Here is a 57,338-nt window from a genome sequence, read left to right as displayed (position 1 = left end):
AACTCAGCTTTCCGCGACCGCCGCTCCTTTTCAAGCCGATTCTTCAGGGCCTTGTCCTCTATAGTTTGTAAGAACGCCTTCGACTGCCGGTCGAAATCATCAACGGCAGATGCAAGGGCCGCCTCGAATTCTCTTTGGCGAGTTTTTTCTTTTTGGGCGGCTTCATTTTCGATCGAGGCGTATTTTACGGCGACAACCTCACGCTCCTCTTCCAGGGCCAGCCGCGTGTCGCGGACGATCTTTGTTTCATTTTGCAGAAGACGCAGATAGTGTTCGAGCTTTTGTGCTGCAGTATCATGGTTGCGACGCGCAGCGTCGATCACGTCTTGAGCGATGCCGAATCGCTTTGCGATCTCCAGGCCGCTCGATGCACCGGCCTGTCCGATCAGGAGTTTATAGGTGGGCTGCAGCGTTCGCTCGTCAAATTCGACTGAGGCGTTGATCACGCCTTCGTCATTCGCCGCATAGACCTTTAGGCCGCGATAGTGTGTTGACGCTATCACCTGTGCACCGGCCGACCGAAAGTGATCGACGATCGCAACGCCAAGTGCCGAGCCTTCGTCCGGGTCAGTTCCGGTGCCGGCCTCGTCCAAGAGTACTAATGACGGCGGCCTGCACTCGCGTATCATACCGGCGATATTCGACATATGCGACGAGAAGGTCGAAAGATTTGCCGAAAGCGATTGATGGTCGCCGATATCAGCCAAGATCGAGCGGTAGAACGGTATTTGAGCGTGGGTCGCCGGAACAGGCAGGCCCGACACCGCCATAAGGCTCAGAGCGCCGGCGGTTTTAAGAACGACGGTCTTTCCGCCCGCATTCGCTCCCGAGATGATCATAACGGGCTGTGTTGTCGTCAACCCGAAGGTGTTCGGCACGACTTCGCCGGCATTCAATAACAGCGGGTGTCGGGCGTCTATTATATTGAGTGTGTTCTCAGTTATCTCCGGAACGACCGCATTAAAGCGGCGAGCAAATTCGACCTTAGCCTTTACTGCGTCGAGCCGAGCGACCGCATCTGCGGCAGCCTCGACCTCGGGCAAAGATGCCCGGAGCGATTCCGTAAGGCTGAAAATGATGCGTGCGGCCTCTTGCTCTTCTTGGCTCTTGAGGCTTTGCAGTTCATTGTTCGCCTCGATGGCGTTGAGCGGCTCAACATAAACGGTTTGGCCGCTTGACGAAAATCCGTGTGCTACGCCGCTGACCTTGCCGCGATGATCGGTCTTTACCGGTATCACGAACCGGTCGTTGCGGATGGTAACAAGCTCATCTTGGATCGCAGCACCGGCGGCTCTCATAGCGGCTTCCAATGTGTGCGTAAGCCTTGAACGCTGCACGTGAATTTCGCGGCGAAGCCTTTTGAGATCGGGCGACGCATCATCGCTGAGCTCGCCGCCGGGCAGGATAATGCTGCGGATATTTTCGGTAACGGCAAGCATCGACGGCGGTACCGATCCGATCAACTGCCAAAGTGTAGGGCAATTCTCCTTTTCCGGATACAGGATGCTGCGGGCATAAAGGGCCCGGGAGCATAGATCTGCGATAGCAAGCAATGAATTCGGTTCGAGCGAGGTGTTCTTTATCCGCAAAAGAGCGATTGCGTCAGACGGGTCGGCCAGCCCGCTGAAGCTCCATGAAACCTTACTTTCTTCGTTAATAACGATCGCCTCCGTTATCGCCGCAAGGGCGGATTCGAGAACGGGGCGACCGGCGAACGGACGAAGTTTACATATAAGCCGCGCGCCCATCGGCGTTTGAGCATTGCTTGCAACGATCTCAAGCAACGCGTCAAATTCAAGAGTTTCCAATGAATACGCCATGAGCATTGATCGGTCGATAAATAGTATCAAAGGGTGCGCAGATCGGAGAAGCTCGATCGTCTGCTATGTTTTCGGTTCAGATAAGAACCTTTCGCGTATTTCGGGCGTCGGGAGCATGCACGCGTCGCGTCGGCCGAAGATCCTATAGCGGTATCGTGCGAACAGCCTGTAAGCCGCATTGCGGATAAAAGCCGGGACAACGACCAGAATACGCCCAAACGACCATGGCGGACCAAGATACTTTGCGATCCGCAGCGCAGCATCCGAATGAAGGAACATACGGCCTTCATCCACGAGTATCACCGAGTCGATATTGTCCGGTATTCGATATTGATCCTTGATCGCATTACCCAATTCAGATTGAAGCGGGGCAAAGCGAAATGTGCCTTGCGGATCGTGTTTTATGATGAAATTCACGGCACCGTTGCAGAAATTGCAGACGCCGTCAAAAAGTACGATACGCTCCATGGTTTGGATATTGCTCCTGAATCCAGCCTTGCTTAAGAGGCCTTTGCACGGGCAGCCCGGCCCGGCTCTGTGAATTATGTGCGAAGGACGATCTTATCCCCTTCCTCGACGAACGCCAGCGATGCCGAATTTACGCAATATCGCAGATACGTCGGCGGCGGTCCATCGGGAAAGACGTGCCCTTGGTGGCCGCCGCACCGCGAGCATCGTATCTCAACCCGGCGCATTCCGTAGCTGTTGTCTTCTATCTCTGACAAATGGCTCTTGTCGGACGGCGCGTAGAATGAAGGCCAACCTGTGCCGGAATGAAACTTATGCCTCGAACTGAATAGCGGAAGTCCGCAAAGGCGGCAGACATATGTGCCTTCAAGTTTGTTATCGAGCAGTCCGCCGCAGAACGGGGCTTCGGTGCCGTGGCTGAGCAAAATTCGTTGTTCTTCCGCCGTAAGGCCGGACGCAAGGCGTTCAATAGTCTCGCCATCAAGCGGTGAAATGTCGTAGCCGGAACTTGATTTCATAGTTCCATCATCATGCAAAGACGGCATCGATGCAAAGCATTGCCGACACGCGCCGTCGATTATTCGTCCGATGAGAGTACTTTCTTCTCCAACTTTCGCAGTCGTTGGGCGATCTCGCCGAGCTTCCTGAATGCTGCAACCGAACGGAGCCATTCGCGGTTGTCAAAGGCCGGAATTCCCGAGACGACCTTACCCGGTTCCACATCGTGCGAAGTTGCGCTCTTTGCGGTCAATATCGCATCATCGCCGACCTTCAAATGGCCTGCGATACCGACTTGGCCCGTTAATATGACACGCTTTCCGATATGCGAACTGCCGGCAAGGCCCGTTTGCGCGCAGATCAGAGCGTCCTCATCGATAGTGCATGAGTGGCCGATCTGTACCATGTTGTCGATCTTGACACCACGCTCGATTCGGGTTTCTCCGACTGATGCACGATCGACGGCAGAAAGTGCTCCGATCTCGACATCGTCCTCGATAACGACGCGGCCGGTTTGAGGTATCTTGAGCCATGTCTTTTCCTCGGTCTTCGCATATCCGAAGCCATCGGCTCCGATAACCGAATTGTTGTGGATAATGCAGTTACGGCCGATCAGCGTGTTCTCGCGAACTGCAGTGCCTGAGTGGATGATCGTGTTCTCGCCGATCGTCACATTGTCGTAAACGGTAACATTAGCCATCAACCGCACGCCCGCAGCAATGCTCGAATTCGCACCGATCACAACATTAGCCCCGATCTCGGCATTAGGATCAATAACCGCCGATGTGTCGATCGATGCGGTTTGATGGATGCCCGGACGAAGATCTCTTTCAGGAAAAAATGTACGAAGTGCAAGCGTATATGCGATGCGAGGGTCCTTTGTACGCAGGATGGCGATGTCATTGCGTGCGACCTCAACTCCTTCTCCGACAAAGATCGCCGAGGCCTTCGTCACGCCGACCTGCGGGGTGTACTTCGGATTTGAAAGGAACGACACGCTGCCGGGCAGTGCATCCTCGAGACTCGCCACCGAGGTGATATCGATGTCCGCATCGGCGTTTTCGATCACTGCGCCGACAGTGCTTGCTAGTTCTGAAAGTTTCATCTTTCCTTAAAAGTCTCGTTGCCTTGTTGAGTAATGTTCTACCAGAGTGTGTATCGAAAGCAACTTTGCGACGCTTACAACAGGTCGATCGGGTCAATTTCGACGAAAAAAGAGCGCATATCGGCTCCGCGATGTTCCGCATCCGCAAGTGCGGTGTCCAGTGTTTGCCGCAGCCCTTTGCGTGAGCGTGCCTTTAGGATGATCTGCATACGATATTCGTTGCGTAAACGTCCGACCGACGCCGACGCAGGACCCAAAATACGTACATAACGCTGCGAATTGGCATCATCGAGCGCGCGGCGCAGCAGGTTCGCGTTCTGTGATGCATGCCGTTGATCGCGATGCCGTATCATTATCGAAGCAAGTACATAGAAGGGCGGATAGGCAAAGCGTTCGCGGTACTTGATCTCTTCTTCATAAAACCCGATATAATCCTGCCGAACCGCATGCCGCAAGGCATAGTGTTCCGGATAATATGTTTGTATCAGCACGCGGCCTTGCTTATCGCCTCGTCCCGAGCGGCCCGCAACCTGCGTTATCAGTTGAAAGGTTCTCTCTGCCGAGCGAAGATCCGGCAGACCGAGGCCAATATCTATACCGATAACGCCGACCAGTGTTACGTTCGGGAAATCGTGCCCTTTTGCGATCATCTGTGTGCCGACGAGCAGGTCGATCTTATGAGAAGCAAAATCGAAGAGCACCCGTTCGAGATCGCCCTTATGTTTCATCGTATCGCGATCGACACGGCCGATGTTCATCTCGGGAAAACGCTTTCTCAGTCGATCTTCGATATTTTCAGTGCCCTCGCCGACAAAATAGAGAAATTCACTGCTGCAGTGAGGACAAACCTTTGGTGAGGGAACTTGATAACCGCAATAGTGGCAGGCGAGTTTTCCTTCGCGCCTGTGAAATGTGAGTGTGATATCGCAATTTTGGCAGCGTATGGCCTCGCCGCACGTTCGGCACAGCACGAACTGCGAGAAGCCGCGGCGATTCAACAGGATGATCGCCTGCTCACCGCGATCATGAGTTTCATCAATGGCGGCCATCAATTCAGGTGCGACGGGAACATCCTTGCCCGTCTGCCGAAAGACGTCGCGCATATCGATCAGTTCTGCCTTTGCGAGGCCGATGTCGCCGATCCGATCCGGAAGGTGAAGATACGCATACTTGCCGGAACGAGCATTATAAAATGACTCCATCGCCGGCGTCGCTGAACCGAGAACAACGGCGGCTTTGGCAAAATGAGCGCGCATAACGGCAACGTCGCGGGCGTTGTAGAAAGGCGATTCCTGCTGTCTATAAGAGGCGTCGTGTTCTTCGTCAACTACGATCAGCCCTATATTCTCAAGCGGGGCAAATATAGCCGAGCGTGTACCGATAGCGACTTTGGCCGAGCCAAGCCGTATCCGCCGCCATTCGTCAAAGCGTTCGCCCGCAGAAAGTTCCGAATGCAGGATCGCCACATTCGAGCCGAACACCGCACGAAGCCGCCGCGAGAATATCGGGGTCAAGGCGATCTCAGGTACGAGCATCAACGCCGAGCGGCCCTCGGAAAGAGTCTGCTGAATCGCACGTATGTATATCTCGGTCTTGCCGCTGCCGGTAACGCCGTGTAACAGGAACGCTTTATAGTCGCTCTTGGTGATAGCGGCCGCGATCTGAGTAAGAGCGTCGGTTTGTTGGGGTGTTAGTGCGATGTCTTTCTTAGCCGGCAAAGCGGCGCCGCGGAGCGGATCGCGGCGAACGTCTTGAACGAATATCTCTACCATGCCGCGCCTTGCAAGCGTGTTGAGCGGTGACGTGCCGACGCCCGCCCGGTCGAGGAGTTCTGTAAAGAGCATCTCGCCGCCGCCCTGTTTCAGTATCGCTATGATCTTCTGCTGTTGATCGGAAATCGGCTTTTCGAGGGCCGTATGCGGTGGTTCTGACGTAAGGCGAACCGCCTTTCGCCGTTTTGGCCTGACCTTTTCATTGTGAAGCCCGGCAGGCAGTGATGCTTTGAGGACTTCGCCCCAAAATCCTGCATAGTGATCTGCTGTCCACTGTGTGAGCCGAAGGATCTCGGGAGTGATCAGCGGCTGCGTGTCGAGGGCCGCGATCACATCTCGTATCCTTGCGTCTTCGATGGAAAACTCTTGCGGCAGCTCATCGTGGATAGCGACGACGTAGCCTGTCAGCTCGCGGCGTCCGAACGGCACCTGCACGCGAGTTCCGAGAGCGATCTCGTCCGAGATTCCCTCGGGGACACGATAGGTGAACACTCGGCGCAATGGGACCGGCAGAGCAGCCTCGATATAACGAGGCCCATTGATTCGAGGTGCAGGTCCGATCGCCATTCAATCGAAATCATAACCTAACATCAGTTCATTTTCTTGTAAGGAAAGGTCGAATTGTAAAACCTTGACACTGAGACGGACAAACCGCGCTAGAATGTTCCCATGGATGAACTGTTTAAGTCGGGTAAAGGCGAAAAGCGATCGAGGAAGAACCTTCTTATCGCGACAATTGCGGCGGTTGCGCTTATCGGCGCGATCATTTTCTTGATCGCACAACGGCCGTCGATGGAGGATCAGACCGCTGCGATCATGAACGGTGCATTGCGTGAAGGCTCGCCCGAATTTGACGCAATAAATAAGCAGATCATCATTTCAACGGATGAAAGCACCGTTGAGTCGCCGACGGGGCTCGGCACGATCTCAATGTATATTCGCGGGAATGTGAAGAACCGCAGCGATCAAACCATAACTTTGCTTGAGGTCAATGCCGCTGTTGTATCGACCACGAATCAGGTCTTGAAACAGAAGCGTGTGCTTGTCGTTCCGACACAGGCCGTGTCGCTCGGTCCGGGTGAGACGATACCGTTAACGCTGGCACTCGAAGGATTTGACCGAAAGGATGACAGGGCAGATATCCGGTGGAAGGTTACGGCAATAAAATTGGCCGATAAATAGATGAACCGTCAGATCGTTATCTTGCTGATATGCGTTTTGTCGGCCGCAGCAGCGGCGGCGCAGTCGGGACACAAGCAAAAATACTCGGAGAGTGTTTCGCAGTATGATACTGCACAGCCTTCGGAGCCGCATGCGGCGCAAAGCGGCAACGACGAAGATATCATCAAGGTCGAGACCGACCTCGTAATGCTGCCGGTGCGTGTTACATCTCGCAAAGGCAGGCCGATCTCAGACCTTAAACAAAGCGAATTCCGTATCTATGAAGATGGTGAGGAGCAGGAGATCTCGTTTTTTAATAATAATGAGGCTCCATTCACCGTTGCGCTGCTCCTAGATATGAGCTACTCGACGGTTTTTAAGGTGAATGAGATCCAATCGGCGGCATTACAATTCCTGAGCCTTTTAAAGCCGGATGACCGTGTAATGATCGTCGCTTTCGATCGAAAGGTACGTGTTCTATGTGATGTGACAAATAACCGGAAGGCTTTGCGCTATGCGATCGAAGGGGCGGCGGTAGGCTCGGGCACATCGGTTTATGATGCATTGGATCAGGTGATCAATCAGCGATTTGCGGCAATACACGGGCGTAAGGCCGTGGTGCTGCTGAGTGACGGTGTCGATACTACCAGTAAGATCTCCGACGGCGACTCGATCTTAAAAGCGTTAGATGAGACGGACGCACTTATTTATCCGATCTGGTATGACACTTACGATGATGTGCAACATAATCGTCGTAATGATGCCGAGATCCGTTTTGATGAAGATGACCGTCCGTATTCGGTGAGCGGAGTTGCGGGCAAAGGCGAGCGTTGGGATGATTATGTTGCGGCACGCGAGTTCCTGCTCACGCTAGCCGAACGCACAGGCGGCCGGGTACAGCGGGTAAGTTCAACGACAAATCTTCTTGCCGCCTTTTCACAGATCGCAGATGAGCTTCGCAAAACATACACTCTGGGTTATTATCCGAGCAGCGAGCGGCGAGCCGGCGGTAAGCACTACATTCGGGTGCGTGTCTATCGTCCGGATCTGATAGTGCGTGCCAAGAATTCATTTCTTAGGCCGCAGAAGCCATAAATGAAGCAAGCCCGAACGTTCTATAGTTTTATTTAGTAGGAGTAAAGAAACGCCAATGAAAAAGAAAAATCTGATACTAACAGCGGTTGTGGCGCTGATAATTAGCCTTTGCGCGTCGTTTGTCCTCGCACAGGAAAAAATGACGAATGACGAGGTGATCCAGCTTACAAAGGCGGGATTGGCATCGAGTATCATTGTCGGAAAGATCAATACGTCGCCGACGAATTTTGATATGTCAACCGACGCCCTGATCAAACTCAAGCAAGCCGGTGTCAGCGATGATGTCGTTAACGCGATGCTCGTTGCAAAGAACGGCAAGGCCGCCGTCAATAACAATACGATTTCGCCATCCGCAGGCGACCCGAATGATCCGATGTCGAAGCATAGCTTTGGGATCTACCTTTATCAGGAAAAGGATGGACAGCGTAAAATGACCCAACTCCAAGCGAAGGTGTCGTCACAGAATCGGACCGGCGGAAAGTTTACGGCTTCGATAACGCCGTTCGGGCTTGGAAAGGTCAAGACCAAAACCAATTTGGACGGACGCAATGCTGATCTTCAGCTTCAGGAAACGATGCCGGTCTTTTATTTCTATCTTGATGCTTCGACCGGCGGACTTAATACCGCGAGCGGCATTCCGGCATCTCCGAGTGAATTCAGCTTGATCCGATTCCATGTCCGTGGAGACGATCGTGAAGTTACGATCTCAAAAGAGAACTCGTGGAGTGGTAAGGGCGGACTTTCCGGCGAATATGTGGTCGGCCTCAAGTCTGAAGATCTCGGCAACGGTGTTTTCAGGGTAACCCCTGCCGTTACTCTTACAAAGGGCGAGTACGCGTTCTATTTGCTGAATTCCGGTAATGCGAATACAGCCGCGGGCGTCGGATCGAAATTCTTTGATTTCGGCGTCCAAATGACGCCGTGATCAGCCTTTGATAGTACGTTAATAAATGCGAAGGGGCGGGTGTATTACACTTTGTCCCGGTCGCCTCGTCCTATCAAGAACCAGCACGCCGTGCAGACGGCGAGACGCTTTACCGAGGCATTTTTCGCTGTCAAACTCTCGGCCGCGATCAATTCGTCGCGGTCGAGGTCTTTCCACCTTTTTAGCGCGTATTTTCCGCAACGCGGGCACTTGTCGGATATCTTTTTCGACATTTGTTATACTTGCGGCTTAAAAGCGGCAGTTTTAGCTTATCAAAAATTCGGAGGATAAGGGATGAGAGTTCGGCTGGTGTCTTTTGTCGGGTTCTTAATTGCGGTCGGTATTTTGGCTGCGGCTGCAACAGCTCAGTTAGAAGCAAAGTTCGATTTCTATCAGCGAGGGCCGTATAACGATAAAGTGCCGCGCCCGCAGACCTTCCTGCGCTACGACGTTGGCGATCATCATACAACATACGCTCAGATGGAGCAGGTGATAAATGCTATTGCGGTTGCTGCGCCCGATCGTGTCCGGATCTTTGATATTGGGCTTACGAATGAGCTTCGTATGCAGCATCTCGTGGCGATATCTTCGCCTGAGAATATGGCAAGGCTTGATGAAATAAGGTCTGTTAACGCGAAGCTTACCGATCCGCGGAAAACAAGTGCTTCCGAGGCCGACCGTATAGCGGCGTCAAACCCTGCAATAGCATGGATGGCATATACGATCCACGGCAATGAATCGTCATCGTTCGAAGCATTTATGCAGGTCATCTATCAACTTGCGGCATCGAATGAGCCGGCGACGCTCGATATCTTGCGGAACACCGTCGTTTTGGTCTTGACGGGTGAAAATCCAGATGGCCACGAGCGTTTTGCAACTTGGTATAACTCCGTAGCTATCGGCGATGCGGATAGGAACGCGATTGAACATCGTGAGCCGTGGTCAATCTGGGGACGTTACAACCATTATCGATTTGACCTCAACCGCGACACACTTGTCCTCAGCCAAAAAGAGTCGCGAAATATGCAGAAGGCCCTGCTGGAATGGAACCCGCAGCTTACCGTTGATCATCACGGTCAGCCGTCGCAGTATTTCTTTCCGCCGGTCGCACTGCCGATCAACCCGAACCTGCCGCAACCGCAATACAGCAAGTGGCTGGACATTTACGGCCGGGCGAATGCACAGGCGTTCGATGCGAACCATTGGGACTATTTCGTGCGGGATGTCTTTGATGCGTTCTATCCGGGATATTGGGATACTTATCCGTCGCTCAACGGTGCGATCGGAATGACCTATGAGACTGACGGCGGCGGTTACAAGGGGCTTCAATGGACACGCGACGACGGTACGATCGTTACCTTTCGCTCCTCGATCGCGAAGCACTATGTCGCTTCGATGACGACCCTCGAACAGACCGCGAAGAACAAGCCCGAACGCATCAAGGATTTTTATGATTTCCGAGCTAAAGGAATGGCGACACAGGGCAAAATGAAACGCGTGGTCATAGATCCGACATCCGACAGGGTCAAGGCAGCAGAGCTGATCGAGACGCTGCGCCGATCGAACATCGAGGTCACGGTCACTTCGCGGCCGTTCGTCTCGAATCTCGCTCATACATATATGGAAAAAGACTCGCGGGCGGTCGCAAAGACGTTTCCCGCGGGTTCCTATGTTATCGATCTTGACCAGCCGCAGCGCCTGCTGATAAAGGCTATCCTTGAGCAAGATACGCCGCAGGATAAGGCTTTTGTTGACGAGAATATGGCCCGCTTTCGGCGAAATCAGATGCGCGGTAAGGGCCAGGCCAAGGAGGGCTATGGATTTTACGACATTACCGCGTGGTCGGTACCGCTTGTTTTTGGAGTTGATGCGTGGTGGACAGAGGACTCAGTGAGCGTAACGGGCGATCTCGTAGAGGCAAGGACATTGGAGAAGCAGAGGGCAGGAACCTTTTCAGGCCGGGCGAGTGTTGCTTACCTGATACCGTACGAGACCGACGTGTCTGCGGTGATGGCGCTTCGGCTGCTTCAGCAAGGTTATAAAGTTGCCGTAGCTTCGCGTGAACTGTCGGCCGGCGGGCGCAATTGGAAGGCCGGGACTTTTGTCATACGTTTATCTAGAAATCCGCCGGCGATACATGAGGCGGTCGAGAGCCTCGCTCGCGAACTCGGCGTCGGCGTGGTCAGCGTGAACTCGGGCTACTCGAATGAGGGCGATACGAGCGTCGGAAGCGCTGAGGTGATCAGCCTCAAGCTGCCGCGGATTGTGGTTGCGGCGGACGAGGGCATCTCGCAGGAATCGTATGGTTCGACGTGGTGGACGCTTGATCGTTTCGGCATCAAGTTCACGCCGATGACGATGAACTCTATTCGCAGCGGCGCATTGAAGGGCTATAATCTGTTGATCTTGCCCGATGGATCTTCGGCGCGATATATGAGCGGGCTGGGCAGCGGCGGCGTAGCATCGCTTAAGGCTTTTACGGCCGGCGGAGGTACGATCGTGACATTCAGCGGCGCTTCGGTTTTCGCGGCCTTGAAGGACGTCGGCCTTACGAGCGCCAAACTCGTTGGCAGTGATGACGATACTTCTGCCAAGGCCGATCAGGAACGGCCCGCTGCAGCACAGGGGGCGACTCCGGATTCCGCGCCGATGCCGCCGGCGGTTGACAGAGCGGACGTGCCAAAGCAAACATTGCCGCCGATCGCTTCACCGTCCGCTGACAATAACAGAGTTCCCGAGGCTTTGCCCGGGGCGATATTTCGTGCGACGGTCGATCATACGACCTATTTGAACTTCGGCGTCGATCAGAATGAACTGCCTGTTCTGCTGACGAACGGATATTTTTTCCGATATTCGAAAGAAGGCACGAATGCGCTTGTGTTTGAGGCAAACCCGAAGCGGCCGCTCACGATTTCGGGTTTCGTTTGGGAAGGCAACACGGAGCGTCTGCTGCAGGGTACGTCCTATTTGATCGACGAATCCGCCGGAGCCGGCCATGTGGTGCTGTTTGCCGAAGATCCTTTCTTCAGAGGTATGACCCGTTCGGCAACTCGGCAATTCCTCAATGCCATAGCATTTAACGGAGCTTTTTGATGTTCATTGTAAAGGCGGGATACAGCAGCGAGATAGAGTTGCGATCGGGTATAGATGCGGCGAGAGCGTTCTTTGCCGATGTTTCAAATTTTGTGCGGCATATGCCCGGCATCGCGCAAATACACAAGGACGCCGGCGGCATCGCTCATTGGCGGATCGAGGCGGATATACCGCTTGTCGGCCGCATGCTGCAGCAATTTGCCGTGGAACTTGCCGAGGACACGCCCGAACGGATCGAATGGGCGCCGGCTCACGGTGAAAAGCAGAATTTTCTGCGTTATTCAGCTGATTTCGTTGAGAAAGCAAAGGGTGTTACCCAAGTATATTTCTCGCAAATGGTTGAATTGAGACGCAATTCCGCCCGCGAGCTCCATCTTCTCGCCGGCTTGGCTGGAGAGTCGCTTATCGGCAGCGAAATGACAAAGAAGATCCGTGAAATGATCAGGATATTTATAGAGAAGGCAAAGGAGCATCTCGAAAGCGTACCGCCGGCGGCCGCGCAAGAGCCGTAACGTATTGATCTGCCTTGATTTTTTGCGATAAAGGCTCGAAAATCAGTGTAAGTTTCTGCCTGCTCCGAACGTTGGACGAAAAATGCAACTAACGGAGGGCAGTGTGCGTGTACTCAGTCACGATCTTTGCTCGGCAGCATATCATCAGCCCGTTTATTTTGCTATGAAAAAATCAACCCGCATCAGCACCTTGATCAGTCTTATTTTGTTGGCGTCCCTTCTTTCACCGACAGCGGTCCTCGCCTTCGGTGACGGAAAGAAACATTTCAAGAAAGGCGTTAAATATGAGGTTGCCGAAGAGTGGGATAAGGCCGCTGAAGAGTTCACGCTGGCTGTTGCCGATAACCCAAAGAACCCTGAGTACAGGCTGCATTTGCAGCGCGCTCTCTTTAACGCATCGCAGCAGTACATAAAAAAGGGAACACTGGCCGCGAAGGAGAAGGACTACGAAGCCGGCTATATTGCATTTCGTAAAGCTTATGCGTTCGATCCGACCAACGAATTGGCGAAGTCGGAAATGGAGCGGATGATCCGGCTGCAAAAGGCTGCTAACCCTGTTCCGGCCGATAAAGAAAAGAAGGTTGTCGATGACGGATCGAGATTCGTTCCTACGGCGTTCGGAACCGTTAAATTGCCGGCGGGAGCTCAGGTTCCCCAAAAACTAGAAAAGGTCCGCGATCTCGTTTTTCCGAATGGCGTTGACCTTCAGTTCATAATCAAAGACCTTGCACGCGATCTCGACCTGAATGTTCTCTTTGACATCGAATCCTTCAGAACGGCGGGCCGCAAGACCGCGATCGACCTGAAGAATGTAACGGCAGCACGAGCTCTCGATTACATTTTTTTGCAAGAAGGCCTCTTTTTCCAGAAGGTCGGCCCGCACACTATACTTGTTGCGGCGCAGGCCCAGCGTACAAAGTTCCAACAACTTGTGCTGCGCACCTTCTATCTTGCGAATGCAAGCCCAAAAGACGTGCAGAAGGTCGTGCAAACCGCCATTCCGGCACAACCCGGAAGAAGCCAGACGATCGTTCTTACCGATGATGCCACAAACAGCGTAACGGTCCGTGATACCGCTGAGAATATCCGATTGATCGGCCAATTGATCCGCTCACTCGATAAGGATCGGGCAGAGGTCGTGATGGACGTAGGCATTTACGAGGTCAATAAGAGTGATCTGATGCAGTTCGGCAATCAGATAGGAACCGGCGGAGATCAGGGAAGCCTTTTGAACCTCGGCGGTGCAGGTTTTGGCATTCTGCGGAGCGGAGACAGCGGTTTGATCACCGGCGGGATGTTCCCGGGGTTGAACGCCGCCGGGATCGCATTCGGCCTTCCGATAAGCAATTTTACGGCCTTGCAATCAAAGTCGAACACTAAACTGATCGCATCTACGCAGATCCATGCATTCAACAACGAGGATTCTTCCGCGCGGATCGGACAGCGCGTGCCGGTGCAGAGTGCTCAGTTCGTAACAGGTGCTACGAATGCCGGAACAGGAGCCGGCGTTGTGTCGAACGTGATCAATTATGAGCAGGTCGGCCTTACTCTGAAATTTAAGCCGCTGGTATTTCCAAACCAGGATGTCCAGGTCGCCATGGAGATCGAATCGAAGGATGTTGCAGGTGCGAGAACCTTGACGCCGACATTCACGGAACGTACGATCAAGGGCACTGCACGAGTGCAGAACAATAAGACGCTGCTTCTTGCCAGCGTTGCACAAGGCGTCGAGTCGAAAGGGCGTACGGGACTGCCGCTCCTCGGACTGATACCGATCTTAGGGCGGCTGTTCACTGCTCCGACCAGGGATAATCGACAGGTCGATATCGTTATTGCCATAACGCCGCGCGTCATACGTGCTCCCGCAATTTTGCCTGAGGACGAGGCTGAACGTGAGACAGGGAGCCTTGCAGTGCCGACGACGAATAATCTTGAAGCGATGGTTCTCGAAGATGCGCAGGAAGATCTGCTCGCAGCGGCCCGCCGCATCCCGACAAATACTCAAGTGCAGCTACCCGATCAGCAGGAGCAAGCTCCTGAGTACGTAAAGGGTGATACGACCGCTGCTGTATCGCAGCCGTCGAATGCTCAGAGTGTCGCCGCCGTGCCGACACTCAAGCCGATCGACGCTTCTGTTAAGACCCTTAAGCTGACAGAGACCGCCGATATGGGGGCGACGACGGCAGCCGCCGCTGCGCGAGCAGCGGTTACGTTGGGCACAATGCCTTCGTCGATGAAGGCAGGCGAGACGGCCCGAATCGCGATCCTGGCTGACGGTTCCGCACAGTTCGGGTCGGCGGTCGTCGGTCTGAAATTTGACCCGGCAAAGGTCGCGGTACGAAATGTCGTGCTTGGCAGTATTTTTGGTGATAAGGCCGATACGCCGGTCACTCCTTTCTTGAATCAAGGCGGTCGGACGTACATATCGCTCATTTCACCGAACGGGACGGTCAGTGCTAACGGTGTTCTTGCGTTTATTGAGGTCGAAGCACTTGCCGATGGCGAACCGGCAGTTTCGTTCGATCGCAGTATGCTCAATATGCTTGGCGAGGACGGCTCGCCTATCGCGGTGAAGGTGATCGAATAGCAGATGTTTCGCTTCACAAAGGTACAGGACGGCTATACGCTGCTCGAATTGATGGCGACGCTGACCGTCCTTGCTGTGCTCGTTATGGGGTCGATACCGATCGCACAGAATGCCGTAAAGCGGCAGCGTGAGAGCCGCTTGCGCGAGGTTCTGCGTGATGTACGCAATGCGGTCGACGAGTTCAAACGCGACAGCGTCGGGGCGTGTCCGCAAGGTGCGGTAACAAGCGGAAATCCTGCAATGCCGGGCGGCAATATACCTTCTGATCCGCGTTCGCGCGTGGTAATAGATGACTGCAAGATATTCGAAACGGATAATCTCGACCGGTATCCGCCGTCGCTCGACACGCTCGTGAACGGTGTCAAAGTAAAGGCCCGCAGCATCACGATGCGCGGCGGCAGCGGCATTACGGACGGTTCGCCGCAGGCGACCGAGTTGAACAGCAATAAGGAGATGGTCAAGAAGTATCTGCGCGAGATGCCGATCGACCCGATGACCGGGAAATCCGATTGGAAGATCCGATCATCGTATCAAGGCAAGGATGCGGACAGCTGGGATGAGATCAATCTCTTTGATATTCGGTCAAGTTCGGATGAGGAAGGTCTGAACGGGGAGAAGTACAGTACGTGGTAAAGCGCAGAAACTGTCGGGGATTTTCGCTGCTTGAGCTGATGATCGCGATGTTCATCCTGATCATTCTGCTCTCAGTAGCGGTGCCGACATATCAGCGAAGCATCCAACACGCAAAAGAAACGGTGCTGAAGGAGAATCTTTGGCAAATGCGGCGTGCCATAGATCAATACACGGCCGACAAAGGCAAACTGCCGCAGTCGATCGACGATCTGGTCAAGGCGAATTATCTTCGTGAAAAGCCCATCGATCCGATACTTGAAAAGGATGAATGGGAAGAAGTGCAGGGAGAGGACACGGCCGACCCGGACGGAAGAACAGGCCTGAAAGATGTTCACAGCCTTGCCGACGGCGTTGATTCCGAGGGTCTCGAATACAAGAAGTACTGACGACAAAATGTTCTCAAGTCTTACACAACCACGATTTCCGAATGCCGCCATAGGGCTTTCGAGAGACAGCGTTACAGCGCTTTCGCTGCAAAAGGAAGGACGCACGGGATTTTCGATAAAACAGGCATCAACCGTGGCGATACCTCCGGGAGCGTGTATCCCGAGTTTTTTCGACGATAATCTTGCGGATCCGGCGGAATTTGCGAATTGTTTACAAGATGCGGTAACGAATGCCGGATTGCTGTCACAAAGGCGATGGTCGGTCGCATTACCGGCAAGCGCTGCGCGAAGTGCTATCATAACTCTTGAATCGCGCCCTTCGGCACGCGGCGAGACCGAAGAGATACTTGATTGGAAAGCCGGGCAGACATTCGGTGTTCCTGCCGAGGAGATGCGGATCTCACTTCAAAATATCCGCCCGGATCGGGAAGGGAGGCCGCGCTATTTTGCAACAGCTATCAAACTTGCTGTTATTGACGAATACGAGACGGCGTTCGAGAGTTTCGGGTGGCGCGTGGGTCTTATTTTGCCGCGAGCAGTGAGTGAGGCGAACTGGCTTCTCGGACGTTCGACCGGCGATTCGATACTTATCAGCGGTCAGAATGACGGGTTCACGGCCCTTGTGATTCGCGGCGATGAACCTGCGGTCATACGCACGGTAACCTGCACGGAAAGCGGTCTCGACGACGAGGTCTATCGGCTTTTAATGTTCTACAAAGACCGTTACGGGAGCTCGTCGAATTCGCTCGATCGTTTGCTCGTTGTCGGCAAGGGCCTTGCATCGCACAAGATCGGTGCCGTCGCTTCGGATGCTCTGGGGTTTGACGCTCCGATGGCGGGTGCCGCTGATATCGGGTTATTTCTTCCTTCGGCAGAGTTCGACCTCAGTGACATTGCGGCTCCCGCCGGGCTTGCCCTCCTCGCCTGATTCGGGCCTTTGCAGTTTGAAACAAAACCCTGCACAATACCGTAGTAACGCACGGATATGACCGCACGGGCAATTTCTATCGAAGTGGTGGCCGCAACGGCTGATGCCGATCTGATCGTAGGGTCAATGGCAGGTCGGGGCGACTGCTTTGAGGAGTTGGTCCGCCGCTATCAACGCCCGATCACGGGGTATATTTTCAGAATGGTCGGCAATTATGAAGCCTCGCTTGATGTGGCTCAAGAGGTCTTTATAAAGGTCTATAATTCGCTCGATAAGTACAGTGATTCTTTCAAGTTCTCTACATGGCTTTATCGAATAGCTCATAATGCAGCTATCGATCACATAAGGCGTAACTCCTTGGTAACACAGAGCCTTGACGTTGAGAATTCGGACGGCACATACCAACTTCAGATCGAATCGTCGCAGCCGACGCCGGAGCAGGACCATGAACGCAACGAATGGCGTTCAGAGATCGAGGCTGTTGTAGAAGAACTGCCGCCTGCTTATCGCGATCTGATAGTTCTTCGCCATTCGCGCGACCTCAGCTATGACGAGATCGCTGAAGTTACCTCGCTGCCGCTCGGAACGGTAAAGAACAGGCTTTTCCGTGCACGAGAGATGATGCGCGGTCTGCTGATCGAAAGGGGCTTCACAGGCATTTAGATGATCGACGCCAAAGAAAAGGAATTGGCCGCGTGTCCGCGTTTTGAGATCGCCGCGTACGTTGACGGTGAACTCGATGCGGAGTGTGAGGCCTTTTTGGAAGAGCATATCGCCGGTTGTCGGTCGTGCGCAGCCGAGCTGAATATTCAAAAGTCCCTTCTGCGTGCCATCGGCCTCGAATTGGCATCTTCTGATCCTGAGCTTCCGGCGGATTTTGCAAAGCAGATCATCATAAAGGCCGAAAGCAGCGTTGAAGGGCTGCGCCATCCCGGGGAAAGGTTCAATACCATATTTATCGTTGCCGCCTTTGGTTTGTTTATCCTCTTTGCGGCCGGCGCCGAGATGGGAGGCGTCGTTCCGCTCCTTGAAAAGGCGATGACCGTTGCGGGCGTTGCGGGCCATTTCTTTGTTTCATTCTTTATCGGCGTCTCCGTGGTACTTCGCAATGCGGCGTATCCCTTGCGTTCTGATGCAGCGGTGCTGATCGTGCCGGTGCTGATGTCGCTCCTTTCAGTGGCCCTCGTTTCCCGAGTAGTCGGCCGCTATCGCCGGCTTGATCGCTGATGCCGCCGCGGCACCCGATCTTCATTGTGTCTTTTTTTTCGCAAAGATCAGTTATCAGGTGCCTTTGGGCGGCCATGGCGGTCGTAACCTTGGCAGGTGCTGTCCTTGCATTTTCAGAACCTGAGATCACGACTACGGACGATGATACGACCGTCATCATCCGATCTGCCCCGGAACAAGAGGTTTATGTCTTTGGCAGATCGGTGATCGTAAAGCAAAGTGCCAAGGGCGTTCTCGCTATCGGCGGCGACGTTACGGTCGAAGGGCGTGTCGAAGGCGATGTGGCAACAGTCGGCGGCAATGTCATCCAAGAGGAAACTGCCTATATCGGCGGCGATGTGATCGTATTCGGCGGCAGTTACAAACCGAAAGCTGACGTCCCGCTGCGCGAGCCGGGCAAGGAGACCGTGATGTTTGCAGCCCTCGAGAACGAGATAAAGGATATGACTCGCGATCCGATCCGCATCTTTGCTCCGGCCTTCACATGGAGTTTCTTGATACAGCGGGTCGTCGTGGCCCTATTGTGGTTCATCGTAACCATGATCGTATCGACGATGACGCCGGGCGCCGTCAGTCGAGCGGTCGTTAATATCAGCCTTTCACCGACAAGGGTCTCTGCTGTCGGTGCGGGCGCGCTGCTTGCCGGCAGTGTCATAACGGTCGCATCGGCCGCGTGGCTGCCTTCGCTGCTTAGTGCGACCGTCGTTATCATGGTCTTCCTGTTATTTTTGATGGGCTACCTTTTTGGGCGCGTGTCTCTTCAGGTAAGCACCGGTAAGTGGCTGCAAAGGAAGTACTTTCCGAAGAATAACCGATCGGAGACGCTCGCGATACTCACCGGCGTGGCTGCCTGGACGCTGCTTCTTTCATTGCCGTATTTGTGGATGCTCGCTCTGTTCGCCATATTCTCCGTCGGCATCGGATCGATCCTAACGGCAAGGACTCGGCCCAGGCCGGACGCTGCCTAAGTCCTGTGTCTGCAAAACCTTACATTTCTTTACAATTCGGCTCGAACCATATAGTCAAAAACATCGTCATAATACTTACGCCCGCAACTTTGTGTTGTGTTTCTGCGTAACAACAGAACGTTAGGACGGATCGCTTAAATGAAAATACATTTTTTTCTTTCACTGATCACAACTCTACTTTTGGGTTCGCTTTTTTCGGCATTTGCGCAGACCGACACCGCAAAACCAAAGATGATCAGCGGGGACGTTGTTTCAGTTTCGGCTGATTCGATCGTTATTAAAACCGCGACGGGAACCATCAATGCGAAGGTCTCTGCCAAAACAGAGTTCAAAAGAGCCGCCGTTGATGATCCGAAGAAGATGACGCCTTCAGTATTGTCTGATATAGCGGCAGGCGACAAGGTGATCGTCAGCGGGTTTCCGGAAACAGACGGCAAGACCGTTCCTGCGATCCGTATCTATTTGATGTCAAAAGCGGCGATCGATCAGCAGCGTGCTAAAGAGGCCGAAGAATGGCGGACGCGCGGCATAACTGGGACGATCACGAGCGTCGATCCGGTAACAAGCCAGATAACTGTCGAAACTGCCGGGCTTGCAGGGATCATGAAGATCGTTGTAACTCCGAAGTCCGATGCTGTATTTCGCAGATATTCAACAACCTCTGTAAAATTCGCAGACTCTAAACCCAGCTCATTTGGTGAGATCGCGATCGGCGACAAGCTTCGAGCGAAAGGCGACAAGAGTGCGGACGGCACGAGTTTTTCGGCCGATGAGATCATTACCGGAGCGTTTCAGACGGTTGCAGGAACCATCAAATCGGTCGATCCGACAAAAAATGAGATCGTCATCACCGAACTGTCGGGAAAAAAAGACGTAACGATCTCATTTTCGGACGCTTCGATGATGAAACGATTTCCGCCTGAGTTCGCGGAGAGAATGGCCGGTATGCAGCGTCCCGGCGGAGGAAATTGGAATTCGCAAGGCGGTCCGCCGCGTGGGCAGCAGCAAGGCGGACAAGAACGTCCTTCGGGACAAGGGCAGCCGGGCGGCGGCATGCGGCCCGAAGGGGCGGCAAACGGCTCGCAACGAGGCCTCGACGAAATGATCGATCGTTTTCCGAATGTTACGGTCGGTGATCTGAACGTTGGCGAGATGATCGCAGTTTCGAGCACAAAGACACAGCCTAATGAAACCGTGAAGGCGATCAAGCTTGTGGCCGGAGTTGAACCGTTCGTTAAAATGGCACAGGCCCGCGCGGCGATGTCAGGTTCCCGTTCGGCATCACAGCAGCCAGGACTCAATATACCCGGCTTGGATGATTTCGGCGGACAATAAGAATTTTTTTAGAACGGGCCGGCATTTTGCAGCTATTTAATAGCCGGCCTTTGTTTATGAGGAACGTGACCATGAATTCGATCTATACATTTATTTTTACTGCATTACTTGTGCTGGCGTTAAGCTCAGCAGTATTTGCTCAAGCGACGGGGAGCGTCAGCGGCCAGGTGATGGATACGCTTAACGCTGTAATTCCCGGTGCGACCGTTACCGTTGTTGACAGTACGGGCAAACAGAAACAATCGATCACGAATGATCGGGGCGAGTTTACGGTCAGCGGCCTTGCACCCGGAACTTATACCGTCAAGGCGATCGCTCCGAAGTTCGGCCTATACGAGAACTCAGACGTCGAGGTCACGGCAGGACAAAAGACCGAGCTGATAATTCCTCTTACGGTCGCGGCGATCGATGAGTCGGTGGATGTTTCGGGCAGCAACACGGTGTCCGATGATGCCAACAGCAACGCAAATGCCACGGTACTGAAGGGCCAGGATCTGGATGCACTTCCAGATGACCCCGATGAACTCGCTGCCGCATTGCAGGCACTGGCCGGTACGGCGGCCGGGCCTGACGGCGGACAGATCAGTATTGACGGTTTTAGTAACGGCACGATGCCGCCAAAAGAAGCGATCCGCGAGATCAGGATCAATCAGAATCCGTTCTCAGCGGAATACGACCGGATCGGCTTTGGCCGTATCGAGATATTGACCAGGCCCGGTTATGACAAGTTCCGCGGATCGGCGAATTTCAACTTTAATGATGAAAGTCTGAATTCGCGAAATCCATTCGCACTGAATAGGGCTCCGAGTCAAATGCGTAACTACGGCGGCTTCTTCAGCGGGCCGATCAAGGCCAAGAGATCATCATTCTTCGTGGACGTAAGCGAGAATGAACGCGATGAGAACTCCGTCGTATCGGCGATCGTGCTCGACAGTGCCGCTAATATCGTCTCATTCAATAAGGATGTTACGGTGCCGACACGGCGTTTCAGTATCAGTCCCAGGATCGATTTTGCAATAAATGACAGTAACAGTGTTACGGTCCGATACAACTTCAATCGTTCCAGCTCAAAGAATCAAGGGATCGGAGGCTTTACACTTCCCAGCCGCGCATCGCGTTCGAGCGGAATTTCGCATGGGTTGCAGTTCACTGAATCGGCCATCATTAATCCGAGAACGGTAAATGAAACACGATTTTCTTTTGATTACAACAAGAGCGATCAGTTCGGTGATGACACAATGCCGACGGTAAGCGTTGCCAACGCCTTTGTCGGCGGCGGAGCTCAGGTCGGCAACAGTTTTACAAAGACAAAGCGTTGGGAATTGAACAATGCGACAACGACCTCGTTCGGAAAGGACGGACAGCACGCTGTCAAATTCGGCATTCGGCTTCGAGGGGTTTCGATCGACAGCCGTTCGGAGTCGAATTATACGGGAACATTCGTATTCTCAGGCTTCCTTGATGATAACGGAACACCGGCCGACCCGACCGATGATTTTTTTGTAAGCTCGATCAATCAGTATCGGCAGAAGGTTTTGGGTAATCCCGATCCGCGGTACAATCCTAACCAGTTCACACTGACCACCGGAAATCCGTTGGCGTCGGTCAGCCAGTTCGATTACAGTCCGTACATCACAGATGACTGGAAAGCGCGCCCGGATCTTACCCTTAGCTTCGGACTAAGGTACGAGAATCAAAGCAATATCTCGGATAACCTCAATTTTGCACCCCGCTTCGGTTTTGCGTGGGCACCGGGAGCAGGTGGTGCCAAGGCTCCAAAAACGGTATTCCGCGGCGGTTTCGGTGTCTTCTATACGCGATTTTCTGAGGGCAACACCCTTCGAGCGATCCGCCAAGACGGAGTTTCGCAGCTTCAATACATCGTTACATCGAATCCGGCAATACTCGGCCAGGCGATCTTTCACCCGGACGGAACAGTAACGAATGTGCCGACCTCTGCACAGCTTGGAGCCGTAACACCGCTTGCGAGCACGCCGTTCCGCATCGAGGGCGATATAAGAACGCCTTATTCGCTGCAATCCGCGTTAAGTGTTGAGCGGCAGATAAACGCGAAGACCGTTCTGAGTGCGACATTTACACAAACGAACACGTATCGCGGCTTGCTAACGCGTAATACTAACGCACCTGTCTGCCCTGATCTTTCAGTTTGTCCTACGGGATTGACGACCGCGCAGATACAGGCACTGAGACCTGACCCGACGCTAGGCAACATATACGAGATGGAGTCGAGTGCAAAAACGAATGCACAATTCGTTAATATTAACCTTCGCTCAACCATCCGCTCAAAATATACGATCAGCGGCGGTTATACACTCTCGTGGGCGAAGGGCTACGTGGACAGCATGAGCAGCCCGCGATTCTCGGCCGGTACGGTCGGATATCCGATGTACAGCTATGATATGTCGAGCGAGTACGGGCCATCGGCGTTCAATTCAAGACACTCGCTGTTCCTGGTCGGTTCGGCACAGCTTCCGTGGGGAATAAGGGCAAACACAATGGTCATTGCATCGACGGGGCGTCCTTTCAATATTACCTCGGGTGTTGACTCGAATTACGACTCGCTGTTCTTTGATCGGCCGACATATTCGGCATTGCACGATCGATGTCAGCAGCTTGGCCTGACCGCGTCATGGTGTGATATTTCGGACATTTCGTCACCTGATACCACGATCATCCCGCGTAACTACGGTCGCGGGCCGGGCTCATTCACGATGAACCTCAACCTTTCGAAGACGTTCGGATTCGGCGGCAGCAGTGATGGCGGTGCCGGGTCCGGTGGCGGTATGGGAGGCGGAATGGGCGGACCCGGCGGCAGAATGGGCGGCGGCCGCGGCGGAATGTTCGGCGGAGGCGATACGCGCAGCCGATATAACCTGACCATAGGTGTCAACATTCAGAATCTTCTGAATACTGTCAACCTCGGCACGCCCGTCGGGGCGCTTACGTCACCTTCATTCGGCCGGTCACGTTCGACAGGCGGCGGCTTCGGCTTTTTCGGCGGAGGCGGAGGTTCTGCGAACCGACGCATAGATCTGTCGGTGAGGTTCAACTGGTAGGCTGAAACTGCCTGAATACAGGTGTGCAACAAACTGAGAGGCGATGAACGAACGGTTGATCGCCTCTCATTCGTGTTAGAAAATCAGATATGAAAGTATTGATCGCCATCGCGATTATCCTCGCCGGAATATTGTCTGTTACTGCTCAAACTGCGGCTTCGCAGCCTGCTGACAACACATTGGCTCGCGAGCTTGCGAAGGCGGCCCTCGAAGCTCATGGCGGGCGTAAACTAAGCGATCTGAAGTCGATGACCATCGCCGGCAGCGTCGATGTGAATGTATTCAATCAGGTCCTTCCCGGGACGTTCGCAATGGTCTTTGAAGGTGAGAAATACCGCATTGACCTCAACAATGCGGCACAGCCGCTCAAACAGGTCTTTGACGGAACTCAAACCTTTACACAGATACCGAACTCGTTCAAGCTGCCGCCGCTTGATCGTGTAGGATTTTATGTGCTCCGTAAGGTCGGCGATCCCTCATATCCGATCAGTATGCTCCCGGCGTCAGCGAAAGGAAAGTCGGGTTTTCGCATCACTGCGCCAGACGGCCATTTCACTGATTTTTATATTGATGAGAAAACGAAGCAGATTAAGGGTTTTGACTCGGCCTTTGAGTTCTTTGGCCAAAAGGGAACGACCTCGGTCGTGATCGACAAATTCAGGACGGCGGATGGTGTAATAATCCCTGAGAGGTTTTCTCAACGCTTCGATCTTGGGCAGATCACGGCGTATTGCGATTTCAAGGCAAAGGATATTCGTGTGAATACCGAGATCGCTCCCGATGTATTCGAGATCCCGAAGTAACTATTCGGCGAAACGGCTGTTCTTCCACCAATCGATGGTCTTTCGCAGCCCGTCCTCAAGGCCTACAATCTCGCGATACCCGAGGTGTTCGACGGCGAGTGAGTTGTCCGCCTGCGAATGCTTCACATCGCCGCGGCGTGCAGGCTCATAGACAGCCTCTACATCAGGCCGATCCGTTATTTGCTTGAGGACGTCCAGAAGCTGATTCAATGAGATCCGTACGCCGTTCGCAACATTCATTGTTAATCCGATACCCGATGTTGCGGTCGCTGCTCGAATATTAGCATCCACGACGTTCGCAACGTAGGTGAAATCACGCGACTGCTCACCATCACCGTAAATGGTTGGTGTGCCGCCCTTAAGCAGGTCATCAATAAAGCGTGAGATAACACCCGAATAGGCGGATGACGGGTCTTGACGCGGCCCAAACACGTTAAAATACCGCAGAGCGATCGTTTCGAATCCGTAGGAATTGTAGAAAGCCCGGCAATAAAGCTCGCCGGTGAGTTTTGCCGCAGCGTATGGTGATAGAGGATCGGCGCGCATCGACTCCGCCTTCGGAAGGGTCGGCTGGTCGCCGTACGCAGAGCTTGACGCAGCGTAAATGAAACGCTTCACACCCGAGTCCTTTGCGTGCCGGAGCAGATTGAACGTGCCGTCAACGCACGCTCGATGCGTCTCCAACGGATCGTTGACCGAACGCGGAACGCTTGGCAGGGCCGCTTCGTGAAACACTATCTCCGTGCCCTCCAGTGCTTGTTTAACAGCATCATCATCAGTAATATCGCCCTCGATAAGATCGAAGTCGCCTGCAATGGCTTCGATATTCTCGATATAACCGGTCGAAAAATTATCGAGAATGACAACGCGGGCCCCCTGAGCGATAAGCTCATCCGCAAGATTTGAACCGATAAAACCGGCGCCGCCTGTCACCAGTACTTTTGAAGTGATTGCCATAGTAGAGATCGCCGCCGTATGAACGGCGTCAAATGATGCGATTACCTGCCAACGCCGACGTATTCAAAGCCTGCCTCGCGCATCTCAGCCGGCTCATAGACATTTCTTAGATCAACTACCTTCGGCTCGTTCAGAAGAGACTTGACGCGTTCAAGATCGAGGGCACGGAACTGATTCCATTCGGTCATAATGACCATAATGTCTGCGCCGTTAATTGCGTCATATTCATCAGTTGCGTATTCGATCGCCGGAAGGTATTCCCTAGATTCCTTCATAGCTACGGGGTCAAAAGCCTTGACCGTCGCTCCTCTCTTTATCAGCCCCGCAATGATATCGATCGCCGGCGATTCTCTCATATCATCGGTCTCAGGCTTGAATGAAAGGCCGAGCACGCCTATGCGTTTGCCGGTCAGATCGCCAACGAGCTTTTCGATCTTCGGGATCATCGCGTCGCGCTGACGGTCGTTCGCTTCGATGACCGCATCAACGATGCGTGTCTCAACACCGTACTTATCGGCTACGGTCGTTAACGCTCTTGTGTCCTTGGGGAAGCACGAACCGCCATAGCCCGGCCCGGGATGCAGGAACTTGCGTCCGATCCGATTATCCATTCCCATTCCGCGTGCTACGTCATGGACGTCACAGCCGATCGCATCGCACAAGTTCGCTATCTCGTTGATGAATGTGATCTTAGTGGCGAGAAACGCATTTGCAGCGTATTTGATAAGCTCGGCCGCTTCGAGCGAGGTGATCACGATCGGCGTTTCGATCAGGTAGAGCGGGCGATAAAGGTCTTTCATGATCTCGATCGCTCGCCCTTCATTACTGCCGATAACGACGCGGTCCGGGCGCATAAAGTCGTCGATAGCAGCCCCTTCGCGCAGAAATTCCGGATTTGAAGCAACACCGAAGTCTGTGTCGGTAGTGAGATGCTCCTTTACGAAGTCACGCAGCCACTTGCCGGTCCCTACGGGCACGGTCGATTTTGTAACGAGAACCTTGTAGCCGTTCATCGCCTCGGCAACATCTTTTGCCGCCTGCTGATAAAAGCTCATGTCCGGCGAACCGTCCGGCAACGGCGGGGTGCCGACCGCGAGAAAGACAACTCGAGCAGATTCAACAGCTGCCTTAATATCCGTGGTGAAGTGAAGCCGACCGTCCGCGACATTCTTTTCGACCAACTGGTCGAGTCCCGGCTCATAGATCGGAATGATGCCCTGCTTGAGCTTTTCGATCTTGTCCGCAACAACATCAACACAAGTAACGTCAACGCCGAACTCAGCAAAACACGCGCCTGAGACCAACCCTACATATCCGGTGCCAATAACCGCAATTCGCATAAACAAACAGTATAAACTATTAAACTGAGACTCAAAAAAGTGAAGCAAAAAAGTGCGGGCCACGCAAAACATGACCCGCAAGTAGAAACAACTGACTTAGAGGTTAGCGAGACGGGCTGACAACGATCGTGCCGCCGCCGATTGTGGTGTCGTGATCCTGCAAGCCGAAGAAGATGGCCGCTCCTGCGGCTCCTGCCGCAAGCAGGATAAGCCACGGGAATCCGGCAACGCTAACTTCGGGGCCTGAACCCGGACGAAGACACGGTTTGCAGCCTGTCTGTTCAAGATCTCCTGCTGTCGCCGTGGAACCTGCCGCAACCTGCTTGTCGCTCGTGCCTTCGCGGAGTGTTACCATCCCGGTCGTGGTGTCAACGTGGGTGTGCGAGCACTCAGCTTCAACCACAAACGAATCTGCTTGGCTTACGTCCGCTATCGCAGTTCCGTGTTTTGTCGTGAAGGTTGTGGAGACACCGGCCGCGTTCGATACGCGAACCTTGCCGTCATTAAGAATACCGACAATGCTGCTGTCGGAGAAGTTGAGCGTCAAGCTGGAGTTCTCCAGAACTTCGACCCTTCCGGTCTTGCCAAGGTTGACGACAGCCGACGATCCGGCACCGGTTACGATCGAACTTCCGGTCAGAATCTGAGAATTTGAAACAGCGGGCTGGCCGTTGACGGTTACCTGTCCGGTGACAGTTATGTCTGCCGCAGAGACGCTAGGCAGTGCGAAGACCGCCGTAGAATAAACACACCATACCGCGATTCCCGTAACCAAAGTGGTGATTTTGCGAAAGCTATTTTTTCTGAGCATGTGAGTAAATATCCTCCTGTACTATTCAACTAAAGAATAGATAATTACCGTTGCCGGCAGTTGTTTTCGCCGCCGGCCGGTACAGAATCTACAGATCTAGCGGTTCGGGCTGACAACCGTTGTGCCACCGCCGAATTTATATTCCGAATCTCGTGTTGCTGCCAAGACCGCAACTGCTGCTGCTCCGCCAAAGACGATAGCGAACCAGTACCAAGCTGCGCCTCTCTTCTTACTCTTGTTGTCGTCGTCATCCTTGCCTGCAGCATTGATGCTGTCGCCGGCAGCGACAGAGTAAGTCTTTCCAGCGGCATTAACGTTCACATTGTTTGCCGCTCCCAGAACTGTGATGTTGCCCTCTGCAAGATCCACATTGATAACATCAGCGTCAAAGTTTACAACCACAGAACTGCCGCCTGCGACCATGATCTGACCTGCGTGTCCGAGATTCAACGTCGCGGAAGTTCCGGCGGGCGTTGTTACCGTGCTTGACGAAAAGATCGTTCGGCCGCTACGGGCGGCTTCACCATTAACGAGAACGGCATCGGAGCCGGTCACATTGAGTTCTCCGGCAACCTTGGCATCCGTTGCCAGTGTTACCATCGAAAATGTTGCGAGCAGTGCAACCATTGAGCACATCGTAAGTGCCTTTTGAATCCACAGTTTGCTATTCATAGTTCTCCTCTTTCAATTGTTTCAAGATCTATAATTTCAAAAACATCAAACCTTTCAATCTTATACGCGAACCGAAGTCTGTTGTCAATGAAAACAGACTGTTAAAAAACCGGTTCAAAGCCTAAATCACTTGAAAGGCACGATCAGGGCGTAGCTTTAACGCCTATTTATATCACAGTTTTTCTGCATTTCAAATCAAAATTCAAAAAAAGATGCGAAAAAATCAAAAGAGGCCGGTCATTTAACCGCCAAATGGGTGATATGATTGCCCGTACCGTGAAATTTTGCTTTAATTTCACCTGTTCTACAATTGATACGCAGGAGATATTTAATGAGGATCGCATCATTCGTTTTGATCGCAGCGGCCATCTTTACCGCCGCATGTTCCGGGAATGCGGTAAATTCCGCTAACAGCAGTGGCGGAAATCCGTCCGCCCCATCGGGTTCGAAGAAATTGAAGATCGGTTTTGCAATGGCTACGGTCAAGGAGGAACGCTGGCAGCGCGACCGCGACGCTTTTGATGCCGCATGTAAGCGGCAGAATGTTGAATGCATAATAACCGTTGCCGATAACAGCCCCGACAGACAAGCGAATGACGTCGATAATTTGTTGACACAGAATGTTGACGCACTTGTTATTGCACCACAGGATGCAGTTCAGGCCGCGTCAATGGTCGAAAAGGCGAAAGCTCAGGGCGTTCCCGTTATAAGTTACGATCGGCTTATTAACTCGGATAAGATAGACCTTTATATCTCTCATCAGGTGCCTGTCATTGGCCGAAAGATCGCAGAATATGCGTTGCAAAAAGTGCCCAAGGGTAATTATGTAATGGTGTATGGCGCATCAACCGACAATAATGCTCACATAATGAAGAAAGAGGAACTCGCGGTCTTGCAGCCTGCCATCGACCGCGGCGATATCAAGATCGTAGCTGAGCAGTTCATCCCCGATTGGAAAAAGGAGCTTGCGTTGAATTTTGCCGAGAACGCGCTTACGCAGAACAACGACAATATTCAGGCGTTCGTCGTGTCGAATGACGGCATGGCCGGCGGTGTGATTAGTGCCCTTGGTAAGAAGAATATCACGGGCGTCGTAGTGACCGGCCAGGATGCTCAGATCGACGCTTTGCAATCCATCGCGGAAGGGAAGCAGACGATGACGGTCTATAAGCCGATAATCCCGCTTGCTAATGCCGCCGTGGACGCTGCGATAAAACTCGCGAACAAGCAGCCGCTTGATACAAAGCCTTTTATGAACGATGCGATAAATAAAGAGGTTCCTTCGATCCTTCTGGAGGTTATAACCGTTGATAAGAATAATCTTATGGACACGGTAATAAAGGACGGATACGCCAAGTACGATGATGTTTACCAGAACGTTCCGGAGGCTGACAGGCCGAAGCGGCCATAGGTCAATAAGATGCAGGAAGCCGTTTTAGCCCTCGATCTCGGCGGGACGAATACACGGGTCGCCAAGATCGACCGCGCGGGGAACATCATTAAAAGGCAAGAAGCATCGACCCCGTCAGGCGGAAGTGCCGACGATGTGCTTGGACTGATCGCAAAGCTGGCTTCTGATTGCGGCACGGACGGTGTTTTGGCGATGGGTGCAGCAGTTCCGGCGACGTTCCGCAGGGATGGCTCGGTCGGTAAGTTACCGAATCTGCCGATGCTTGACGGCATCAACATCTCGACAGACCTCTCGGGAAGGCTCGGCATTCCGGTCAAAGTGTTCAACGACGCGACCGCGGCAACGGAAGGCGAGCATTGGTTAGGGGCGTCTGCGGGAGCGTCGAATGTCATCGGCATTACGCTCGGAACCGGTGTCGGCGGCGGGCTGATCTTTAACGGTAAGGTTTTCTTCGGCCCAGACGGGACCGCAGGTGAGATCGGCCATATGTGCGTTGAGCCTGACGGAAGGCCTTGCCCGTGCGGCAGCCATGGGTGTATCGAGCAATATGCATCGGGAACGGCGATCGTTCGTTCGGCGAAAGAGCGTTGTCTCGATGTTGATTCGCCCTATGCAGTTTACGAACTCGCCGAAAACGGCAACGAGATCGCGGCCGACGTTTTTACGGAAATGGGACGATATTTAGGTATTACTCTGGGTTCGCTGGTTAACGCGCTAAATCCTGAGGTGATCACGATCGGCGGCGGCGTTGCGGCGGCATGGGATCGGTTCATTGATGCATTGCAGAGCGAAGTGCGGCTGCGGGCATTTAACGAACCTATAGAACGTGTTAATATCATTCGCGCAAAGCTCGGCGACGATGCGGGTCTGCTTGGCTCCGCAAGTATCGTCTTCGGCCGGGACGGCGCGTAACCCTTGGATAATATCTGAATAGCTATGGACACTTATCACAAGATGCTGGTTAAGGTCTATGAGGCCGCCGGCGGGCGCGAAACGAACGACGTCGATTTCGTTGAGATAACGAAACGCGAAGGATACTTTCCAAGTATCGACGACATCGTTTCACAACTGAAGTCCGAAGGATGGGTGACCGAGTCGAGACGGAACATCCTGAGGCTTACGCACTGGGGAGTTGCCGAAGCAAAGAAATGCTCGGATGCACGGCCTGATTCGGCACGGGCGATCGAGCGGGAGACAACAGGTCTTATCGCTTCTGCCCGCGACCTCGCCGTGCTTGGCGAAGAATTCAGCAGCGATCCTGTCGGTAAGCGCTTCAAGCCTATTGAATCTAAATTGGCCGAGATCGAAAAGACGGTCGTGAATATTCGCAAGCTGCTCTAGAGCGATGCTTGCATTAAATGGGCGAACTGAGCTAAACTAACTGTTTGCTGAGATGCGTGCCGCTGAACGTGTCGAGTGGGTCATGGTGCCCACTTTTTATTTTTGGAGAAGTTGACCGGCAAAGTGACAAGTAATTCGATCGAAGAAATGGTCAGGAAGATCGCGGTCAGGACGGCCGCCAAGCTCGGAGTCGAGTTCGTGCACTCTGAGATCGCGGGCACAAAGCGCGATTCTGTCGTCCGTATCTTTATAGATAAGCCGGGCGGCATTACGCTCGATGACTGCAGCGAGTTCTCGGGTGAGACGGAGGCGATCCTTGATGCCGACGACCTCATACCCGGAAAGTACGTCCTAGAGATATCGTCGCCGGGCATCGAGCGCGAGCTTTACAACCTCGACGATATGGTCAGGTTCACGGGTGCTCTTGTGAAGGTCAAGGCAAGGCTCGGCCTGAACGGTCAAAAGACTTTCGTCGGTACTCTCGACAGCGTGAACGATGAGGACGTTACGATCACTGACCGAACTTCCGGAACAGTAACGCTCCCGTACTCGGATGTAGTGAAAGCGAATTTGAAGATGGACCTCAGTGAGGAATTGAGGAAACGATAGTTTAGAAGCAGCGGGGCAGCATCGCCGCTGATACCGAATAAGGTTATGACATCATCGATTGGACAGAGTATCGACATACTTTGCAACGAGCAAGGGCTTGACCGCAATATGGTCATTGAGGCCATGAAAGAGGCGGTAAAGGCCGCTGCTCGTAAACAGTTCCGTGTGCAGGATAAGACCGACAGCATTCAGGTCGAATGGAACTCCGAGGACGGAATGATAGAGATCTCGGTCGAAAAGACCGTAGTCGCGGAGGTCGAGAACCCGTCGGCCGAACTCTCACTCGACGAGGCCCGCGAGATGGCCGGTGATGATGTCGATCTGGATGACAAGCTTTTGATCCCGCTTCCGCAGGAGGAAATGGGACGAATTGCCGCGCAGACAGCAAAACAAATACTCGTCCAAAAGGTTCGTGAAGCGATCCGAAAGAAGGTCTTTGAAGAGTATATCGACCGAAAAGGTGAGCTTATCAATGGTACTGTGAAGCGCTTCGAGCGTGGAGATATGATCATTGACCTCGGAAATAACCTTGAGGCGATAGTGCCGCGAAAGGAGCAGTCGCGGGGCGAGATGTGGAATCAGGGCGAGCGTATCCGTGTCGTGATCATTGATGTGTTGGACGAGTTTCAACGCGGACAGCAGATCAAAGGCTCGAGAGCGTCGGCGGAATTGCTGAAGCGGCTGTTCGAGATGGAAGTGCCGGAGATCTATGACGAAACGGTTGTGATCAAATCCTGCGTACGCGAACCTGGCGACAGAGCAAAGATCGCAGTTACGTCAAACGAAAAGGACGTGGATCCGGTCGGCGCGTGTGTCGGTATGAAGGGGTCGCGCGTTCAGGCGATCATAAAGGAGCTTCGCGGCGAGAAGATCGACATTATCGAATGGTCTGACGAACCGTCGGTATTTGCGGCGAATGCTCTTTCGCCGGCGAAGGTTTCGCAGGTTCGCATAACCGACATCGTCAATCGACAGATGGAAGTGATCGTCGGCGAAGATCAGCTGAGTCTTGCGATAGGAAAGAAAGGGCAGAATGTTCGGCTCGCTGCCGGACTTGTAGGCTGGGATATCAAGATCATCAGCGAAGAATTGCTTAAGGCCGAGGTTGCTAGGCAGATGGGCCGGATGATGGCCTCAGGTGAAGCGGTTCCGATCACGGCTCTCGATATGGTGACATCTTCGCAGGCTGAAGATCTGAGCGAAAAAGGCATCACTGACGTCGAGGCTCTCGCGGCGACAAGCATTGATGACCTTGTTGATTTCCTTGATGTCAGTTTTGATGAGGCTCAGTCGATCTTGGCATCGGCTACCGCCATCGTCGCTGCAAAGAATGCCGAGGAAAACAGCGACGAAAGTGGTGCCGGATCGGCAGTTGAAGATGTTTTTGATGAATCAGATACCGATGCGGTTGCGGCCGCAGAGCCTTCTGAAGAGGTTTCGGAAGCGGACAGCGGCGAAACCGGCGATGCGGATGAAACCCCCGTGCAGTAAGAGCATTCAGCCTGTGCTCAAGCATTGTGCCGGGCCTTTTGTGATGTCCGAGTAGTTCGGACACTTGACCGACAGACTTTTTATGGCAGTTCGAAAATCAGTTCGAGTTTACGACCTTGCGCACGAGTTGAAACTCGATACAAAGCGCGTGATCGAGGAGCTGCGTCGTCTTGGCGCGGATGTTAGTGTCGCATCCAACTCGGTCAATAATGAGTTTGCGGAAAAGCTTCGGCAGAAGTATGTAACAAAGGCGGAGCCTGCTCCAAAAAGAGCGATCAAGGTCATCAAGGCAAAGAAAGAAGCTGCTGAAAAGGTCGCCGAGCCGGCCGAAGATGTCGAGAAGCCCGTGGAGCCGGTCGTTGAACCGTCGGCCTCGGAAGAGGACGCGAAGCCGAGAAAAACGGTTGCAAAGGTCAAGGTCCTTGTTCCGTCAAAGACCGGGCCTGCCGAGCCTGAAGATGTGTCTGAGAAACCCGCCAAGGTTATCACCAAGACCCTAAAGAAGAAGGCCGCGGAGCAGCCTGAGGCAGAAGAAAAAGAAGAAGTTGCTGAGCCGGTCGTCGCTGCCTCGGACGAGACCGATGAGCAAGAGGCTGCACCGAAGTCATCAGATACTGCACCTTCGACAAGTAAGACCGGCATTATCCGCAAAACATTGACACTGACCGACGAGGCGAAAAAACGCGGAATAAAGGTCGGCGACAAACTCGTGTCCGACACACCGACCAAGACGGGTCGTCTTGTCGGCGACGGACGCAACGATCCGCGAAAACGCGGCGAGTTCCGCGGCACTCCCGGCGAGTCATCGGCTCCGAAGATGACCTATACGCCGCCGCCGGATAATCGCAGGCGGCCCGGACGCTCCGGCGGGCGAAAAGGAAAGGATGATAAGGGTGCAAGGTTTGCCGAACGTGATATTGAGGTACCGCAGAAGCGCACCATCGAGGAACGCGTTCTCGATCAGGTCGGAAAGGTCGATGCGGCTAATCCGCGCGTCATTCGTCTGGTCGATGGAGCTACTGTCCGCGAATTTGCGGAGGCGATGGGCATCACACCGCGTGATATCGTCCAGCTTCTGATCAAGCGTGGAGTTTTCGCCACTCTTAATCAGCCGATCGGTGAAAAGATGGCCCATGAAATGGCCGCGGAACTTGGATTTGAGGTCAGCTTTGTGCCATTCGAAGAAATGGTCATCGAACAGGAGTTCGAGGAGCTGATCGCGGCGGATGCCGATGACGTCGAATTGCCGCGCGCTCCGGTGATCACGGTAATGGGCCACGTCGATCACGGAAAGACCTCGTTGCTAGATGCGATACGTTCGGCGAACGTTGCGAGCGGTGAGGCCGGCGGCATCACGCAGCATATCGGTGCCTACAGCGTCTTTGTGCCGAACGCGGACGACCCCGAAAATCCGCGTCGTGTTGTATTCCTCGATACTCCGGGCCACGAGGCGTTCACGATGATGCGTGCACGCGGTGCTAGGGCTACGGATATTGTGATCCTTGTGGTTGCCGCTGATGACGGAGTAATGCCGCAGACGATCGAGGCGGTCGATCACTCAAAGGCCGCGGGAGTGCCGATAATTGTCGCCATCAACAAGATAGATAAACCGGGAGCAAACCCCGATAAGGTCAAACAGGGCCTCGCGGCGCTCGGTCTGCAGCCGATCGAGTGGGGCGGCGAGACCGAGATGGTGCCTGTTTCGGCAAAGAACCGCGACGGTCTCGAAACGCTTCTCGAAACAGTTCTCTTACAGGCCGACCTCCTTGCACTTAAAGCAAGCCCGACGCGGCGGGCCTCCGGCGTGGTGCTCGAAGCAAAACTCGATAAAGGCCGCGGTGCGGTCGCCACCGCCCTTGTGCAGCAGGGTACGCTCCATGTGGGCGACCCGTTCATCGTCGGACAGTTCTCGGGCAAGGTTCGCGCTATGTTCTCTGACCGAGGCGAAGCCGTAACAGAAGCGGCTCCGGCAACTCCGGTTGAGATACTCGGCCTTCAGGGCGTTCCGCAGGCAGGCGACACATTCCAGGTCGTTTCCGATGTCGAAAAAGCACAGGATATTGCTCAAAAGCGTCAGATGCACGCGCGTCAGGCGGCAATGCTTAAGACCACGAAGCGCGGCATCGAGTCTCTCGGCCAGGCAGAGATCAAGGAACTGCTGATCATCCTCAAGGCAGACGTACAAGGTTCGGTCGAGGTGCTCAGGTCAACGCTTGAAAAGCTTTCGACCGATAAGGTCAAGGTTCGCGTGATCCGCGCGGGTGTCGGTGCCATCAATGAATCCGATGTACTGCTCGCATCTGCGACGCAGACCGAAGAGACGGGTACGGCGGTCGTGATCATCGGCTTTAACGTGCGGCCGGAATCGCGGGCTGCCGATGTCGCGCATCACGAAGAGGTCGATATCCGTCTGCATTCGATCATCTACAAGGTCGAAGAAGAGATAAAGGCCGCGATGATCGGTATGCTCGATGCGATCGAGAAGGAAGCGATCCTCGGCAAGGCCGTTGTGCAGGAGTTGTTCAAGGTCTCGCGTATCGGAACGATCGCAGGCTGCCGCGTTACGGAGGGCGTCATACGGCGCCAAGCAAAGGCTCGCTTGATCCGCGACGGTGTCGTAACGTGGGAAGGCGACATTGCCGCGCTTCGGCGTTTCAAAGACGATGTCAACGAGGTCAAGCAAGGGTTCGAGTGCGGTATTAGCCTCGTTAACTTTAACGATATCAAGATCAATGACGAGATCGAGGCATTCGTGATCGAAAAAATCGCCGCGACGGAACTTTGATCTCCCGAACGGCACCGGTTGATCGATCATCGCCGGTACTTGAGGTGGCTTTATGCGTCGTCCTGAACGTTTTGCCGAAAGTTTGAAGGAAGAGATAGCCGAGGTCGCGGGTTACGAGCTTGATGATCCGCGGCTTCAAGCGGTGACGGTAACGGATGTTGAGGTCGCTGATGACCTTAGAGACGCAAAGGTCTATGTTCTCATATCGGGAACTGAGGACGAGGTAACTGCGGCCATTCGGTCTCTAAAGCATGCGGGATCATTCATTCGGCAGCAGGTCGCCAGAAATTTGGATCTGCGGTATGCGCCGCACATCCACTTCGTCAGAGATTCGGCCGAAGAGAACGCCGCGCGTGTGAACGAGCTTCTTGAAACGCTGGATATACCGCCGCAGGCTGAGGATAATTCGAACGAAGGTTCAGATGAACAGCATCTGACATCGTAATTGTAAGAAGTGTTAAGTCAGGTAGTTGAATTAATTGAAAGCAAGAGCGATTTTGCGATAACCACCCACATCAAACCGGATGGTGACGGCGTCGGTTCTTCACTCGGTCTTCATTGGCTCCTGTTGTCGTTGGGAAAGCGATCAGAGGTGATCGTTAACGGTGATGTGCCGCCTGCATACAGGACGCTGCCGGGCGCCGATTCGATCCGCGATATTCGATCTATCGACAGGGCCTACGATGCGGTTCTGGTCATCGAATGCAGCGACATAGAGAGGCCGGGCATCGCCGGGCTTCGCGAACAGTTCACTGTGAATATCGATCACCATGCGACCAGTGAGCACTTCGGCACCATAAACTGGATCGACTCGACAGCGTCGGCGGTCGGCGAAATGATCTACAACCTTTGTAAAGCCATCGGCGGTCGCGTTACCAAGGAGATCGCCGAATGTGTCTATATGGCGCTGGTGACTGACACGGGATCTTTCCACTTTCCGAACACATCGGACAGGACACTTAAGGTCGCATCCGAACTCATCAAAGCAGGCGCGAAACCGGCAAAGATCGGCGAAGCCGTTTACGCGAATTACCCATGGTCGCGTATCGAGCTTATGCGGCAGGTGCTCGATACGGTAAAGCGCGACAGTTCGGGCCGTATCGGCATCCTTCGGCAAACGATCGCGATGAAGGATCTCGCACATGCGATAGACGGCGATAATAACGGCTTTGTTAATATTCCCCTTGCCGCTCGCGATGTTCAGGCGTCTATTTATATCCGTGAGATCGGCGAGAACGTCTTTCGCGTAAGCCTGCGATCAAAGGGCGACATAAATGTCGCCAAGGTAGCCGAGAGCTTCGGCGGCGGCGGCCACAAGAACGCCGCTGGGCTTGGTATCGAAGGCACCTGGGATGAGGTTGAACTGAAATTGACCACCGCTGTACAGGCGGCCATGCGATCTGCCGATAACGGAAGCGGCCATTGAGCGGCCGCATTAGTACGATGGCTGAGAAACGATACAAATGGCGCCGCGAGGATTATCGCGAGAACACGAAAGGGCTGCTCATGCTCAACACCGGAGACGGTAAGGGCAAGACCACGGCGGCCATCGGTACGATGGTCCGCGCGGCGGGCCGCGGGCTTAACTGCTGCATGGTCCAATTCATGAAGTCAAAGCATGATCGCTATGGTGAGCACGAATCCTTAGAAAAGCTCGGTATTGAGATCCATACTATGGGCGACGGCTTTACGTGGGATACCAACGATAAAACACAAGACATCAAGACAAGCGAAGAAACGTGGGCAGTTTGCCTCGAAAAGATGAGGAGCGAGGACTATGACCTGCTCGTATTCGATGAGCTGCTGTATGTGATGAGCTACGGCTTTCTGGATATTGACAGGGTGCTTGCTGAGATCGCGGAGGTTCGTGCAAAACAGCCGCACTTGCATTTGATATTATCAGGCAGGAATGTTGAAAATGCGTTGCAGAAGGTGATAGACGCGGCCGACCTTGTTACCGAAATGCGTGAGATCAAACATCCCTTCAACGCCGGGATATATGCTCAGCAGGGGATCGAATTCTAGTGCTTCGGCCTATGCTGTCCCGACTTTTTTTACTCAGAGATCTTAAATGAAAAAGGCCGTTGAAAAGAAGGAACCAAAAGGGCTTTTTGACGGCCTTTCCTTAGCGATCTCAACGGTTGGCGTCGGTTATTTGCCGCTTGCACCCGGCACTTGGGGATCAGCTGTCGGAGTTGCGATATATATTGCGGCGGCTCTCTCGGCGCTCGGATCGTCAAGACCGGCGTCCATGACCTGGGCATTGCATTTGCTGCTCTTGGGCGGACTTTGCCTACTCGGGATTTGGGCAGCCGATCGCTCGATACCGCTCCTTGGGAATGAGGATCCGTCGCAGGTTGTCATTGATGAGGTAATGGGGCAGCTCGTTACGTTCTTGTTCGTTCCCGTCACGTCAAGCTGGCAATGGATCCTTGCGGGCTTCCTCCTGTTTCGTCTGTTTGATATTTGGAAGCCATACCCTATAGACGACCTTCAGGAGCTTCGCGGCGGGCTTGGCATTTGTGCGGATGACCTTGTTGCAGGCGTGTATGCCGGAATTTGCCTTGCGGCAGCCTCAGCGGTGACCCAAGTCATCTAAAACTCTCAGTTGTCATACTCCTCGTCGGGCGGATTTAACAATTTCGGTGCCAGGTCGTCCTCGCTCTGAAAGATCCACCCTTTTCGTTTGAAATAGCCAAGGAGAGATATCGCTATCAGCGCCATAACTGCGAGCGTGATGTAGTATCCGTAACCCGCCTTTAGTTCCGGCATATTCTCAAAATTCATACCATAAATACCGGCGATAAGGCTAAGCGGAAGAATTATTGCGGACACGATCGCAAGGGTTTTCATTATCTCATTCGTTCGTGTTGCAAGCACCGAAAAATGGATCTCGAAAAGCCCGCTGATAAGGTCCCGATATCCTTCAGCAAGGTCGGTAATACGCACGAGATGATCGTGAACGTCCCTGTAGAACGGCAGAACGCTCGCAGGTATCTGCGGAAATTCGCCGTGCGAGATCCGATAAAGGACATCAAGCTGACGAGCAGAGATGCGTCGAAGCCGGGCAACGCTCCGCCTGAGGTCCATGATCTCGCTCAAGGCCGTGTTGCTCGGGTGTTTCATATCGAAGACCTTCTCCTCGAGGGCGTTGATCGACCTGTCGAAATCTTCGACGACCGGCATATAAAGATCGATGATCTCGTCCAGAATGTGGTGGAGCAAATACGATGAGCCGCGCCGGCAAATAAAAGGGCTGGTTCTGAGCTGATCCTTCACGGTCTTGATGCTGCGAAACCGCTGAATATGAAAAGTCACGACGAAGTTGATACCCAAAAATGCGTCAAGCTCTTTTGTCGCAAAGTTTACAGTACTTGTCTCGCCGGGTTTGATGCCGTGGATTATAAGGTAGATATATTTATCGAACGCCTCGACCTTTGGCGGATTTCGCGTTTCGAAGCAGCGCTCGACGGTCAGCTTATGAAAATGAAAGACATTCTGCAGAAGATCGCGGGCGTACTCGATCTGTTCGGGGGTTTCGCCTTGCAGATCGACCCAAACTACATTCGACGTATCCGCAAGCAGCTCGGGCAGCTGCTCTCTGTCAAGGCCGGTCTCAACCGCATCAGCGCCTTGCCTATAAACAAAGACTTCCATATTTGCTGCAGCCTCTAAAAGGCCTTACCGCCTGTGTTCCCCGGCGGATCGTAATTGCACACAACGAGAACCGGCCATTTTCCGGTTGCGGAACGGTTGATGCCGCAGCCCACGGCGGATGTGCGGCGCCAAGTGATCTGAGTATAGTGATTACAGGTCTTGTCAGAACGGCAGTCGCCGGTGGCGGTGTTGTAATACGGTTTCTCGGTCATCCATTCCGCAACGACCCTTTCGATCGCGATCTGTGGATTTGATGCGACAAAGATGTTCTCACCGTAAGGTGAATCGATCCTGTGAGCCGCCTTACCTCTGCACGCCCATTCCGACGCCGTCTCAGCCAATTTGGCGTTCCAAACCAGCGGCGGAAGGCCGAGTTCGTTCCGTACTGCGTTCTGATCGGCCAACAGTCGAGCCGCCTCCTCGGAAGAAAGTGACCATTTACTCACACAGGGCCTTACCAGTGAAGCGGCGGCCGGGCCGGTTTGCGCGGCTCTTCGCGGACGTTTTTTGATACTTTGCGCGGCTGCCGGCAGCGTAAAGAGGATGATCGCGGTAAGCCCCACCGCAAAAGGAAAATTCCGTGAGATTGACACAACGAACCTCCGTCCCGAAATATATCGGTGAAGAGGTGATTTTATTTTGGAGGCGCCCGTTTTTGCAAGTATTCGCAAGCTTTGTTCAACTCTCTGTCAGCGGCAATGCTCCGCAAATATCCTCGATCGATGTATTGCCTCCGCACAGGATGAAAACTACATTGCTTTCCGGCTGGAAATTTCCGCGAAGAGCCTCGATCGCTGCCACAGTGCACGCCGCAGCCGGTTCAGCAACCACCTTGAGACGACTTGCAATATAGAGAACTTCGCGAACCGCGTCCGCGTCCGATACAACCGTAACGCTCTCGATATGCTGCTTTGCAAGGCCGAAGGTGCGTTCCGTAACAAAAGGCGAGCCGAGCGTTCTTGCGATCGATGTGATCTCCGGTAATGTGACAGGTTCTCCAGCAGCGAGCGAACGTGCCATCGTATCGGCGCCGATCGTTTCGACGCCCCAAATTCGTATCTGCGGGTTCAGGCCCTTTGCCGCAGTACAAACTCCTCCTGCAAGGCCGCCGCCGCCAATGCTCACTATGATGTCAGACACTTCCGGAAGATCTGCGACCACCTCCGCTGCCACGGTTCCTTGGCCCGCGATCACAAGCGGATCGTCAAACGGGTGAATAGTGATGCGTCCGGCTTTTTGATATTGCTCCGCCTTTTCGAACGCTGCCGCGATCGTCGGTGTCAGCTCAACGGCTGCACCGTACGAACGCGTAGCATCAACGTAATTTGACGGTGTATTCTCTGCCATCAGGATCGTCGCCCTGATGCCGAGTGCGGCAGCGGCGTAGGCAACTGCTTGTGCATGATTTCCGCCGCTTACTGCGACGACGCCGTTCGAGCGCTCCGCTTCGGTGAGGGTCAGCATCTTGTTAAAGGCGCCGCGGACCTTGAAAGAGCCGGTTCGCTGAAACATTTCGTATTTTACATAAGCATTGAACCCGAAGCGCTTGCTCAGCGAGCGGCTGTATTCGAGCGGCGTAGGCTTGATGAACGGCTTTATCGTCAACGCAGCGGTACGGATATCGTTCATATTCATCACGCTTAATATAGCACGCCGCTTTTAACCGAATGTGAGACAAAGTAAAATGTCTGTGTATGTCGGAAAGGGAATTGATGACGGAGGAGGATATCTTCGTCTTTGGTATAGAAATAGTTCACAATCAATTGATCGATGCCGGCTGGGATATCCTGTCCATCGACCTCTACGCAGATCGGACGACGCACCCGCAGCTTGTCGCCTGCAAGGACGGTGAAACCGGCCATTTTGTCATTCGTACGGCAATACATCCCGATCGCGGCCGCATCGAGGGGCAAGAGGTTTTTGAGCATCAGGTGCGGCACGCAGCCGAACACGGAGCATCGTGCTATTTTGCGAGTGTGAGTATTGCGAATTCCGAAGGGAAGACCGAGGAAGAAATGGCAATACCCGTCAAAGGCGTGGCGTATCATGTAGCCTTTGACGGGCTTGTGAAAATGGAATTGCCGCCTGTCATTCCCGCTAATTAGCAGAGCAACCGAACAAATGCTGCACGATGTTCGATGCGGCAGTGAGCTTGATCATTTATCGGCCTTTGCGCCGAATATCAGCCGGACAATGAAAAGTAATATCAACGCGCCGATTATTGACATCACCCAGCCGGCAGCATAATTTTCCGTTGCCCAAAGCGAGCGGGCAATGATACCGCCTAAGAAAGCACCCGCGATACCTAATACCGCGGTCAGCACTATACCAAACACGCCACTCGGAAGAGCTTCTTTGCCGGGCATCAGAAACCTTGCGATCACTCCTACGATCAATCCGCCGATCAATTGTCCGATCATTTTTTGTATCCTCCCAAATGTTAGTCCCAAGCTAACTTGTATAACACTATCTACGGATTGGCAACATCCGATGTTCCGTCAAAAGGCTGTTTCGATCTATGCTCGAAGCATCCACTTCCAAATTTCAGGGATCGTCGCCCGCTTTCCGTACATAAGCATACCGATGCGATAGACCCTGGACGCGAGCCATACCAGTATGATGATGCCAAAAATATTCACGATAAGCGACAGAACGATCTGCCATGCGGGAGGCATCTCGGCCATTATGCGAACCGGCATTGTCATCGGTGCAAAGAACGGCAGTATCGAAGTAACGACAGAAAGCGGGGAATTCGGGTCGCGTATGACCGCAAAACTGAAATAAAAACCCGCAAGCATAAGCATCATTGCAGGAAAAGCGAATTGGCCCCCTTCCTGCACGGTCGTTACGATCGAGCCGATGAAGGCAAATATCGCCGCATAGGCAAAATATCCCGCCAAAAAATACGCGAGGAAGAGCAGCACCATCGGCGCGGTAATGTGCGGCAGACCTTGCAGCAGCGGAGCAAGGTCAGCTTGGATCGCCGCGAACGCGATAAGAGCAGCAAGCGAGATCAGCCAAATCGCAAGCTGTGTCAGGCCCGCCAGCCCGACGCCGACTATCTTGCCCATCATCAACTCAAAAGGCCTCGCGGATGAGAATAAGATCTCGGCAATGCGTGTCTCCTTCTCTTCGACGACGGCTCCCATAATGACCTGACCGTAGATGGCGAGGGTCAGGTAGATCATAATGCCGATGACGAATGATGCGGCAAGCAGAATGTCAGAATCCTTCTCGCCGCCGTGTTCGTCAACCGAACGCTCGTCAAGTGTGACGGCGCGGTTGATCTCGGCCAGCTTGGCCTCGCTGATATTCGCCTCAGCAAGCCGCTCGGAGCGGACCGCTGAATTTAATGCGTCGGCAAGCAGATCGCCCGCAATGAAGTCGCCGCCTTTTCGCGAACGAAAATAAAAAGTACCTTTCAGGTCGTTCGGCACGATCAAAAATGCATCGAGCTGCTTTGATGCGACCTGCTGCATAAGGTCGCTGCGCACAGCGTCGTCCGTTTTTCCCTGAGCGTCGTAGTCAACAAAAACGAACGTTTGTGGCGCCGCTATCGAGCTGTCATTCAAGCCTTTCGATGGCGAAGTATTGATGTCAAAGCCGGCGTCCTTCGCTGCCTTTTTCGAGCGTTCGGCGATCGCCTCGGGTGAAAGAGCGCTACGGAGGCGCGGTGCGATCTTTCCGCTCGGATCGACTATCGCCAGCCTCGTCGGCTCGCTCGGCAGCGAAAAGATGATCGCGGGTACAAGCGCAAAGGCCGCCATTATCAGCGGCAGGAGGAACGTGCCGATGAGGAACGTCCACTTCATCACGATCTTTCTGTATTCATGTTTGACGACGGCGATGAACTTGCTCATTCTGCACCTCCGACCTTTTCGATGAAAATATCATTCAGCGTCGGCTCGACCTGTTCAAATTTCGTGATTTCCGCACCGCCGTCAAGCAGCCGCCGGAGCAGCTCTCGGCCGGTCGCATTTTTCTGAAGTATGATCTCGAATTCATCCGCATGCTCGACCTTTGATGCGATCAAAGAAGCGTCGCTGAGGACGGCACCGAAATTGCTGCCCCGAAGAGCGATGCGGTCGCGGCCGTAGCTTTCCTTCACCTCGCGGAGACTGCCGCCGATCACCTTTTTCGACTTGTTGATGAGGATAATGTCGTGGCAAAGACGTTCGGCGGTTTCCATCAGATGCGTTGAGAAGATAACGGTCTTCTGCTCCGATCTGAACTCGGACAGGACATCGATCATGAACTCGACATTCACCGGATCGAGGCCTGCGAAGGGTTCATCAAGAATAAGAAGGTCGGGGTCATGCAGGATCGCGCCGATGAATTGGATCTTCTGCTGCATACCCTTTGAAAGGTCTGTCGTCTTCTTATTCTTCCACTCGGAGAGCTGCATCCGATCAAGCCATCTATCGATGCGTCTGTCGGCTTCAGCCGTCGAAATGCCTTTCAATGCGGCGAAGTAGCGGAGCTGATCGACGACCTTGATCTTTTTGTATAGGCCGCGTTCCTCCGGCAGATAGCCAATCCGATCCTGCACACGCGGCGAGATCGCCTTGCCGAACAGTGCGATCTCGCCTTCGTCCGGTATCGTGATGCCGACGATCATTCGGATAGTCGTTGTCTTGCCGGCGCCGTTCGGCCCGAGGAAGCCGAACACGCGGCCTGCCCTGACCTCAAAGCTGAGATCATCTACCGCAGCAAAATCGCCGAATCTCTTTGTTACACTTCTGACCTGCAGGGTCACATTATTGGCGGCCATAAGACTTTTAACAAAGATAACACAACAGGGACAGGCGTTCGCCTCGCAGAGTTCGATAGCGGGCCGACTTCACGCTTTTCTCAAAGCCGATCATCTGCTATCTTTTACGAATGAGTGATTCAACAGGAATGTCTCGAACAGCGGGCCGCATAGGCTCAGTGCTTTGTACGCTCGGCGTCATCTGTTTCTTTTCCGGCCTATTTTTCCTGCCGAAGTCCTTTGTTCTCTACGGCGTGATCGTAATGGCCGCTTCGCTCGTCGGCTTCTATATCGAAGAATACATAAACCGCACGAGCGCCTCACACACCTGAACAGGGAACTCAACCGAATTGAATAGGCCATTGAATAGGCCATTGAATAGCCGAACCCTTCCATAAGCGATGATTTTGCCTGAATAGCCGCACCCTTTTGGGCGTGGCAATTAAAGAAAAGCAGGAAACAGGACGTTTTTTGGTGAGGCGTTGAGGGAACGATCGACGCCGGTGGGTTGAGCGCAAATAAGGCCCCGTCATCTGACGGGGCCGCTTGGTTTTTAAACCCGTTCGCTATCGCTCACGGTTCTGACAGACAGCTTTGACGGCGAGGCGGGCACGAATGCCTGCCCCGCCGGTAATGGAATTACATTCCCATGCCCATGCCGCCCATGCCGCCGCCCATGCCGGCCATCGGGTCGCCCTTTTCCTCGGGGATATCGGCGATCATAGCTTCGGTGGTGAGCATAAGGCCTGCGATGGAGGCTGCGTTCTGCAGAGCGGTGCGTGTAACCTTCGCGGGGTCGATGACGCCTGCGGCCACGAGGTCTTCGTACTGCTCGGAAGCGGCGTTGAAGCCGAACGGGCCTTCGCCGGCAGCGACCTTCTCGACGATGACGGCGCCTTCTTGTCCGGCATTTGCCGCGATCTGGCGAAGCGGTTCTTCGACCGCGCGTCTTACGATGTTCACACCGACCTGCTCGTCCTGATCCTCGGCCTTGAAGCCGTCGAGAGCCTTTGCCGCACGGACGAGCGAGACGCCGCCGCCCGCAACGATGCCTTCTTCGACAGCCGCACGCGTCGCGTACATTGCATCCTCAACACGAGCCTTCTTTTCCTTCATCTCGGTCTCGGTAGCAGCACCGACCTTGATGACCGCAACACCGCCGACAAGCTTGGCAAGACGCTCCTGGAGCTTTTCACGATCATAGTCGCTCGTGGTCTCTTCCATCTGCGTACGGATCTGCTTAACGCGGCCGAATACGGCGTCGCCCGAGCCTGCACCCTCAACGATGGTCGTGTTCTCCTTGTCAACGACGACCTTCTTGGCACGGCCGAGGTCTTCGAGCGTAACGGCTTCGAGCTTGATGCCGAGGTCTTCGGTGATGACCTTGCCGCCCGAAAGAACAGCGATGTCCTCAAGCATTGCCTTGCGGCGATCGCCAAAGCCCGGAGCCTTGACGGCAGCGACATTCAGAGTGCCGCGCAGCTTGTTGACAACGAGCGTCGCGAGAGCTTCGCCATCGACATCTTCAGCGATGATCAGCAGCGGGCGGCCTGTCTTGGCGACCTGCTCGAGGATCGGCAGAAGGTCACGCATATTCGAGATCTTCTTTTCGTTGATCAAGAGATACGGCTCGTCAAGAGCAGCCTCCATACGATCAGGGTCGGTAACGAAATAAGGTGACAAATAGCCGCGGTCGAACTGCATGCCTTCCACGACCTCGAGGCTCGTCTCCATCGTCTTCGACTCTTCAACGGTGATGACACCGTCCTTGCCGACCTTGTCCATTGCTTCCGCGATGTGGCCGCCGATCTCCGAATCGCCATTAGCCGAGATCTTGCCGACGTTCGCGATGTCATCGCCGGAAACCGGCTTCGCCTGCTTCTTGATGTCCTCGACGAGAACCGCAACGGCCTTGTCAATGCCGCGCTTCAGTGCCATCGGATTTGCGCCGGCGGCAACCGTGCGGACGCCTTCCTTGATGATCGCTTGTGCAAGCACCGTTGCGGTCGTCGTTCCGTCACCGGCGACGTCGCTGGTTTTGCTCGCTACCTCGCGAACCATCTGCGCACCCATATTCTCAAGCGTATCCTTAAGCTCGATCTCCTTTGCGACCGTAACTCCGTCCTTGGTGATCGTCGGCGAACCGAACTTCTTGTCGATCACGACATTACGGCCTTTCGGGCCGAGCGTTACCTTGACCGCATCTGCGAGCTGATTGACGCCGCGTAGGATCGCTGCACGCGAATCTTCGCCATGAATAACCTGTTTTGCCATTTTATTAATCTCCTGTTGTGATGTTTGGTCCTTTGAGCGGCGGCCTGATGCCGCAGCATGATGCTCAAAGTGAAATTTCGTTACGCTGCCGCTCCCGCGCGGTTGATGATGCCGAGGATCTCATCCTCACGCATAATTATGAATTCGTCGCCGTCCAGCTTGATCTCGCTGCCCGAATACTTTCCGAAAAGCACACGGTCGCCTGCCTTGACGTCCAATGTCTGACGCGTGCCGTCTTCCTTGTACTTGCCCAAGCCCGCTGCGATCACTTCGCCCTCTTGCGGCTTTTCTTTTGCAGTGTCGGGGATGAAAAGCCCGCCTGCGGTCTGATTGACGTTATCTTCGATCCGCTTGATCAGCACTCTGTCGTGAAGCGGTGTGATGTTTGTTGCCATAGTGTTTACTCCTTCAAAAGTAATGTAAAATAACAGGCAGAATGGCTAATGAAAACAGTTCTTAGCACTCTCGGCCTATGACTGCTAGTATATTCGAAGTTCTGAGCGTCCGTCAAGTATGATGTTGCGGCTATAGAAAACTTGATAATACCATTATCAAGTTTCAGCTTCGCTTTGTTATGCACATTTCAGAGATCAACGTTTATCCGATAAAGGCTCTTAAGGCGATACCTGTTGAAAGTGCTGTCGTCGAGGCTCGCGGACTCCGCGGCGATCGTCGAATGGTGCTGACCGACAGCGAAGGCAACTTCCTTACACAGCGGAAGTATCCGCAGCTTGCAGCGATCTCGGTTGCACTCAATGGCAGCGGCATAACTGTCTCGGCAGAAGGGGCCGCGCCGCTTTCCATTGAACCGCTCACTTCCGGCGAGCGTTGCAGAGTTACCGTCTGGGCAAGTGAATCTGAGGCGTTGGCTTATGGAAACGATATCAATAACTGGTTCAGCGGCCTGCTGGGCTTCGAAGCAAGGCTATTCTATATGCCCGACGATGCGGGAAGGCCGGTCAATGAGCGATTCAACAAGGGTGGTGACCTTGTGAGCTTTGCAGACGGATACCCGCTGCTGTTGACCGGTGAAGCCTCGTTGGCAGACGTAAATAAGAAACTTGTAGAAAAGGCCGGCAACTCAACGGCGGCCATTCCGATGAACCGTTTCAGGCCAAGCATAGTCGTTGCCGGGGCTGAGGCGTTCGGCGAAGATAGGTGGCTGCGGCTTCGCGTCGGCAACACTGTCTTTCGTGCGGGTAAACCTGCCGGCCGCTGCGTTGTAACGACGATCGACCAGCAGAGCGGCATTTCGACGGGAAAAGAGCCTCTCAAGACGCTCGCTTCATATCGTCTTGCAAAAAACATCATGCCCGCGCGCTTTGAGTCGCTTGGCCTAAGGCCGGAGAGCGTCGTCTTCGGACTTAATCTTATACCGGAGGCATACGGCGCGGCGATCCGGATCGGCGACGAGGTCGAGATCCTCGAACACGTTTGATCCGTCGGGCTCTTCGTCAGGATGCTCCGTGCGCCGCGTACAGCGACCGGCGTTGCTTACGGTTCGAACGGCTGTCCTGTCAGGATACGGTATGCGTCGCGGTATCGCTCGGCGGTTGCGTCAACAATATTGGGCGGCAGTTCGGGCGCAGGCGGCGTTTTATCCCACTCAAGCGTTTCGAGATATTCGCGTAAGAACTGCTTATCGAACGACGGCTGAGAATGGCCCGGTTCGTACGCTGAGGCCGACCAGAAACGCGATGAATCAGGCGTCAGAACCTCATCTATCAGAAGGATATTCCCGTCCGGATCCACACCAAATTCGAACTTTGTGTCGGCGATAATGATCCCGCGGCCGAGGGCGTATTCGCTCGCCGTGCTAAAGAGATCGAGCGATCGTTGCCGTAATTCCTCGCCGATCTCATTTCCGACGATCGAGAAGAATGTGTCGAGGCCGATATTCTCGTCGTGGCCGTGTGATGCCTTTGTTGCCGGAGTAAAGATCGGTTCCGGCAGCTTCTCGCATTGTCTCATTCCCGTCGGAAGTCGGTTGCCGCAGACAGAACCGCTCTCGCGATACTCCTTCCAACCGGAGCCTTCGAGGTAAGCACGAACGACACATTCGACAGGGAAGACCTTTGTGCGCTTACAGAGCATCGAGCGGCCCGACATTTCTTTCGGCAGTTCGATGCCCATTTCACGAATATCTGCCGAAATAAAGTGGTCGTCGCTTATGCCGCGCAATTTTCGGAACCAGAATGCCGACATTTGCGTCAGGATAATGCCTTTATTCGGTATAGGCGTCGGAAAAATGACGTCAAAAGCCGATATCCTATCGGTTGCGACGAGCAGAAGCCGATCTGAGTCCACCTCAAAGACGTCGCGAACCTTGCCTTGATGAAGAAGTTTTAGCCCCGGGATATCTATTTTTTCTGATCCGGCTTGCGAGAACATAATTACTGCAACTCCAAATAGCGATTGTAATATCAAAGCAATGGGCCAAAAAAATTAGAATTTGTAAAATTTTCAGGAACCCGCGTTGAGTTACAACTATTACTAACACGGTTGAAAGATAGTGACAACCGCATGAAAAAGATGCATAATAGAAAATGTTCGGTTGGACGGCAAGATGCTGCGAGCCGGCAAATCACCTCCGGAACCCCTGCGAAACCCGCGTTCCACTCCGACATCAATATGTTCACTCATAGACTTACCAAACTTGGTTTTATTTCCGCATTGTCATTAACAGCTCTCTCTGCCTCGGTCTTCGGACAGGACGGCAGCGGTATGGACGGCGGCGAGACGATCTCTGTACTCATAGGGGCGACGGTCGTGTTGGCCGGCGTCGCATTCGTTTTCTATAGACGCGGCAAGCAGGCCGATCCGGGTAAGAGCAGTTCCATAAGGTACAATTACGAGGATCGCCTTGTGGGTTCCGGTGCTGCCGGACTCGATAATCAGGTGGTAGATATCGAACAAGAACTCAAGATGTTCCGCAAGGTCAGGAAGGATCCCAATGCGAAACGCCCTGATCGGCAAAAGATCGGGATCCGAATGAAAAGTGCCGAAAAGGATGATTCGGCGGGGAAAGATGAGCATCTTGATACAAAAGCATTTCAGGCCCGGCTCAGAAAGCATCAATATAACCAGCTTCCGATCAATTCGTTCTTACAGCTAAATGAGCCGAGGCCATTCACCCAGCTTCCGATATCGAGCGATCCGGCACTGCTGAGTGCGATCGAACAGGTCAGCGAAGAGGACGAGGATGATGAGATGATCCGCGAACTGGCGTTGAAGATACTTTCTCAGTTCAAGACCCGTAATTCGGTTGAGGCACTCTCGGAGATCGCTCTGTACGATATCTCGTCAAATCTCCGATCGCGGGCCGTTACCACGCTGGCTGAGATGGATCACGAATCCGTATTCGAGGTTATCCTGCTTGCTTGTGCCGATCCTTCCCGTGAGGTGCGGGCGGCGGCGGCCCGAGGCCTATTCAGGCTGAAATTCGATCGGGCTGATTCGTGGAAACGTATTATCGCAAGCCACGATGAATACAGAATGCGGCAGGCCGCACGCGCGGCCGCCGAAGCCGATATTGTGAAGCGATCGTTCGAGAGGCTGATACATCAGGATATGAAGATCGCCTATGAGGCGTTCGCGCTAGTCGGATTATTGATACGGTCAGGTGAGGTCGAAGAGATCTTTGATGCTTTACGCAATGTTTCCGATCAACGCATCAAATTTGCACTGATCCACACGCTTAAGAGTGTTCCGGACGATAAGGTTTACGAGAAACTCGATGAATTGTGCGGCGATCCCAACATCTCGGATGAGATAAGAGAACAAATAAAAGAGATGCTCGATGACCGGAGAGCAGTGGTCGCCTAAAGGTCGGACATCCATTGCATCGGATTTGAACCTGAGACGTGTTCTAACGTACACTTCTCAGGTTCCATTTTTTTTGCACGCCGGTGCAGTAAATTTACGGAGGTGTTCATATGTTCTTAAGGAAAACGGTGATAGCACTGACCATTGCTCTTTTAGGGGTCTCTGCGGTAACTGAGGTCACGGCTCAAACAAGGATCCGCTTTGCTCGCGGGCGTACTTCGGCGACCGTCTCGGGCGTCCTGAACGGAAGGATACAGCGCCAATATCTGCTTTCAGCCGCTCGAGGGCAGTATTTGACCGCCAACATCAGTTCGCGAAGCGGATGCATTAAATTCAATGACGGTTCGACGTCGCTGAGTTACACGACCGACCGCGGTGACAACGATATATGGGTCACAAATAATTGCCGGACGCGCGACCGTTTTACACTGACGGTTTCCATCAATTAACGGACATTCGATCGTCTCTGCGGCCTTTTTGCTCCCACTGCCTTGATACGATATGATCGAAGTGTGCAATTTCGTCTCATTTCTGAAAACAAGCCGAAAGGAGACCAGCCTGAGGCGATCCGCAATTTGGTCAATGGCCTGAATTCAGGTGAGAAGGATCAAGTGCTGCTTGGCATAACCGGCAGCGGCAAGACGTTCACGATCGCGAATGTGATCGAACAGGTTCAGCGTCCGACGCTTGTGTTGGCCCACAACAAAACGCTCGCGGCACAGCTATATCAAGAGTTCAAAACATTCTTTCCGGAAAATTCGGTTGAATATTTCGTCTCGTATTACGATTATTACCAGCCCGAGGCGTATGTTCCCGCAGCCGACCTTTATATCGAAAAAGAAGCGACGGTCAACGAGGAGATAGACCGGCTTCGCCTAAGCGCGACGCGTGCTTTATTCGAGCGCAGCGACGTAATTGTCGTGGCGTCCGTCTCCTGCATTTATGGCTTGGGCGATCCGGATGCGTATTACGGGATGCTCATCTTTCTTGAGCCCGGCCAGCAGATCAAGCGTGAGGACCTGCTCAAACGGCTCGTAGAGCTTCAATACGAAAGGGTCAATATAGATTTTGAACGCGGCACATTCCGAGTACGCGGCGATGTTGTCGAACTTTACCCGAGCTATCAGGATCAGGCATATCGCATTGAATTTTGGGGTGATGAGATCGATTCGATCTCGACGATCGATCCGCTCTTGGGCGAGGTTCTTTACAAACATGAGTCCCGTGTGCCGATCTATCCGAAAACCCACTATGTAATGTCGCGAAAAACGATCAAGTCTGCCGTTCAAACCATTAAAGCAGAGCTTGAGATCCATGAGAAATTCCTCGTTGAAGAAGGAAAGATCGTCGAAGCGCAGCGGCTGCATCAGCGGACGATGTATGACCTTGAGATGATCAAGGAAATGGGTTTTTGCCGCGGCATCGAGAATTATTCACGGCATCTTACCGGCAAGAAGCCGGGCGAACCGCCGCCTACGCTGCTCGATTATTTACCGTCCAATGCTTTGATGGTCATCGACGAATCGCATCAGACCATTCCGCAGCTCGGAGCGATGTACAAGGGCGACCAATCTCGAAAGGGGACACTTGTCGAATACGGTTTTCGGCTGCCGAGTGCAAAGGATAATCGACCGCTCAGTTTCTCGGAATTCGAGGAGCGCGTCGGCCAGACGATCTATGTTTCCGCGACGCCCGGGCCGTACGAGCTGCGGAGGTCGGGCGGCGAGGTTGTCGAGCAAATAATCCGCCCGACAGGGCTTCTCGACCCGAAGGTCGAGGTGCGGCCGGTCAAAGGGCAGATCGATGACCTTCTCGAAGAATGCCGCACGCGGGCCGAACGCAATGAACGGGTTCTTGTAACGACGCTGACAAAGCGAATGGCCGAGAACCTCAGTGAATATTTTGCCGAGGTCGGCGTAAAGGTGGCATACCTTCACAGCGACATCCATACACTTGAACGCATAAAGATACTGCGTGATCTGCGTCGCGGCGAACACGATGTGCTCGTCGGCATAAATTTGCTCCGTGAGGGCCTCGATCTGCCTGAGGTCTCGCTGGTGGCGATCCTTGACGCTGACAAAGAAGGTTTCTTGCGTTCGCAGAGTTCGCTGATACAGACGATGGGGCGTGCGGCGCGTAACTCTGACGGCACGGTCATACTCTATGCGGACAAGATCACCGGTTCAATGGAGTATGCGATCGGCGAGACGCTGCGCCGCCGATCCATTCAAGAAGAGTACAATGCCGAGCACGGCATTACGCCGAAGACGATCGTAAAACCGGTCGAAGCAACGCTCGTGACGGCGTATGAAGCTGATTATTTCAAGGTGCCGCTTGAGATCGATCAGTTCGAAGAATATTCGCCAAAGCAGTTGAAAGAGACCATTACACAGCTCGAACACGATATGCGTGCAGCGGCAAAGGATATGAAATTCGAGCAGGCGGCCGAGATACGTGACAAGCTCAAATACCTGCGCGAAAGACAGCTTGAGTATCAATAAGCGGGGCTTTGCAAAGCCGACATCCTTTCGTCACAGGTTTTCTATACCCGCAGCGACCCCCTGAAGCCGCGTGCGGAATAGTAAGAACCTGCGCCGTTGTGGTATGTGAAGACCCTGCCGAATCGCCGGTCGCCGAACAATGCACCGCCGAGGCTTCGGACATCGGCAGGCGTAGCTATCCAACTTGAGGTCTTTTGGTCGAATGCGCCCACCGATTGCAGTTCGGCATATTGCTGTTCGGTCAACAGTTCTATTCCGATCTGTTTTGCCATCTCGAGGGCACTGCTATTCGGCTTATGCTCTTTTCGTGAGTCAAGCGCATCCTGATCATAGCAGACGTTTCGGCGTCCTTTGGGGCTTTCAGGTGAGCAGTCCACGAATACATATTCGCCGCTCGATCCGCCGATACTGACTACGTCCGGCTCGCCGCCGGTCCTCTCCATTTCGCTGAGCGTGAACAGCTTCCTGCTGTCTGCGAGGAGCTTTGTCTCGACATCCTTCCAGTCGAGGCCATTGTGTCGGGCCGTGTTTTGCTTAAAGCGGTTCCGTAATATTTGCAGCAGTTCGTTGAATTCGGAGTTCATCGGCATAGGGATCGATTCTAGACCGCATCGGATATTACGACAAATTATGCGAAGAAAATATTGCGGATTATGCGGAAATTATTCGATAAGTTAAGATTCTCACTTGCGGCCTTTTTTGGGGCCGGCGACGATAATGCAAGTCAAAACCCAAAGCGACGACATTGAGAACTATCTGACCGACGCAAGTAATATGCGAGGCGGCTATGCCGAACAAATATTCATTCCGGCGTCGGAGGATGAGATACGAAGATATCTTCGCGAGGCGAACGACAATGCTGTGCCGGTTACCGTCTCGGGAGCGCGAACCGGTACGGTCGGCGGCGCGATCCCTTTCGGCGGCGCGGTATTGTCGATCGAAAGGCTGAACCGGATCGTTGACATTAACGCCGATACTCTGCGTGCCGTTGTTCGATCGGGCGTGATACTCGCGGATCTTCAGAAGGCTGTCGAAGCTAAGGGACTGTTCTATCCGCCGGATCCGACGGAATGGAGCTGTCAGATCGGCGGAACGATTGCGACCAATGCGTCAGGGGCAAGGAGCTTCAAATACGGAGCAACGCGCGAGTTTGTCGAAAGGATCCGGATCGTTCTTGCGGATGGTGATGTTCTTGACCTTCGGCGAGGCGAAATTGTCGGCAGCGGCGAAAGCCTTACGGTTCATACTGAGAGCGGCCGCAGCATCGAGTTCGCCTTGCCTACGTATGAGCCTCCCAACGTCCGAAAAAATGTCAGCGGACTGTTCAACTCGCGGCCGTTCGATGCTATCGACCTTTTTATCGGAAGCGAAGGGATGCTTGGCGTGATCGTTGAGGCCGAACTGCGGCTCGTGCCAAAGCCGCAAAGCTTTTTCAGCGGTATCGTTTTCTTTCGGAGCAATGCCGAATTGACGGCATTTGTCGATGAAGCGAGGGTTCTGTCCTATCAGACACGATCGGTGAACAAGGCCGATAACGATCAGAGCGGCCGAGCGCCATTCGATGCGGCACTTCTGGAATACTTTGACGATAATGCGTTGAATTTCATCACTGAGAAGTTTCCTGAGACACCACGCGGTATGGCCGGTGCTGTCTTTTTTGAGCAGGAGACGACCGCCGAATACGAAGACCTGTTGTTGGGATCATGGAACCGACTGCTCGAAAAACACAATGCCGATCTCGACCGTTCATGGTTCGGCACAAATGAGCAGGATCTTGAAAAGATGCGTGCGTTCCGCCATGCTTTGCCGGTCTCGGTGAATGAGCGTGTCGTTCGCAATAAGCAAAAGAAGGTCGGCACGGACATGGCAGTTCCGGATGTGAATTTCGCTTCGTTCCATAAGTTCTATCGTGAGATCCTCGCGGACAGCGGCATGGAATATGTGATCTTCGGACACATAGGCGATTGCCATTTGCACGCGAACCTTCTGCCGCGGAATGATGAGGACGCTGTACGGGCAAGAAATATTTACGGCCGGTGCATCGCTCAAGCCATTATGCTGGGCGGATGCGTTTCTGCCGAGCACGGCATCGGCAAACTCAAACGTCATTTTCTCGCGGCGATGATGGGCGAACGCTACCTTAACGAGATCGCTGCGATAAAAAAAGCATTCGACCCGCGAGGCATTCTCGGTCGAGGCAATATGCTTGGCGAAGAGCTGTTGGGTTGAGGCCGCAAAGGTGAGAACGTAGATATGATCAAAGCAATCTTAATGGATTTTAACGGCGTCATAATCAATGACGAATCTATACAAATGAAGGCATATCAAGAGATATTGAAGGAATACGATATCGACTTGACCGAGGCCGACTATATGGCGTCGCTCGGTATGGATGACAAAGCTTTTGTCCGAGCTGCCTTCGAGCGTGTCGGTAAAGCCGCGCCGAACGGCAAGGCCGATGAGATCATCGATGCGAAATTTGCCGCTTGGAAGGCGGCGGTCGATCGCGAGATACCGCTTTTCGACGGGATCGAGAATTTCATCGAGAAGATGGCCCGCGAGTTCGAGATCGGGATCGTCAGCATGTCGAGGCGTCGCGAGATCGATCACATACTCGATCGCAGCGGCCTCGGCCGGCATTTTTCCGCGATCGTCAGCGCCGAAATGGTCGAGCAGTGCAAGCCCGATCCAACGTGCTACCGCGAGGGTTTCCGTCTTCTTGATGCGGCACGTACGTTCAAGGGACACTCGCCGATGGCACACGCCGAATGCCTTGCCATCGAGGATACGCCGCCGGGCATCACCGCTGCGCGCGGTGCGGGTTTACAGGCGTTGGGCGTTGCAAATACGGTTGCGGCAAACGAATTGCGTTCCGCAGGAGCCCGTGCGGTCGCCGCCGGTCTGAACGATTGGATGCCGGAGTCGATACGGCTCGTTTTCAGTGCGAGAGAATAATGTCAGACCTTTTTATTTCACGGGACAAGGCGGAAAGCGACCTGCTCTATGCAGCCGCTTTTATCGGTGAACGGATCAACAGCGCTGACGGCCGCAGTACCGCAATGCTCGCCGTCGTGCCGAGACTCTCGAAGCGTGGCGAGGTAGATCTGGCGGCGGAATTGGCGAACGCCGTTGTCGATCCGTTCTCACGCGACAAGTTGCTGACCTCGGTCGCCGAGGCTTGCGCGTCGATCGACGACGACGAGTACGCGCTGCAGTTGGCCGATGCGGTGGACGACGAAGGACTCCGCCTCGATGCACTCGAACGCATAGCATTGATCAAGGTCGAGAAGGGCGAGGCCGAGGCGGCGAACGGGCTTGCCGGACAATTGCTCCATCCCGATCGTGTACAGGCCGCGTCCGCGGTGAAGGCAGCGGCGGACGGCAATATACACGAGACGATGAAAGATGTCGCTGCCATTTCATTTCCGTCATCGCGTGTATGGGCATTGCGTGCGATCGCATCGGCGCGAGTTGAGGCAGGCGAAACGGATGCGGCACTTAAGTGTCTTGAACAGGCCCTCATTGATGCCGAGGAGATCGAACATGATGAGGAACGCATAACTTCGATATGCGAGATCGGCAATGTTCTTGTTCAAGCGGGGCGAAATGACTTGGCGGTAAAGGCCTTTGCGGCCGCGCGTGAGCATACGTCAGCACTCGATAATATTCACCGCGATCACCTGTTTTCGGGTTGTGCTTTGGGGTTCATCTATGCAGGTGACGAGGACCTTGCGGATGAGACGCTGGACTTGATAACCGATAAGACCCAGATCGCATCTACGCTGGTCGGGTTTGCCCGGGACGAGTGGCGGCGGGATCAAAAGGAGCAAGCCGTTGAGACGCTCGATGACGCTTATCAGGTTCTTTGTTCGCAGCGTGAGATCGAGACGCGGGATACAAGGGCAAAGAATGCGCTGATGTCGTCGGTTGCCGTGCAATATGCAGGATTCGCAGTGCCGGAAAAGGACCTGCAAGCTGCCGAGGAGATAACTGATCCGTCCGAACGCGACAGTGCGCTGTCGCAGATCGCTCAGATCCTCAGCACGCAGAATGCCGGCGAACTTGCACAAAATGCACTCGAACGGATCGCAGAGCCTTTTGTGAGGCTTGAAACCATCATTGCAATGAGCGATGCAAAGCTTCGGTCGAATGATGATGAATCTGCCGCCGATCTTTTAGCGAGCGCCGCCGAACAGATAGGATCGCTGCCTCAGGCGACATCGCGTTCCCATTTTCTGAATGAGGTCGCCGCACGGTATTTTGCACGCGGCCGTGCCGATGCCGCTCGCGAAGCGGCATTACAAAACCTTGCTGTTATCGCCGATGTGCGGGATGAAAGCTCGCAGGCATCGCTCATTGCCGATCTCTCCGATCTGTACGGTGAGGACGGGCTTGAATTCGGCGACGGCGAGCGTGAGGCGGTCGCCCGATCGATGCAAAAGTTCGCTTAGCGGTCAAATGTCGTTATTTACGAGGTCGTTAAAGGTGTCGCGCTTTCGTATCAGTCTCGGAAGTCCCGCA

55 protein-coding genes (2 of these 55 running past the window's edge) are annotated in these 57,338 nt (G+C 53.7%); 34 read left to right on the top strand and 21 right to left on the bottom strand.

From position 1 onward, the window contains the following. The 5 genes from HS105_09015 to priA form a co-directional block, all read right to left on the bottom strand. A protein-coding gene (locus HS105_09015; GenBank protein ID MBE7516732.1) for a Smr/MutS family protein crosses the window boundary here: on the bottom strand, positions 1-1,820 show its 5' portion. Its footprint begins 556 nt before the window's first position; only the first 1,820 of its 2,376 coding nucleotides appear in the window; the start codon lies at positions 1,818-1,820; the stop codon falls past the left edge of the window. Positions 1,821-1,883: 63 nt separating this feature from the next. Beyond that, positions 1,884-2,288 carry a thiol-disulfide oxidoreductase DCC family protein gene (locus tag HS105_09010; GenBank protein ID MBE7516731.1) on the bottom strand — a complete coding sequence of 135 codons (405 nt, stop codon included), beginning with the start codon at positions 2,286-2,288 and terminating at the stop codon, positions 1,884-1,886. Positions 2,289-2,362: 74 nt separating this feature from the next. Continuing rightward, positions 2,363-2,806: a peptide-methionine (R)-S-oxide reductase MsrB gene (msrB, locus tag HS105_09005; protein MBE7516730.1), complete on the bottom strand. Its 444-nt coding sequence runs from the start codon at positions 2,804-2,806 to the stop codon at positions 2,363-2,365. 59 nt (positions 2,807-2,865) lie between these two features. Beyond that, a complete protein-coding gene (gene lpxD, locus HS105_09000) occupies positions 2,866-3,891 on the bottom strand; it encodes a UDP-3-O-(3-hydroxymyristoyl)glucosamine N-acyltransferase (protein ID MBE7516729.1) in 1,026 nt (341 codons plus the stop codon). Positions 3,892-3,965: 74 nt separating this feature from the next. Next, the gene (gene priA, locus HS105_08995) at positions 3,966-6,230 is read right to left on the bottom strand and encodes a primosomal protein N' (GenBank protein MBE7516728.1); all 2,265 of its coding nucleotides are present in this window, start codon (positions 6,228-6,230) and stop codon (positions 3,966-3,968) included. 102 nt (positions 6,231-6,332) lie between these two features. Here priA and HS105_08990 point away from each other — a divergent pair, with 102 nt between their 5' ends. From HS105_08990 to HS105_08980, 3 genes are read left to right on the top strand one after another with little or no spacing between them, the layout of a single operon-like run. Continuing rightward, on the top strand, positions 6,333-6,845 hold the full coding sequence (locus HS105_08990) for a hypothetical protein (protein MBE7516727.1): 513 nt from the start codon (positions 6,333-6,335) through the stop codon (positions 6,843-6,845). Further along, positions 6,846-7,919, top strand: coding sequence for a VWA domain-containing protein (locus HS105_08985; protein ID MBE7516726.1), 1,074 nt, complete (start codon positions 6,846-6,848; stop codon positions 7,917-7,919). A gap of 55 nt (positions 7,920-7,974) precedes the next feature. Beyond that, the gene (locus tag HS105_08980; protein ID MBE7516725.1) at positions 7,975-8,844 is read left to right on the top strand and encodes a hypothetical protein; all 870 of its coding nucleotides are present in this window, start codon (positions 7,975-7,977) and stop codon (positions 8,842-8,844) included. Positions 8,845-8,888: 44 nt separating this feature from the next. Here the strand turns inward: HS105_08980 and HS105_08975 are convergent, their stop codons facing one another. Continuing rightward, complete coding sequence (locus HS105_08975; GenBank protein ID MBE7516724.1) at positions 8,889-9,077, bottom strand: hypothetical protein; 189 nt, start codon at positions 9,075-9,077, stop codon at positions 8,889-8,891. A 61-nt stretch (positions 9,078-9,138) separates the two neighbouring features. On the opposite strand from HS105_08975, the gene HS105_08970 reads away from it, so the two are divergent. The 12 genes from HS105_08970 (at position 9,139) to HS105_08915 (ending at position 24,393) form a co-directional block, all read left to right on the top strand. Then, positions 9,139-11,937, top strand: coding sequence for a hypothetical protein (locus HS105_08970; GenBank protein ID MBE7516723.1), 2,799 nt, complete (start codon positions 9,139-9,141; stop codon positions 11,935-11,937). Next, positions 11,937-12,449 (top strand): hypothetical protein, encoded by a 513-nt coding sequence (locus HS105_08965; GenBank protein ID MBE7516722.1) that lies wholly within the window; start codon positions 11,937-11,939, stop codon positions 12,447-12,449. Before HS105_08970 ends, HS105_08965 begins: the two co-directional genes overlap by 1 nt. Before the next feature lie 163 nt (positions 12,450-12,612). Further along, positions 12,613-15,036 (top strand): hypothetical protein, encoded by a 2,424-nt coding sequence (locus HS105_08960; GenBank protein ID MBE7516721.1) that lies wholly within the window; start codon positions 12,613-12,615, stop codon positions 15,034-15,036. Positions 15,037-15,039: 3 nt separating this feature from the next. Next, complete coding sequence (locus HS105_08955; protein ID MBE7516720.1) at positions 15,040-15,669, top strand: type II secretion system protein; 630 nt, start codon at positions 15,040-15,042, stop codon at positions 15,667-15,669. After that, positions 15,663-16,055, top strand: a complete 393-nt coding sequence (locus tag HS105_08950) for a type II secretion system protein (protein MBE7516719.1) — start codon at positions 15,663-15,665, stop codon at positions 16,053-16,055. Before HS105_08955 ends, HS105_08950 begins: the two co-directional genes overlap by 7 nt. Before the next feature lie 7 nt (positions 16,056-16,062). Continuing rightward, on the top strand, positions 16,063-16,983 hold the full coding sequence (locus HS105_08945; protein ID MBE7516718.1) for a hypothetical protein: 921 nt from the start codon (positions 16,063-16,065) through the stop codon (positions 16,981-16,983). A gap of 57 nt (positions 16,984-17,040) precedes the next feature. After that, positions 17,041-17,646: a sigma-70 family RNA polymerase sigma factor gene (locus HS105_08940; GenBank protein ID MBE7516717.1), complete on the top strand. Its 606-nt coding sequence runs from the start codon at positions 17,041-17,043 to the stop codon at positions 17,644-17,646. Continuing rightward, positions 17,647-18,210 carry a zf-HC2 domain-containing protein gene (locus tag HS105_08935; protein ID MBE7516716.1) on the top strand — a complete coding sequence of 188 codons (564 nt, stop codon included), beginning with the start codon at positions 17,647-17,649 and terminating at the stop codon, positions 18,208-18,210. It abuts the gene before it with no gap. Between the two features lie 74 nt (positions 18,211-18,284). Continuing rightward, positions 18,285-19,178, top strand: coding sequence for a hypothetical protein (locus HS105_08930; GenBank protein MBE7516715.1), 894 nt, complete (start codon positions 18,285-18,287; stop codon positions 19,176-19,178). A 138-nt stretch (positions 19,179-19,316) separates the two neighbouring features. Continuing rightward, complete coding sequence (locus tag HS105_08925) at positions 19,317-20,513, top strand: hypothetical protein (GenBank protein MBE7516714.1); 1,197 nt, start codon at positions 19,317-19,319, stop codon at positions 20,511-20,513. Positions 20,514-20,569: 56 nt separating this feature from the next. Then, positions 20,570-23,590 (top strand): carboxypeptidase regulatory-like domain-containing protein, encoded by a 3,021-nt coding sequence (locus HS105_08920; GenBank protein ID MBE7516713.1) that lies wholly within the window; start codon positions 20,570-20,572, stop codon positions 23,588-23,590. An 89-nt stretch (positions 23,591-23,679) separates the two neighbouring features. After that, positions 23,680-24,393 (top strand): hypothetical protein, encoded by a 714-nt coding sequence (locus HS105_08915; protein MBE7516712.1) that lies wholly within the window; start codon positions 23,680-23,682, stop codon positions 24,391-24,393. Here HS105_08915 and HS105_08910 read toward each other — a convergent pair whose 3' ends face one another. From HS105_08910 to HS105_08895, 4 genes are all read right to left on the bottom strand, one after another. Continuing rightward, on the bottom strand, positions 24,394-25,350 hold the full coding sequence (locus tag HS105_08910) for an SDR family oxidoreductase (GenBank protein ID MBE7516711.1): 957 nt from the start codon (positions 25,348-25,350) through the stop codon (positions 24,394-24,396). A gap of 41 nt (positions 25,351-25,391) precedes the next feature. After that, positions 25,392-26,690 carry a UDP-glucose/GDP-mannose dehydrogenase family protein gene (locus tag HS105_08905; GenBank protein ID MBE7516710.1) on the bottom strand — a complete coding sequence of 433 codons (1,299 nt, stop codon included), beginning with the start codon at positions 26,688-26,690 and terminating at the stop codon, positions 25,392-25,394. A 103-nt stretch (positions 26,691-26,793) separates the two neighbouring features. Then, entirely contained in the window at positions 26,794-27,501 is a 708-nt protein-coding gene (locus tag HS105_08900) for a hypothetical protein (protein MBE7516709.1), read from the bottom strand. A gap of 96 nt (positions 27,502-27,597) precedes the next feature. Further along, complete coding sequence (locus tag HS105_08895; protein MBE7516708.1) at positions 27,598-28,173, bottom strand: hypothetical protein; 576 nt, start codon at positions 28,171-28,173, stop codon at positions 27,598-27,600. A gap of 331 nt (positions 28,174-28,504) precedes the next feature. On the opposite strand from HS105_08895, the gene HS105_08890 reads away from it, so the two are divergent. The 10 genes from HS105_08890 (at position 28,505) to HS105_08845 (ending at position 38,409) form a co-directional block, all read left to right on the top strand. Beyond that, the gene (locus HS105_08890) at positions 28,505-29,584 is read left to right on the top strand and encodes a substrate-binding domain-containing protein (protein MBE7516707.1); all 1,080 of its coding nucleotides are present in this window, start codon (positions 28,505-28,507) and stop codon (positions 29,582-29,584) included. Positions 29,585-29,593: 9 nt separating this feature from the next. Continuing rightward, positions 29,594-30,496 (top strand): ROK family protein, encoded by a 903-nt coding sequence (locus HS105_08885; GenBank protein ID MBE7516706.1) that lies wholly within the window; start codon positions 29,594-29,596, stop codon positions 30,494-30,496. Positions 30,497-30,520: 24 nt separating this feature from the next. Then, positions 30,521-30,925: a hypothetical protein gene (locus tag HS105_08880; GenBank protein MBE7516705.1), complete on the top strand. Its 405-nt coding sequence runs from the start codon at positions 30,521-30,523 to the stop codon at positions 30,923-30,925. Positions 30,926-31,048: 123 nt separating this feature from the next. Continuing rightward, positions 31,049-31,534: a ribosome maturation factor RimP gene (locus tag HS105_08875; GenBank protein ID MBE7516704.1), complete on the top strand. Its 486-nt coding sequence runs from the start codon at positions 31,049-31,051 to the stop codon at positions 31,532-31,534. A 45-nt stretch (positions 31,535-31,579) separates the two neighbouring features. Continuing rightward, positions 31,580-33,025, top strand: coding sequence for a transcription termination factor NusA (nusA, locus tag HS105_08870; protein MBE7516703.1), 1,446 nt, complete (start codon positions 31,580-31,582; stop codon positions 33,023-33,025). 82 nt (positions 33,026-33,107) lie between these two features. Continuing rightward, positions 33,108-35,810 carry a translation initiation factor IF-2 gene (gene infB, locus HS105_08865; protein MBE7516702.1) on the top strand — a complete coding sequence of 901 codons (2,703 nt, stop codon included), beginning with the start codon at positions 33,108-33,110 and terminating at the stop codon, positions 35,808-35,810. Between the two features lie 52 nt (positions 35,811-35,862). After that, positions 35,863-36,255, top strand: a complete 393-nt coding sequence (gene rbfA, locus HS105_08860; protein ID MBE7516701.1) for a 30S ribosome-binding factor RbfA — start codon at positions 35,863-35,865, stop codon at positions 36,253-36,255. Positions 36,256-36,264: 9 nt separating this feature from the next. After that, on the top strand, positions 36,265-37,236 hold the full coding sequence (locus tag HS105_08855; GenBank protein MBE7516700.1) for a bifunctional oligoribonuclease/PAP phosphatase NrnA: 972 nt from the start codon (positions 36,265-36,267) through the stop codon (positions 37,234-37,236). Between the two features lie 17 nt (positions 37,237-37,253). Further along, positions 37,254-37,835 carry a cob(I)yrinic acid a,c-diamide adenosyltransferase gene (cobO, locus tag HS105_08850; protein ID MBE7516699.1) on the top strand — a complete coding sequence of 194 codons (582 nt, stop codon included), beginning with the start codon at positions 37,254-37,256 and terminating at the stop codon, positions 37,833-37,835. A 46-nt stretch (positions 37,836-37,881) separates the two neighbouring features. Beyond that, positions 37,882-38,409, top strand: coding sequence for a phosphatidylglycerophosphatase A (locus tag HS105_08845; protein ID MBE7516698.1), 528 nt, complete (start codon positions 37,882-37,884; stop codon positions 38,407-38,409). 5 nt (positions 38,410-38,414) lie between these two features. Here the strand turns inward: HS105_08845 and corA are convergent, their stop codons facing one another. The 3 genes from corA to HS105_08830 all read right to left on the bottom strand — a co-directional run bounded on the left by corA (position 38,415) and on the right by HS105_08830 (position 41,096). Further along, positions 38,415-39,467: a magnesium/cobalt transporter CorA gene (gene corA / locus HS105_08840; protein MBE7516697.1), complete on the bottom strand. Its 1,053-nt coding sequence runs from the start codon at positions 39,465-39,467 to the stop codon at positions 38,415-38,417. A gap of 14 nt (positions 39,468-39,481) precedes the next feature. Continuing rightward, positions 39,482-39,913, bottom strand: a complete 432-nt coding sequence (locus tag HS105_08835; protein MBE7516696.1) for a hypothetical protein — start codon at positions 39,911-39,913, stop codon at positions 39,482-39,484. Between the two features lie 232 nt (positions 39,914-40,145). Continuing rightward, complete coding sequence (locus HS105_08830) at positions 40,146-41,096, bottom strand: threonine/serine dehydratase (protein ID MBE7516695.1); 951 nt, start codon at positions 41,094-41,096, stop codon at positions 40,146-40,148. An 83-nt stretch (positions 41,097-41,179) separates the two neighbouring features. Here HS105_08830 and HS105_08825 point away from each other — a divergent pair, with 83 nt between their 5' ends. Next, positions 41,180-41,572: a hypothetical protein gene (locus tag HS105_08825; GenBank protein MBE7516694.1), complete on the top strand. Its 393-nt coding sequence runs from the start codon at positions 41,180-41,182 to the stop codon at positions 41,570-41,572. A 51-nt stretch (positions 41,573-41,623) separates the two neighbouring features. Here the strand turns inward: HS105_08825 and HS105_08820 are convergent, their stop codons facing one another. The 3 genes from HS105_08820 to HS105_08810 all read right to left on the bottom strand — a co-directional run bounded on the left by HS105_08820 (position 41,624) and on the right by HS105_08810 (position 44,238). After that, the gene (locus HS105_08820) at positions 41,624-41,887 is read right to left on the bottom strand and encodes a GlsB/YeaQ/YmgE family stress response membrane protein (protein ID MBE7516693.1); all 264 of its coding nucleotides are present in this window, start codon (positions 41,885-41,887) and stop codon (positions 41,624-41,626) included. Positions 41,888-41,983: 96 nt separating this feature from the next. Then, positions 41,984-43,327: an ABC transporter permease gene (locus HS105_08815; GenBank protein ID MBE7516692.1), complete on the bottom strand. Its 1,344-nt coding sequence runs from the start codon at positions 43,325-43,327 to the stop codon at positions 41,984-41,986. Further along, positions 43,324-44,238: an ATP-binding cassette domain-containing protein gene (locus HS105_08810; GenBank protein ID MBE7516691.1), complete on the bottom strand. Its 915-nt coding sequence runs from the start codon at positions 44,236-44,238 to the stop codon at positions 43,324-43,326. Before HS105_08810 ends, HS105_08815 begins: the two co-directional genes overlap by 4 nt. A gap of 110 nt (positions 44,239-44,348) precedes the next feature. Here HS105_08810 and HS105_08805 point away from each other — a divergent pair, with 110 nt between their 5' ends. After that, entirely contained in the window at positions 44,349-44,549 is a 201-nt protein-coding gene (locus tag HS105_08805; protein MBE7516690.1) for a hypothetical protein, read from the top strand. A 307-nt stretch (positions 44,550-44,856) separates the two neighbouring features. Here HS105_08805 and groL read toward each other — a convergent pair whose 3' ends face one another. After that, a complete protein-coding gene (groL, locus tag HS105_08800; protein ID MBE7516689.1) occupies positions 44,857-46,491 on the bottom strand; it encodes a chaperonin GroEL in 1,635 nt (544 codons plus the stop codon). Positions 46,492-46,571: 80 nt separating this feature from the next. Next, on the bottom strand, positions 46,572-46,886 hold the full coding sequence (locus tag HS105_08795) for a co-chaperone GroES (GenBank protein MBE7516688.1): 315 nt from the start codon (positions 46,884-46,886) through the stop codon (positions 46,572-46,574). A 179-nt stretch (positions 46,887-47,065) separates the two neighbouring features. Here HS105_08795 and HS105_08790 point away from each other — a divergent pair, with 179 nt between their 5' ends. Then, positions 47,066-47,929: an MOSC domain-containing protein gene (locus HS105_08790; protein ID MBE7516687.1), complete on the top strand. Its 864-nt coding sequence runs from the start codon at positions 47,066-47,068 to the stop codon at positions 47,927-47,929. Between the two features lie 56 nt (positions 47,930-47,985). Here HS105_08790 and HS105_08785 read toward each other — a convergent pair whose 3' ends face one another. Further along, entirely contained in the window at positions 47,986-48,882 is an 897-nt protein-coding gene (locus HS105_08785) for a phosphoribosylaminoimidazolesuccinocarboxamide synthase (protein MBE7516686.1), read from the bottom strand. A 240-nt stretch (positions 48,883-49,122) separates the two neighbouring features. On the opposite strand from HS105_08785, the gene HS105_08780 reads away from it, so the two are divergent. The 3 genes from HS105_08780 (at position 49,123) to uvrB (ending at position 52,817) form a co-directional block, all read left to right on the top strand. After that, entirely contained in the window at positions 49,123-50,316 is a 1,194-nt protein-coding gene (locus HS105_08780; protein MBE7516685.1) for a HEAT repeat domain-containing protein, read from the top strand. A 110-nt stretch (positions 50,317-50,426) separates the two neighbouring features. Further along, a complete protein-coding gene (locus tag HS105_08775; GenBank protein MBE7516684.1) occupies positions 50,427-50,765 on the top strand; it encodes a hypothetical protein in 339 nt (112 codons plus the stop codon). Positions 50,766-50,828: 63 nt separating this feature from the next. Continuing rightward, the gene (gene uvrB / locus HS105_08770) at positions 50,829-52,817 is read left to right on the top strand and encodes an excinuclease ABC subunit UvrB (GenBank protein ID MBE7516683.1); all 1,989 of its coding nucleotides are present in this window, start codon (positions 50,829-50,831) and stop codon (positions 52,815-52,817) included. A 41-nt stretch (positions 52,818-52,858) separates the two neighbouring features. Here the strand turns inward: uvrB and HS105_08765 are convergent, their stop codons facing one another. Beyond that, entirely contained in the window at positions 52,859-53,401 is a 543-nt protein-coding gene (locus tag HS105_08765) for a DUF4256 domain-containing protein (GenBank protein MBE7516682.1), read from the bottom strand. A 133-nt stretch (positions 53,402-53,534) separates the two neighbouring features. Between HS105_08765 and HS105_08760 the strand changes: the two genes are divergently transcribed. Genes HS105_08760 through HS105_08750 form a run of 3 tightly spaced genes read left to right on the top strand, consistent with a single transcriptional unit; the run spans position 53,535 to position 57,268 of the window. Beyond that, positions 53,535-55,046 (top strand): FAD-binding oxidoreductase, encoded by a 1,512-nt coding sequence (locus HS105_08760; protein MBE7516681.1) that lies wholly within the window; start codon positions 53,535-53,537, stop codon positions 55,044-55,046. Positions 55,047-55,070: 24 nt separating this feature from the next. After that, positions 55,071-55,772, top strand: coding sequence for an HAD family phosphatase (locus HS105_08755; protein MBE7516680.1), 702 nt, complete (start codon positions 55,071-55,073; stop codon positions 55,770-55,772). Beyond that, the gene (locus tag HS105_08750) at positions 55,772-57,268 is read left to right on the top strand and encodes a hypothetical protein (protein ID MBE7516679.1); all 1,497 of its coding nucleotides are present in this window, start codon (positions 55,772-55,774) and stop codon (positions 57,266-57,268) included. The genes HS105_08755 and HS105_08750 overlap by 1 nt, the downstream gene beginning before the upstream one ends. Before the next feature lie 3 nt (positions 57,269-57,271). Here the strand turns inward: HS105_08750 and lysA are convergent, their stop codons facing one another. Continuing rightward, positions 57,272-57,338: the end of a diaminopimelate decarboxylase gene (gene lysA / locus HS105_08745; protein MBE7516678.1), read on the bottom strand. It continues 1,325 nt past the right edge of the window; 67 of the gene's 1,392 nt are visible here — the last part of the coding sequence; the start codon falls outside the window, past its right edge — the gene reads right to left on this strand; the stop codon is at positions 57,272-57,274.

The sequence above is a fragment of the Chloracidobacterium sp. genome, from assembly GCA_015075585.1.
GTDB lineage: Bacteria > Acidobacteriota > Blastocatellia > Pyrinomonadales > Pyrinomonadaceae > OLB17.
Note: the sequence above shows the minus strand (reverse complement) of the source record. Positions and strands in the feature narration are given on the sequence as shown.

What these genes read in the sequence shown, in the direction of transcription:
- HS105_09010 (MBE7516731.1), bottom strand. Translation starts at nt 2,288, where the DNA reads ATGGAGCGTATCGTACTTTTTGACGGCGTCTGCAATTTCTGCAACGGT.
- HS105_08930 (MBE7516715.1), top strand. Translation starts at nt 18,285, where the DNA reads ATGGCGGTCGTAACCTTGGCAGGTGCTGTCCTTGCATTTTCAGAACCT.
- HS105_08890 (MBE7516707.1), top strand. Translation starts at nt 28,505, where the DNA reads ATGAGGATCGCATCATTCGTTTTGATCGCAGCGGCCATCTTTACCGCC.
- rbfA (MBE7516701.1), top strand. Translation starts at nt 35,863, where the DNA reads ATGCGTCGTCCTGAACGTTTTGCCGAAAGTTTGAAGGAAGAGATAGCC.
- corA (MBE7516697.1), bottom strand. Translation starts at nt 39,467, where the DNA reads ATGGAAGTCTTTGTTTATAGGCAAGGCGCTGATGCGGTTGAGACCGGC.
- HS105_08900 (MBE7516709.1), bottom strand. Translation starts at nt 27,501, where the DNA reads ATGCTCAGAAAAAATAGCTTTCGCAAAATCACCACTTTGGTTACGGGA.
- HS105_08820 (MBE7516693.1), bottom strand. Translation starts at nt 41,887, where the DNA reads ATGATCGGACAATTGATCGGCGGATTGATCGTAGGAGTGATCGCAAGG.
- cobO (MBE7516699.1), top strand. Translation starts at nt 37,254, where the DNA reads ATGGCTGAGAAACGATACAAATGGCGCCGCGAGGATTATCGCGAGAAC.
- HS105_08920 (MBE7516713.1), top strand. Translation starts at nt 20,570, where the DNA reads ATGAGGAACGTGACCATGAATTCGATCTATACATTTATTTTTACTGCA.
- HS105_08815 (MBE7516692.1), bottom strand. Translation starts at nt 43,327, where the DNA reads ATGAGCAAGTTCATCGCCGTCGTCAAACATGAATACAGAAAGATCGTG.
- HS105_08990 (MBE7516727.1), top strand. Translation starts at nt 6,333, where the DNA reads ATGGATGAACTGTTTAAGTCGGGTAAAGGCGAAAAGCGATCGAGGAAG.
- priA (MBE7516728.1), bottom strand. Translation starts at nt 6,230, where the DNA reads ATGGCGATCGGACCTGCACCTCGAATCAATGGGCCTCGTTATATCGAG.
- HS105_08830 (MBE7516695.1), bottom strand. Translation starts at nt 41,096, where the DNA reads ATGAACGATATCCGTACCGCTGCGTTGACGATAAAGCCGTTCATCAAG.
- HS105_08755 (MBE7516680.1), top strand. Translation starts at nt 55,071, where the DNA reads ATGATCAAAGCAATCTTAATGGATTTTAACGGCGTCATAATCAATGAC.
- HS105_08945 (MBE7516718.1), top strand. Translation starts at nt 16,063, where the DNA reads ATGTTCTCAAGTCTTACACAACCACGATTTCCGAATGCCGCCATAGGG.
- HS105_08825 (MBE7516694.1), top strand. Translation starts at nt 41,180, where the DNA reads ATGACGGAGGAGGATATCTTCGTCTTTGGTATAGAAATAGTTCACAAT.
- HS105_08925 (MBE7516714.1), top strand. Translation starts at nt 19,317, where the DNA reads ATGAAAATACATTTTTTTCTTTCACTGATCACAACTCTACTTTTGGGT.
- HS105_08985 (MBE7516726.1), top strand. Translation starts at nt 6,846, where the DNA reads ATGAACCGTCAGATCGTTATCTTGCTGATATGCGTTTTGTCGGCCGCA.
- HS105_08765 (MBE7516682.1), bottom strand. Translation starts at nt 53,401, where the DNA reads ATGAACTCCGAATTCAACGAACTGCTGCAAATATTACGGAACCGCTTT.
- HS105_08790 (MBE7516687.1), top strand. Translation starts at nt 47,066, where the DNA reads ATGCACATTTCAGAGATCAACGTTTATCCGATAAAGGCTCTTAAGGCG.
- HS105_08810 (MBE7516691.1), bottom strand. Translation starts at nt 44,238, where the DNA reads ATGGCCGCCAATAATGTGACCCTGCAGGTCAGAAGTGTAACAAAGAGA.
- HS105_08915 (MBE7516712.1), top strand. Translation starts at nt 23,680, where the DNA reads ATGAAAGTATTGATCGCCATCGCGATTATCCTCGCCGGAATATTGTCT.
- HS105_08750 (MBE7516679.1), top strand. Translation starts at nt 55,772, where the DNA reads ATGTCAGACCTTTTTATTTCACGGGACAAGGCGGAAAGCGACCTGCTC.
- HS105_08845 (MBE7516698.1), top strand. Translation starts at nt 37,882, where the DNA reads ATGAAAAAGGCCGTTGAAAAGAAGGAACCAAAAGGGCTTTTTGACGGC.
- HS105_08905 (MBE7516710.1), bottom strand. Translation starts at nt 26,690, where the DNA reads ATGCGAATTGCGGTTATTGGCACCGGATATGTAGGGTTGGTCTCAGGC.
- HS105_08965 (MBE7516722.1), top strand. Translation starts at nt 11,937, where the DNA reads ATGTTCATTGTAAAGGCGGGATACAGCAGCGAGATAGAGTTGCGATCG.
- HS105_08970 (MBE7516723.1), top strand. Translation starts at nt 9,139, where the DNA reads ATGAGAGTTCGGCTGGTGTCTTTTGTCGGGTTCTTAATTGCGGTCGGT.
- HS105_08795 (MBE7516688.1), bottom strand. Translation starts at nt 46,886, where the DNA reads ATGGCAACAAACATCACACCGCTTCACGACAGAGTGCTGATCAAGCGG.
- HS105_08775 (MBE7516684.1), top strand. Translation starts at nt 50,427, where the DNA reads ATGTTCTTAAGGAAAACGGTGATAGCACTGACCATTGCTCTTTTAGGG.
- HS105_08975 (MBE7516724.1), bottom strand. Translation starts at nt 9,077, where the DNA reads ATGTCGAAAAAGATATCCGACAAGTGCCCGCGTTGCGGAAAATACGCG.
- HS105_08960 (MBE7516721.1), top strand. Translation starts at nt 12,613, where the DNA reads ATGAAAAAATCAACCCGCATCAGCACCTTGATCAGTCTTATTTTGTTG.
- msrB (MBE7516730.1), bottom strand. Translation starts at nt 2,806, where the DNA reads ATGAAATCAAGTTCCGGCTACGACATTTCACCGCTTGATGGCGAGACT.
- HS105_08805 (MBE7516690.1), top strand. Translation starts at nt 44,349, where the DNA reads ATGAGTGATTCAACAGGAATGTCTCGAACAGCGGGCCGCATAGGCTCA.
- groL (MBE7516689.1), bottom strand. Translation starts at nt 46,491, where the DNA reads ATGGCAAAACAGGTTATTCATGGCGAAGATTCGCGTGCAGCGATCCTA.
- HS105_08895 (MBE7516708.1), bottom strand. Translation starts at nt 28,173, where the DNA reads ATGAATAGCAAACTGTGGATTCAAAAGGCACTTACGATGTGCTCAATG.
- lpxD (MBE7516729.1), bottom strand. Translation starts at nt 3,891, where the DNA reads ATGAAACTTTCAGAACTAGCAAGCACTGTCGGCGCAGTGATCGAAAAC.
- HS105_08885 (MBE7516706.1), top strand. Translation starts at nt 29,594, where the DNA reads ATGCAGGAAGCCGTTTTAGCCCTCGATCTCGGCGGGACGAATACACGG.
- HS105_08940 (MBE7516717.1), top strand. Translation starts at nt 17,041, where the DNA reads ATGACCGCACGGGCAATTTCTATCGAAGTGGTGGCCGCAACGGCTGAT.
- HS105_08935 (MBE7516716.1), top strand. Translation starts at nt 17,647, where the DNA reads ATGATCGACGCCAAAGAAAAGGAATTGGCCGCGTGTCCGCGTTTTGAG.
- HS105_08760 (MBE7516681.1), top strand. Translation starts at nt 53,535, where the DNA reads ATGCAAGTCAAAACCCAAAGCGACGACATTGAGAACTATCTGACCGAC.
- HS105_08980 (MBE7516725.1), top strand. Translation starts at nt 7,975, where the DNA reads ATGAAAAAGAAAAATCTGATACTAACAGCGGTTGTGGCGCTGATAATT.
- HS105_08785 (MBE7516686.1), bottom strand. Translation starts at nt 48,882, where the DNA reads ATGTTCTCGCAAGCCGGATCAGAAAAAATAGATATCCCGGGGCTAAAA.
- nusA (MBE7516703.1), top strand. Translation starts at nt 31,580, where the DNA reads ATGACATCATCGATTGGACAGAGTATCGACATACTTTGCAACGAGCAA.
- HS105_08880 (MBE7516705.1), top strand. Translation starts at nt 30,521, where the DNA reads ATGGACACTTATCACAAGATGCTGGTTAAGGTCTATGAGGCCGCCGGC.
- HS105_08910 (MBE7516711.1), bottom strand. Translation starts at nt 25,350, where the DNA reads ATGGCAATCACTTCAAAAGTACTGGTGACAGGCGGCGCCGGTTTTATC.
- infB (MBE7516702.1), top strand. Translation starts at nt 33,108, where the DNA reads ATGGCAGTTCGAAAATCAGTTCGAGTTTACGACCTTGCGCACGAGTTG.
- HS105_08780 (MBE7516685.1), top strand. Translation starts at nt 49,123, where the DNA reads ATGTTCACTCATAGACTTACCAAACTTGGTTTTATTTCCGCATTGTCA.
- HS105_08955 (MBE7516720.1), top strand. Translation starts at nt 15,040, where the DNA reads ATGTTTCGCTTCACAAAGGTACAGGACGGCTATACGCTGCTCGAATTG.